Genomic DNA, 56,400 nt, shown 5'->3' with positions numbered 1-56,400 from the left:
GGGCCTGCTCCGACGTGGTCCTGGTGACCGGCGACGGGGATCTGCTGCCGGGCATGATGGCCGCCAAGGAGCACGGCGTCGCCGTACACCTGTGGGCCGTGCAGGCCGCCGACGGTGACTACAACCAGTCCGAGGACCTGGTGGCCGAGGCCGACGAGCGCCGCGTCCTCGACCGGGCGTGGATCACCAAGGCCGTACGCGCCAAGGAGCTGGGCGGGATCTGCGCGCCGTCGCCCGTGCCGCGCCCCGAGATCGCCGCGATCCTCTCCGCGCCGCTGCCCGACTCGGCGCTCGCCGCCGCGGCCGAGCGGCCCGCGCCCGACGCGGAGCACGGTTCGGCGGCCGAGTCGCCGAACGGCACCGAGGAGCGGGTGCCCGCCCCCAAGGGCGTCCCCACGCCCAAGGACCTGGCCGCGCTGCGCGGGCCCGGCACACAGGCCGCCCAGCACCCCGCCAGCGCCACTCTGCGCTGGTCGTCCGACAAGGGGTGGATCGAGCGGCCGGGCGGCGCCACGGAGCCCGCTGAGGCCGCCGCGCTGCCCACGCTCGCCCAGCTCACCTCCGCGGAGCAGCGGTGGGCCGACCGCGAGGAGGACATCACCACGGTCGGCGGAGATCCGTACGAGGTGGGTCAGGTCTTCGCGCGCCGCTGGATGGAGCGGCTCACCGACCAGACCCATCTGCAGAAGCTGTCCACGATGTACCCGCGGATTCCGCACCGGGTGGACGGGGAACTGCTGCGCTACGCCGCCCGTTTCGGGCTGCTCGCGCACAAGGACGACCAGATCGACGAGCACGACCGGTACGCGATCCGGGCGGGCTTCTGGCGCGAGATCGACGTGCGTACGGCGGCGGAACACGCCCCTGCGGGGGAGTGAGCGACGGCCCCGGGCTCATAACGGGGCATCGGACCCCGTAGTCTCGTCCTTCGTGAGCACGCGCACGGCACAGACGGTCCGCAACGGACACAGGGGCGATGTCGTGTGCGCCGTGCGGGGGCTCAGCAAGACCTATCCGGCCGTGCGGGGACGCCGCGGCACCCCCGCCACGCCCGAGGTACGGGCCACCGACGGGGTACGTCTGGACATTCGGGGCGGCGAGATCTTCGGGCTGCTCGGACCGAACGGCGCCGGCAAGTCGACCCTGGTACGCCAGCTGACCGGGCTGATGCGCCCCGACAGCGGCAGCGTCGAGATCCTCGGGCACGACATCGTGCGCCACCCCGAGCGGGCGGCGCGGATCCTCGCGTACCTCGGTCAGGAGTCCACCGCCCTCGACGAGCTGACCGTGTCGCTCGCGGCGGAGACGACCGGGCGGCTGCGCGGGCTCGAGCTCCGCCGGGCGCGGGCCGAGCGGGACGCCGTACTCGACGAACTGGGCCTCACACCGCTCGCCTCCCGCCCCCTGAAGAAGCTGTCCGGCGGGCAGCGCAGGCTCGCCTGCTTCGCCGCCGCCCTGGTGGGGGAGCGCCCCCTGCTGGTCCTCGACGAGCCGACCACCGGCATGGACCCCCTCGCCCGCCGCGCCGTCTGGGCCGCCGTCGACCGGCGCCGGGCCGAGCGCGGCACGACCGTCCTGCTGGTCACCCACAACGTCATCGAGGCCGAGACCGTCCTCGACCGGGTCGCCGTACTCGACCGGGGCCGCGTCATCGCCTGTGACACCCCGGCCGGGCTCAAGGAGCGCGTCGCGGGCGAGGTGCGGGTCGAACTCGTCTGGCGCGAGCACGCCCCGCTGCACGTCCCCGAGGTCGCCGCGCTGCGCGCCCGCGCCATCGAGTCGGGCCGCCGCTGGACCCTGCGGCTCGCCCCCGAGGAGGCCCGCGCGGCGGTCGCCACGGTCACCGGCGGCGCCGCCTTCGCCGCCCTCGACGACTTCACGCTGGCCACCCCGAGCCTGGAGGACGTCTACCTGGCACTCGGGGGCAATGCGCAGGGGCTGGTGAAGGCGTGAGTACCTGGAGCCCGGAATCCGTACGGGACTCCGTACGCGGGGAATGGGCCGCGGTGGGTGTACGGAACCCGCGAACGGCCGTAGGCGCCTGGAACAGGACGGCTGCCGGAGTGAAGGGGAGCAGCTCGACGTGAGTGTCGTACCCGCTGGAGTTCTGCCGGGCAGTGCGCTGCCCGTGGCCGAGGATGCCGGCGAGGCCGTGGAACTGGGGCCGCGCGCGCGGCTGTGGCCGTCGCTGGCCGCCGTGTACCGGGCGCAGCTCTCCCGGGCGCGTGTCGCGCGGATCCCGCTGCTGTTCGTGGCCACCTTCCAGTCCGTCGGCATCATGATCATGATGCGCGGCGTGGTGGACGGCGGGGGCGAGGCGCGGGCCGTGGTGGCCGGGTCGTCGGTGCTGGTGGTGGCCTTCGTCGCGCTCAATCTCCTCGCGCAGTACTTCGGGCAGCTGCGCGCCGACGGCGGGCTCGACCACTACGCGACGCTGCCCGTCCCGCCGGCCGCCGTCGTGCTCGGCGCCGCGGGCGCGTACGCGTCCTTCACCGTGCCCGGGACCGTCGCCACCGCCGTCTTCGGCTGTGTGCTCTTCGGGCTGCCGATGGCCCACCTGTGGGTGCTCGCCGCGGTGATCCCGCTCGCGGGGGCCGCGCTCGCCGGGCTCGGGGCCGCGTTCGGGCTGCTCGCGCCGCGGCCCGAACTCGCCACGCTGCTGGGGCAGCTGGGGATGTCGGCGGCGCTGCTGCTCGGGGTGCTGCCGCCGGACAGGCTGCCGACGGTCGTGCAGTACGGCCGTGATCTGCTGCCCTCGACGTACGGTGTCGAGGCCTTCGCCCGGACCTTCGGGGCGCATCCCGACTGGGCCGCCGTCCTCGGTGACCTGGCCGTCTGCGCCGGTGTCGGGGTGGCCTCGCTGGCCGTCGCGACCTGGGCGTACCGCCGGGCGGCCGTCCGGTGACGCGGCTGACAGACGGGCCTGGCACGATGTCAGGGTGACCGCTCCGCTGACTCCGCCTCCGCCGCCGCATCAACAGCCCTCGCACAACGCCTGGCAGGCTCCGCCTGTCGGTGGCGTCGCGGGGCCGGCCGCGTATGAAGCCGCGTATGAACAGGACGGCCCCGGGATGAAGACCGAAGTGCGGGAGGCCGCCGTGATCACGGTGGCGGTGGCGGTCATGGGAGCGCTGCTCGGGGTGCTGTGGTGGTGGCTGGCGCCGCATGTGCCGCTGATCGCCGACGACACCGCGGTCTATCTGAAGGACACCGAGGGCGAGCAGGCGATCGGGGTCGACGGAACGTTCACTCTGCTTGCGCTGGGCTTCGGTGCGGTGAGTGCGCTGGGCGTCTTTCTGTGGCGGCGGCGTGGGGGTGTGCCGCTGGTGATCGCGCTCGCGGTGGGAGGTCTGCTCGGGTCGCTGCTCGCCTGGCGGATCGGGATCTGGCTCGGGCCCACGCAGAACGTGATCGCGCATGCCAAGGCTGTGGGCAAGGGGGTTACCTTCTCCGCGCCGTTGAAGCTCGGGGCGAGGGGGGCGCTGCTGGCGTGGTCCGTGGCGGGGCTGGTGGTCCACCTCGGCCTCACGGCCCTGTTCGGGCCGCGTGACCCCGATCCGTACCAGAGCCCGTACGTGGCGCCTGCGCCCCCTGCGCCTCCGGTGGGTTAGGCCCAGGTCCGGTGGGGGCGCGCAAGCGTTTTTCGCCCCCGCCGCCCCTACCCTCCCCGTCCCTGGGGGCTCCGCCTCCAGACCCCCGTTTCGGCCTGAACGGCCTCGTCCTCAAACTCCCCCACTCTCGGCTTCTCCCCCACTCTCGACTTCGCTCGAGCGGGGGGACCCCCATGAGCGGGGGCCCCCACGACGGGCTGAAGAACTCAAGCCGGACGGCGTCCATGGTTCGAGCGGCCCTTCTTGATGCGCCACTTGCGCTTTCGCGTTTTCTTCGACATGTCCCTCGTACTTAACCGAGGACGGGGCGTACGTCGAGGGGTCACGCACGGGCGACGGGCGCGGAGACGGCGTCCGTGAGCTTCGCCAAGTCGTCGGGGGCGAGTTCCACCTCCAGGCCCCGGCGGCCGGCCGAGACGCAGATCGTGGCGTGGGCCGCGGCCGACGCGTCCAGGACCGTACGGAGCTTCTTGCGCTGGCCCAGCGGGGAGATGCCGCCGCGGACGTAGCCCGTGGTGCGCTCGGCCGCTGCCGGGTCCGCCATGGCCGCTCGCTTGCCGCCCACCGCCGTGGCCAGGGCCTTGAGGTCCAGGGAGCCCGCGACCGGGACGACCGCGACGACGAGGGAGCCGTCCACGTCGGCCACCAGGGTCTTGAAGACCCGGTCCGGCGACACGCCCATCGCCTCGGCGGCCTCGTCCCCGTAGGAGGGATGCGCGGGGTCGTGCTCGTACGCGTGGAGGGTGAAGTCCACGCCCGCGGCCGCCAGGGCCACCGTCGCGGGAGTGCCGCCCGCCTGCTTCTTCGCCTTCTTCGCCAAGGTGCCGATGCCTTACATCAGTTGAGACTCGTCGGGCCGCGCGTCAGGTCCGACGCCGGCAACGACGGCAGATTACGGATGATCGCGGTCTCCGCGCGCAGGAGTTTCAGCTCCGCGCGCAGGCGCGAGGCGGTGTCAGGGGCTTGCAGCAGCTGCTGCTTCGCCGGGATGTCCAGCATCACGGCGGCCGCGACGAGGTAGGAGACCACCGAGGGCTCGTCGGGGAGATCGGCGCCGGTGGAGAGGGAGCGTTCACGGGCGCCCGCGAGCCTCTTCTGGTACTGCCGGAAGGCGCGCAGGACGCCCTCGGCGAGCGCACCGGCCTCCTCGCCCGGCTCCTCGGGCAGCTCCTCCAGCTCGGCCGTCAGGAACGCGCCCGAGGCGTCCACGGACACCAGCCGCACGCGCGTCGTCCCGGTCGCCAGCATCTCGAAGCTGCCGTCGGCGCGCTCCCGGATGGTCGCCGCGTCCGCGATGCAGCCCACCTCGTGGAACGCCTTGGCCGGGTCGTCGCCGAAGCCGGCGGCGGGCCCGCGCTCGGGCACGGCGGTCTGGTCCGGCATGCCGGGCGCGGTGGGCGCGACCTCGTGGCCGTCGCGGATGGCGACGACGGCGAACCGGCGCGGTTCGTCCTCGGGGGTCTTCAGCAGCTCGCGCATCATGGCGCGATAGCGCTCCTCGAAGATGTTCAGAGGAAGCACGAGCCCCGGGAACAACACCGAGTTCAGGGGGAAGAGCGGGAGCCGCACGGTGGTCACGACGGGAAAGCCTAATGGTCGCCGGGGCGGGCACGTCCGTCGTGCCCACTTCGTGGATGCGGGGAAGGGCTCTGCGGGCGCAGGGCGAGGCCCGCGGCGACCTCCAGACGGACGCCGTCACGCAGCTCCAGGAACTGGCCGAGCGGGTCGTCCGACACCCGGTCCCAGGGGAACGACGTGGCGTACGGGCCGATCAGCCGGAGCTGCTCCAGGGCGTCCGTCCAGCGCTCCAGCCTGACCAGGACGTAGGTCAGGAGGTTGCGGACCTCCGCGGGCCACGGGTCGGCGGCGGCGTACGTCGCGGAGACCGCGATCGCGAGGTCGGCCGCGGCGTCGAGGCGCTCGCGCGGCACCGCCGCCGCGCCGCCCTCGGCCAGATACGTGAAGGCCGCGCGCACCGGCAGCGCCTGCACCAGGGAGCTCGGCAGCGCGTCCTGCGCCGCCCGCTCGGCGAAGTCGAAGCACTCGTGGTGCGAGCACATGGCGGTCCGGGGAGCGTCCCCCCGGAAGGCGCAGCAGGCGGCCGACAGGTACTGCAGGGCGGCCACGTGGCAGCCGTAGTGGTGCGGTGAGCGCCGTACGGCCTCGCCCCACAGCTTCTCGAACTCGGCGTGCCCGACGTCGGTGCCCCGGGCGTGGTCGAGCGCGATCCGCCACGGCACCGGATCGCGCGGGTCGCCCTCGGCGGCGGCGCTGATCAGCGGGCCGACCTGGCGCAGCAGCTCGGCGCGGGCGGGCGACTCCCAGCAGCGGCCCACCGCCAGCTCGGCCTGGACCAGCAGCGCGTCCGGGTCGTGCGGGCATGCGCTCAGCCAGTCCCGGAGCCACTCGTCGCGGGAGCGGGCGAAGAGCGCGAGGCGCATCACGTACCGGTCGCGGTTCTCCCACTCGGCGGCCTCGCGCGTGGTGGCGAGCAGCTTGGCCGCCGGGTCGTACTCGCCGCGGCCCGCCGCGACGAGCGCGGGGCCGAGCTGCTCGTCCGGCGCGTCGAGGAGTACCTCGTCGTCGGCGGGCAGTCCGTCGGCGAGGCGCGAGGTGTTCCTGATCATCCGGGCCGTACGGATGAGGGCGCGCAGCAGTGCCATGGTGAGGACCATTGAAAGCCGCAGGTCGGAGCTGTGCCAGGGGTGCGCGGTGACGCTTTCGTAACCGTCGATTGGTTGTATGTCCGACGGTCAAGGACCGGTAAAAGGTGAGTGTTGTTCAACTGTTCGAGGCCTGTGGGAGGCCTGTAGGTCAGCTGCGCCGCAGCAGTCGTGTCGCCCCCGCCGCCACCGCCGTCGCCAGGATCCAGCCGAGGATGATCACCGCCGCGGCCAGCCACTGCCAGCCGCCGCGCAGCTGCCAGAAGCCGACCTGGCCGAGGTCGATCACCGGCAGCAGCAGGTCCAGGGCGAACAGCGAGGCGTTCCACGGCGGATGCTCGCCGCCGTTGATCGGCGGGTGGCCGGCGTGCGAGAAGGCGATCGACGCCGCCGCCCACAGCACCGCCATCCACAGGGCGGCCCGTCCGGGCCGGTACCCGTAGGCGACCGTCCAGTCCTGCGCGTACCCCCACAGCTTGGCCGCGAGCGGCAGGGTCTCGCGGCGGCGGCGCTGCTTGGCGAGCAGCACCTCGCGCGCGTCCTCGTCCTCGCCCGAGTTGCGCAGCACGGTGGCCAGCCGCTCGTACGGCTCCGGGTTGTACTCGGGGGTCGCCGCGGCCACCCACTCCAGCCGCCGGGTCAGCGGGAAAGCTCCCTGCGGCACGAGGCTCTCGTAGCCGAAGCCGCCCATGTGGAGACTGCCGGGCCCCGGCCAGCTGTCCGCCCGGTCGATCAGATTGACCACCCGCGCGCCCGACAGCACGACCTTGCCGCGCGCGGGGCGCTCCCCGAGGAAGCGCAGCTCCGGCGTCTGGACCCGGCGCAGCGACAGCTCCTGGTCGTCGTCGAAGGTGAAGCGGGCCCGCTCGAAGTCGACCGCGTCCCCGAACCGCCCGTCGTCGAGCCGGATCCCGCCCTCGCACTCGAACCGCTGCACCAGCGTGCCGTGCGCCGGGGTGGTGCCGCTGGTCAGCAGCGGATTGCCGAGGCCCGCGGGGGTCAGGTACAGCGTGCGGTTGACGGTGAGCTGGGGGGCGTTCAGGGCCAGGCGCGTGTACGGGTTGGTCAGCTTGCTGCCGCGCAGGCTGAGCGAGACGCCGACGGTGGCGCCGCGCAGGCTCAGTTCACCGTGCGACTCCAGCATCTCGGCCTGGAGGTCCTGTCCGACGGTCATGCCGTCGCCGGTGAGCGAGCGCCCGCGCCGGTCGCGGTAGACCACGGCCTGGTTGAGCAGCAGGTCCGTGCCGATGTGCGCGTCGGTGAGGCGTACGCCGTTGTGGAAGCGGCAGCGCGGCAGATGCAGGTCGCCCTCGGTGTGCACCCGGGCCGCCTCGAGCCGCGGCACCGAGCAGTTGACCAGACGTGCGGTCGTGAACCGGGCCTCCGGCAGCAGGATCTCCTTCTCGAACCGGCAGCCCTTCAGCTCGACGTACGGCGTGACGGTGCCGCCCGCGAGATCGAGCACGTCGGTGATCTGCACGCCGGTCAGCTTCAGGGAAGCGACGCGGCCCTGGAGCGCGGGAGGCCCGTCGAGCAGCAGCCACGCCACGATCCGGGCCCGGACGCTGCGGTCGGTTCCCCAGGGGTGGCCGCCGTGCGGATCGTCCACGGTCGCGTCCCCGCTCCGCAGGTCGTACACGCTGCCGTTGCGGAAGGCCTGCCACATCCCGGCCTCGGCGGCGGTCAGATCGTCCGGCAGGTCCCCGGTGCGGATGCCGGCACCCTCGGTCACGGCACTTCCCTTCCTCCCCAGCTACTCGCGGGTTTCGTACAACCGTCCAATGCCCGCTGTGTGACGGCCCGAACGCTACTGGTGACGAGGATCTTCCGGGGAACCGAAGGTGGCTTGTATCCGCCACCGACCGGAACCGACCCGGGCGTTGTATCAGCCATTGATACAGGCGTCCGGCGTCTTATCGCCGTCTGAGAGAATTGAGCACGTGATCTCCCGAATCGATCTGCGCGGCGACGCCCTCCCTGAGGGCTCCGCCCTGCGCGACCTGCTGCCCCGAGCCGACTTCGATGTTCAGGCCGCCCTGGAGAAGGTGCGTCCGATCTGCGAGGCCGTGCATCATCGCGGCGACGCGGCGCTGATCGACTACGCGGAGAAGTTCGACGGGGTCCAGCTGGAGTCCGTACGGGTCCCGGCCCAGGCGCTCACCGACGCCCTGGAGCAGCTCGACCCGGCCGTGCGCGCGGCCCTGGAGGAGTCCATCCGCCGCGCCCGCCTGGTCCACCGCGAGCAGCGCCGTACGACGCACACCACCCAGGTCGTGCCCGGCGGCTCGGTCACCGAGAAGTGGGTGCCGGTCGAGCGCGTCGGTCTGTACGCGCCGGGCGGACGCTCCGTCTACCCGTCCTCCGTGATCATGAACGTGGTCCCGGCCCAGGAAGCCGGGGTCGGGTCCATTGCGCTTGCTTCCCCGGCCCAGGCCGAGTTCGGCGGGCTGCCGCACCCGACGATCCTCGCCGCCTGCGCCCTGCTCGGCATCGACGAGGTCTACGCGGCCGGCGGTGCGACGGCCGTCGCGATGTTCGCGTACGGCACCGAGTCCTGCCCGCCCGCCAACATGGTCACCGGTCCCGGAAACATCTGGGTCGCGGCCGCCAAGCGGTACTTCGCGGGCAAGATCGGCATCGACGCCGAGGCCGGTCCCACCGAGATCGCGATCCTCGCGGACGAGACCGCCGACCCGGCGCACGTCGCCTCCGACCTGATCAGCCAGGCCGAGCACGACCCGCTGGCCGCCGCCGTCCTCGTCACGGACTCGGTGGCGCTGGCCGACGCGGTCGAGAAGGAGCTGGAGCCCCAGGTCGCCGCCAGCAAGCACATCGACGACCGGATCACTCCCGCCCTCAGCGGCAGGCAGTCCGCGATCGTGCTGGTCGACGGCGTCGACGAGGGCCTGCGGGTGGTCGACGCGTACGGCGCCGAGCACCTGGAGATCCAGACGGCCGAGGCCGCTCAGGTCGCCGACCGGGTGAAGAACGCGGGCGCGATCTTCGTCGGCCCCTGGGCGCCCGTCTCCCTCGGTGACTACTGCGCGGGCTCCAACCACGTGCTGCCGACCGGCGGTTGCGCCTGCCACTCCTCTGGACTGAGTGTCCAGTCGTTCCTGCGCGGCATCCACATCGTGGACTACACGCGCGATGCCCTCGCCGAGGTGGCGCACCACGTGGTGACGCTCGCGGAGGCGGAGGACCTGCCCGCGCACGGCGCGGCGATCAAGGCCCGGTTCGGTTGGAAGGTGCCCGAGAGCAAGTGACTGGTATCGATGATCTCCCCGTACGGGACGAGCTGCGCGGCAAGTCCCCCTACGGCGCGCCCCAGTTGGACGTCCCCGTACGCCTGAACACCAACGAGAACCCGTACCCGCTGCCCGAGCCGCTCGTCGAGCGGATCGCCGAGCGGGTGCGCGAGGCCGCCCGCGACCTCAACCGCTACCCCGACCGGGACGCGGTGGAGCTGCGCACCGAGCTCGCCAAGTACCTGACGAAGACCGGCGGGCACCGGGTCGGCCTCGAGAACGTCTGGGCGGCGAACGGCTCCAACGAGGTCATCCAGCAGCTGCTGCAGACCTTCGGCGGACCCGGCCGTACGGCGATCGGCTTCGAGCCGTCGTACTCGATGCACGCGCTCATCGCGCGCGGCACGGGCACGGGCTGGATCTCCGGTCCGCGCAACGAGGACTTCACGATCGACCTCGCCGCCGCCGAGCAGGCCATCGCCGAGAACCGGCCGGACGTCGTCTTCATCACGACCCCCAACAACCCCACGGGCAACGCGGTGCCGCCCGAGACGGTCCTCGCGCTGTACGAGGCCGCACAGGCGGCGAAGCCGTCGATGGTGATCGTGGACGAGGCGTACATCGAGTTCAGCCACGGCGACTCGCTGCTGCCGCTGATCGAAGATCGGCCGAATCTCGTCGTTTCGCGGACGATGTCGAAGGCCTTCGGGGCGGCGGGCCTGCGCCTCGGCTATCTCGCCGCGCACCCGGCGGTCGTCGACGCGGTCCAGCTCGTACGGCTGCCGTACCACCTGTCGGCCATCACGCAGGCCACGGCGCTGGCCGCTCTGGAGCACACCGACACACTGCTGGGGTACGTGGAGCAGCTGAAGGCCGAGCGGGACCGGCTGGTCGCCGAGCTGCGCGCGATCGGCTTCGACGTGACCCAGTCGGACGCCAACTTCGTGCAGTTCGGCCGGTTCGCCGATGCGCAGGAGGCCTGGCAGAAGATCCTCGACCAGGGAGTCCTGGTGCGGAACAACGGCGTACCGGGATGGCTGCGGGTCAGCGCCGGAACCCCCGAAGAGAACGACGCGTTCCTCGATGCGGCACGCACGCTTCTCAAAGAACCCGCCAAGAAAGACCACGAACAGGAGCAGAACGCATGAGCCGCGTCGGCCGCGTTGAGCGCACCACCAAAGAGACCTCGGTGCTCGTCGAGATCAACCTCGACGGTACCGGCAAGGTCGATGTGTCGACAGGCGTCGGCTTCTACGACCACATGCTCGACCAGCTCGGCCGGCACGGTCTGTTCGACCTGACCGTGAAGACCGAGGGCGACCTGCACATCGACTCGCACCACACCATCGAGGACACAGCCCTCGCGCTGGGCGCCGCCTTCAAGCAGGCGCTCGGCGACAAGGTGGGGATTTATCGATTCGGGAACTGCACGGTTCCGCTGGACGAGTCGCTCGCCCAGGTGACCGTCGACCTGTCGGGCCGCCCCTACCTCGTGCACACCGAGCCCGAGAAGATGGCGCCGATGATCGGCGAGTACGACACGACGATGACCCGGCACATCCTGGAGTCCTTCGTCGCCCAGGCCCAGATCGCGCTGCACGTGCACGTGCCCTACGGGCGCAACGCGCACCACATCGTGGAGTGCCAGTTCAAGGCGCTGGCCCGCGCGCTCCGCTACGCCTCCGAGCGCGACCCGCGCGCGGCCGGCATCCTCCCCTCCACGAAGGGCGCGCTGTGACCGGCCTGTCTAGCATCCTGATCGTCGTCGGACTCTTCCTCCTCGGCGGCATCTACTCCTTCGTCAAGCAGGAGATGCCCAAGAGCCTCATCGTGCTGCTCTCCATCGGAGCCGCGATGTGTCTCGTCGCGGGCGTCATGAGGCTGGAGGTGTGGAATTGAGCACCCCTAAGAAGGTCGTGGTGTTCGACTACGGCTTCGGGAACGTGCGGTCTGCCGAGCGTGCTCTCGCGCGCGTGGGGGCCGACGTCGAGATAACGCGCGACTTCGACACGGCCATGAACGCGGACGGGCTGCTGGTGCCCGGCGTCGGCGCCTTCGCCGCCTGCATGAAGGGCCTGAAGGAGGCGCGCGGCGACTGGATCGTCGGCCGTCGCCTGTCCGGTGGCCGCCCGGTGATGGGCATCTGCGTCGGTATGCAGATCCTCTTCGCGCGCGGCATCGAGCACGACGTGGAGACCGAGGGCCTCGACGAGTGGCCCGGCACGGTCGAGCCGCTGCAGGCCGACATCGTGCCCCACATGGGCTGGAACACGGTCGAGGCGCCCGCGGGCTCGCGGCTCTTCGCGGGGCTCGACGCCGACGCGCGCTACTACTTCGTCCACTCCTACGCCGTCCACGACTGGTCCCTGGAGGTCGGGAACCCGGCGCTGCGCGCCCCCCTGGTGACCTGGTCCACGCACGGCAAGCCCTTCGTGGCGGCCGTCGAGAACGGCCCCCTGTGGGCCACCCAGTTCCACCCCGAGAAGTCCGGCGACGCCGGAGCCCAGCTCCTCACCAACTGGATCGGAACACTGTGAGCAAGCTCGAACTCCTCCCCGCCGTCGACGTCCGCGACGGCCAAGCCGTCCGCCTCGTGCACGGCGAGTCCGGTACGGAGACCTCGTACGGCTCGCCGCTGGAAGCCGCCCTCGCCTGGCAGCGGTCCGGTGCCGAGTGGCTGCACCTCGTCGACCTGGACGCCGCGTTCGGCACCGGCGACAACCGTGCGCTGATCTCCGAGGTCACCAAGGCGATGGACATCAAGGTGGAGCTGTCCGGCGGCATCCGCGACGACGACACGCTCGCCGCGGCCCTCGCCACTGGCTGCACCCGGGTGAACCTCGGCACCGCCGCTCTGGAGACCCCGGACTGGGTCGCCAAGGTCATCGCCGAGCACGGCGACAAGATCGCGGTCGGCCTCGACGTACGCGGTACGACCCTCCGGGGCCGCGGCTGGACCCGTGACGGCGGCGACCTCTACGAGACGCTGGAGCGCCTCAACTCCGAGGGCTGCGCCCGGTATGTGGTCACCGACATCGCCAAGGACGGCACCCTCCAGGGGCCGAACCTGGAGCTGCTGCGCAATGTGTGCGCGGCGACCGACCGCCCGGTGGTCGCTTCGGGCGGGGTCTCCTCCCTGGACGATCTGCGGGCGATCGCCGAGCTCGTACCCCTCGGTGTCGAGGGCTCGATCGTCGGGAAGGCCCTGTACGCGAAGGCGTTCACCCTGGAAGAGGCCCTGGAGGCTACATCTTGAAAACGGGCACAGTGTCATGACCGATGCCGTACGGCGTGTGCAGAGCGGAAGTCCCTGGGAAGAGTCCTTCGGTTACGCACGCGCCGTCGCGGCCGGCGACCGCGTCCTGGTGGCGGGCACGACGTCCTTCAAGGGCAGCGTGCTGTACGGGGAGGGCGACCCGTACGAGCAGGCGATGGTGGCCTTCGCCAGTGCGATCGAGGCGATCGGCGAGTTCGGGCTCGGTATCGAGTCGGTGCTCCGGACCCGCATGTACCTGACCCACTTGCGTGACGTCGACGAGGTGGGCCGGGCCCACAAGGAGCTGTTCGACTCCGTGCGCCCGGCCTCGACCCTGCTGGTCGTGGACGGCTTCGTCGATCCGCGCATCCTGGTCGAAGTGGAACTAGAAGCATTCAGAGGAGCCGTGGATTCATGACCCTGGCGGTCCGAGTCATCCCCTGCCTGGACGTGGACAACGGCCGGGTCGTCAAGGGCGTCAACTTCCAGAACCTGCGCGACGCGGGCGACCCCGTCGAGATGGCCAAGGTGTACGACGCCGAGGGCGCCGACGAGCTGACGTTCCTGGACATCACGGCGTCCTCCGGCAACCGCGAGACCACCTACGACGTGGTGCGCCGCACCGCCGAGCAGGTCTTCATCCCGCTGACCGTCGGCGGCGGCGTACGCACCGCCGAGGACGTCGACAAGCTGCTGCGGGCGGGAGCGGACAAGGTCGGGGTCAACACGGCCGCGATCGCCCGGCCCGATCTCATCCGTGAGATCGCGGAGCGGTTCGGGCGGCAGGTGCTGGTGCTGTCGGTGGACGCGCGCAGGACGGAGAGCGGGTCCTTCGAGGTGACGACCCACGGCGGCCGCAAGGGCAGCGGCATCGACGCCGTCGAGTGGGCGCACCGGGCCGCCGAGCTGGGCGCGGGGGAGATCCTGCTCAACTCGATGGACGCGGACGGCACGAAGGACGGGTACGACATCGAGATGATCGAGGCCGTACGCAAGCACGTCACCGTCCCGCTCATCGCGAGCGGCGGCGCGGGGCGGCTCGCCGACTTCCCGCCCGCCATCGCCGCGGGCGCCGACGCCGTACTCGCCGCGTCCGTCTTCCACTTCGGGGATCTGCGGATCGGCGAGGTGAAGGAGACGTTGCGGGCGGCGGGGCACCCGGTGCGCTGAGGTTCCGCGTCAGGCCTCTGAGCCCCGGTCACTGGGTGGCCGGGGCTCAATTGTGAGCAGATGTGAAAGAGAAGTTGCGCAATTTTAGTTGCGCAACTTCTCTTTCGCATCTAGGGTCTGGAGTCATGGCCGAGAAGGAGAAGCGCAGCATCACGGATCTGGGCACGCTCAAGGCACTCGCCCACCCGCTGCGGATGAAGCTGTACCGGGCGCTGTTCGTGACCGAGGCGGCGACCGCCTCGCAGCTCGGTGAGCTGGTCGACGAGGCCCCCTCGCTGGTCAGTTACCACCTGCGCAAGCTCGCCGAAAACGGGCTGATCGAGGAGAGCGAGCCGCGTAGCGAGGACGGGCGGGAGCGCTGGTGGCAGCCCGCCTCCGAGGGCGTGAGCATCCGCGACAAGGACTTCCGGGACGCGCCGGAGAAGGTGGCGGCACACCTGGCGGCCTCCCGGCTCTTCCAGGAGCAGCGCAGCGAGCTCTACCGCACCTACCTCGACGAACGCGCCCACTGGGGCGCCGAGTGGAACGAGGCCGCCCTCGGCTCCGAGGCCCTGCTGCGGCTGACGGCCTCCGAACTGGCCGACCTGAAGAAGGACATGCACGACCTGCTCAAGAAGTACGACGAGGAAGGGCGCGCCCGCGAGGCCGCCGGCGAGACCGAAGGGCGCGAAAACGTCGCGCTGCACGTGTACGGCTTCCCGTTCCGCCCCTGAGAGGACGCGCTCCGTGACCACGACTGTCATACCCCCGGCGCCGGTCGCCACCGGGAAGCCCGCCCACCGCGACGGCAACGTCCTGCGCTGGCTCGGCGCCTACACCTCGTCGATGATCGGCGACAACGTCTACTACATCGCGTTGTCCTGGGCGGCCGTCCAGGCCGGCACGCCCTCGCAGGCCGGCCTCGTCATGACCGCGAGCGCCGTGCCGCGTGCCCTGCTGATGCTGGGCGGGGGCGTGGTCGCCGACCGGTTCGGGCCGCGCAAGGTCGTCATCGGCAGCGACGCCGTGCGCTGCGTGGCCGTCCTCGCGGTGGCCGCGCTGCTGTTCGCGGCCAGCCCCGGGCTGTGGCTGCTGGCCCTGCTCGCCATCGTCTTCGGCACCGTCGACGCCGTCTTCATGCCCGCCGTGGGCGCCCTCCCGGCCCGCGTCACCGGCCGCGACCAGCTCGCCCGCGTGCAGGGCATGCGCGGCCTCGCGATCCGTTTCGCCAACGTGGCGGGCGCACCGCTCGGCGGCCTCGGCGTCGCCCTCGGCGGCGCGGCCACGGCGTTCGGGCTCGCCGGGATGCTGATCGCCGTGTCGGTGCCACTGCTGATCTCCGTACGGATATCGGATCTGCCGGTGGGTGAGGGGCGCGGCGCGGACGGTCTGGACGGTCTGGACGGCGTGGACGGCATGGGCCAACTGGGCGGGACGGGGGCTGCGGTCGACGCGGGTGGTGTGGGCGGTGCGGCCGACACGGGCGGTGCGGGCTCGGTGGTCGGTGTGGATGCTGTGGGTGGTGGCGACGCGGGCGGCGCGGTGGGTGCGGGCCCGGCGGTCGGCGTGGACGCTGAGAGAGTCGGGGGCGGCGAGGGGCCTGCGGGTGTCGCGGCCGACAGTGGCAGTGGGGGTTCGGCGCCCGGCGTGAAGGGTGCAGGCGGTGGGGGTTCGGCGCCCGGTGCGGACGTCGCCGGGGTCGCGGGTCGTAAGGGGCCGGCCGGAGGCGCGCAGGCCCGGTCGGGTGCGGCGCCTGCCTGGCGGGATCTCCGGGACGGTCTGCGCTACATCCGGCGTCACCGCGTCCTCGCTCCGCTGATCGCCGCCATCGCGCTCGGCGACCTCGGCTTCGTCGGGCCGCTGAACGTGGGACTGACCCTGCTGGCCGACCAGCGCGGATGGGGCGCGTCCGGCATGGGTCTGGTGCTCGCCGGGTTCGGGACCGGCGCGGGAGCCGCCGCGCTGCTGCTGACCGTGCGGGGGCGTCTGCCGCACGCCGGGCACCTGGCCGCGACGGCGATCCTGGCGGGCTCCGTCGCGATCGGCGCGCTCGCCTACGTACCCAGTGTTGCCGCGGCCGTCGGTGTCGCCCTGCTCATCGGGCTGCTCGCGGGGCTCAGCGGCGCCCTGTGCGGGGCGCTGCTGCAGACCCAGGCGGACCCCGCCTACCTGGGCCGGGTCAGCGCCGTCTCCGGCATCGTCAGCCTCGGGCTCGCCCCGCTCAGCATGCCGCTGACCGCCGCCGCGATCGGCTGGTGGGGCACCGGCCCCGTCTTCGTCACCAGCGCCACGGTCTGCGGCCTCGGCGGAGTCCTCGCACTGAGCGTCCGCGACCTGCGCCGCGCCGAACTGCCGAAGTAGCGGTCAGAAGCAACGGCCAGAAGCAACGGTCAGAGGCGGCGGTCAGAGCCCGAGCTGCTGCGCCCCATGGAGCTTCGCGATCGCGTCCTCGTCGCCGTCCAGCTCGACCCGCGCCGAGCTCTGCCGCCCGAACGCGAACATCAGGAGCTCCGAGGGCGCGCCGGTCACCGTCACGACCGGCGTGCCCTTGTGCATGACCACCGTCTGGCCGTCCGGGCGGCGCAGCACCACCCCGGTCGGGGCGCCGCGGCCCATCAGCCGGGCCGTGCGCTCCAGACGCGACCACAGGGCGTCCTGGAAGACCGTGTCCAGCTCGCGCGGCGTCCAGTCGGGCTGCGCACGCCGTACGTCCTCGGTGTGGACGTAGAACTCGACCGTGTTCGACGCCTCGTCGATCTGCTTCAGCGAGAAGGGCGAGAAGCGCGGCGGTCCCGTACGGATCAGCTGGATCAGCTCCTCGTACGGCTTCTCGGCGAACTCGGCCTGCACCCGCTCCAGGCGGGGCGCGAGCTGTTTGATCACGATCCCGCCCGCGGCGTCCGCGCGGCGCTCGCGCACCACCACGTGCGCGGCGAGATCACGGGTGTTCCAGCCCTCGCACAGGGTGGGGGCGTCCGGTCCCTCGGTCTCCAGCAGATCGGCGAGGAGGAGTCGTTCACGCTTCGCATGGGTCGACATGTCAGCCAGCCTACGACCGCCCCGCCGCTCCGCCCACCCGTCTCCCGGCCACCACCCCTCACCGAGGCGCTGCGCGCCGCCCCTTTCATTCAGTGGACACCGGGCCGCACTGCGCGCCCGCCCCGCCCGCCCCGCGCGCCCCGCCCGCCCCGCGCGCCCCGCGCGCCCCGCGCGCCGTTCGCGCGGTCCGACCGGTGGACGTCCGCCTGGACTGTCAGAGCGGCGCGGCACAATGGTCGGTATGACCAGCACGCCTCCGCCCAGCAGGCCCAGCAGCCTGGATCCCGAGATCGCCGCGCGCCTCAAGCGCAGCGCCGACGGGCTCGTCCCCGCCATCGCCCAGCAGTACGACACCGGTGAGGTGCTGATGCTCGGCTGGATGGACGACGAGGCGCTGCATCGCACGCTCACCACGGGCCGCTGCACGTACTGGTCGCGCAGCCGCCAGGAGTACTGGGTCAAGGGTGATACTTCAGGACATGTCCAGCATGTGAAGTCCGTGGCTCTCGACTGCGACGCCGACACCGTCCTCGTGCGCGTCGACCAGGTCGGCGCCGCCTGCCACACCGGCGCCCGCACCTGCTTCGACGCCGACGTCCTGCTGAAGGACCCCGTGGTCGACCCGAAGGACTCCTTGGCCGACCCGAAGGACCCCCTGGCCGACCCGAGGAACACCGCGGCGGACGTACCGTCGACAGGACAGTAGGGTCAGCCGCCATGGACCTTGAGACGTTCCGCAAGCTGGCCACCGACCGCCGTGTGATCCCCGTCAGCCGCAAGCTCCTCGCGGACGGCGACACGCCGGTCGCGCTGTACCGCAAGCTCGCCGCCGAGCGCCCCGGCACCTTCCTCCTGGAATCCGCCGAGAACGGCCGTTCCTGGTCCCGCTACTCCTTCGTGGGCGTGCGCTCGGCCGCGACCCTCACCGAGCGCGACGGGCAGGCGCACTGGCTCGGCACGCCGCCCGTCGGCGTCCCGGTCGACGGCGATCCGCTCGCCGCCCTGCGCGCCACCATCGAGGCGCTGCACACCCCGCACGGCGAGGACCTGCCCCCGTTCACCGGCGGCATGGTCGGCTACCTGGGCTACGACATCGTGCGCCGCCTGGAGAAGATCGGCCCCGGCGACCGGGACGACCTGAAGCTGCCCGAGCTGACCATGCTGCTGACCAGCGACCTTGCGGTCATGGACCACTGGGACGGCTCGGTCCAGCTGATCGCCAACGCGATCAATCACAATGACCTCGACACGGGCGTCGACGAGGCCTACGCGGACGCGATCGCGCGCCTCGACGCCATGGAGGCCGACCTCTCGCGCGCGGTCTCGCAGCCCCCGGCCGCGCTCCCGCCCTCCGAGCTCCCCGAGTACACCGCGCTCTGGGGCGGCCCCGATTTCCAGGACGCCGTCGAGGACATCAAGGAGCGCATCCGGGCCGGCGAGGCCTTCCAGGTCGTACCCTCCCAGCGCTTCGAAACGCCGTGCACGGCCAGCGCGTTGGACGTGTACAGGGTCCTGCGGGCGACCAACCCGTCGCCGTACATGTACCTCTTCCGCTTCGACGGGTTCGACGTCGTCGGCTCGTCCCCCGAGGCCCTGGTCAAGGTCGAGGACGGGCAGGCGATGGTGCACCCCATCGCGGGCACCCGGCCGCGCGGTGCCACGGTCCAGGAGGACCAGGCCCTCGCCGACGAGCTGATCGCCGACCCCAAGGAGCGCGCCGAGCACCTGATGCTCGTCGACCTGGGGCGCAACGACCTCGGACGGGTCTGCGAACCGGGCTCGGTCGAGGTCGTCGACTTCATGTCCATCGAGCGGTACTCGCACGTGATGCACATCGTCTCGACGGTGACCGGGCGGGTCGCGGGAGGTCGTACGGCCTTCGACGTCCTCACCGCCTGCTTCCCCGCGGGCACCCTCTCCGGCGCGCCCAAGCCGCGCGCGATGCAGATCATCGACGAACTCGAGCCGTCCAGGCGGGGGTTGTACGGCGGCTGTGTGGGCTACCTGGACTTCGCGGGCGACTCCGACACCGCCATCGCCATCCGTACGGCGCTGCTGCGGGACGGCACGGCGTACGTCCAGGCGGGCGCCGGCATCGTCGCCGACTCGGACCCCGTGGCGGAGGACAACGAGTGCCGCAACAAGGCCGCCGCGGTGCTGCGCGCGGTCCACACGGCCAACCGGCTGGGGCAGTAGTCCGGCAGCAACCCGGGCAGCAACCCGGGCAGTAATCCGGGCAATAGGACGAGGCTCACGTGAACCCCGGGTGACGGTTCGCCCGGGGTTCAGGCGATAGTGGACTACGTGACTGCTGTACCTCACCCCCGATCCGAAGCCGCCGGACCCGCCCGGTCCGGCCGCCGCAGCCTCGGCGTCGCCCTGCTCAGCGGCGCGCTCGGCGCGGCCGTGGCGCTGCTCTCCACCCGGCAGAGCTGGTCGGAGGGCACCGCGACGGTGGCCGGCGGTGCCTTCCCGCTGACCGCCAAGGGCAGCGACGTCACGGGTGTGCCCGCGGCGCTCGCCATAGTGGGCCTCGCCGCGCTCGTCGCCGTCTTCGCCGTCCGCCGCTCCGGGCGCTTCCTGGTCTCCGCGCTGCTCACGCTCTCCGGCGCGGGCACGGTCGTCGCGGCCGTGCTCGGCGCGAGCGACAGCGCGGCGCTCGACGAGAAGGCCGCGGCGGCCTCCGGCGACACCGCGGCCACCGCGGACGCGCTCACCCACACCGTCTGGCCGTACGTCGCCGCCGCGGGCGGCGCGCTCATCCTCCTCGCGGGGCTGCTCGCGCTGCGCTACGGGCGCCTGTGGCCCGCCATGTCGGGCCGCTACGAGCGCGACGGGACGCCCCGGCCGCGCAAGGCCAAGCCGGTCGACCCGGACCGGCCCGAGGACATCTGGAAGGCGCTCGACCGGGGCGAGGACCCGACGGGACCGGACCCCGCCGGGACCTAGGACCTGCATCGGCCGGGGTGACCGGGTCTTCCGGCCCGGGCCCTTGGTCGTGACTTGCCGTATTCGACGCACGAGCGGCCACCCCCCGCTCACGACGGGCGCGCGAGTACGTGACAATGGACGGTGAACGTCCCACTCACACACGCAAACAGCAACGAGGAGCAAGTCATGGCGGGCAGCAGCCACGGTCACACCCCGGCCGCCTGGACCGGTGTCATCATCGCCTTCATCGGTTTCTGCGTCGCGGGTGCCTTCATGGTGATGGCCGACCCGCTGGGCTTCTGGGCCGGAATGGTCATCGTCGGCCTCGGCGGTGTCGTCGGCATGGCCATGCGGGCGGCGGGCCTGGGCCAGCCGAAGGCCTCGCACGCGCAGCCGGTGCGCCCGGTGCGCGAGGCCGTGGGCGCCGACGCCTGACCCCGTAGAGCTTCGTGAGAGGCGGCCCCGGCACTCGTGCCGGGGCCGCCTCTCACGTGTGCGCGGCGGGCGCCCGGCGTGGGGGAGAGGCAGAATGCGTGGGGTGAACGCAGAGACCCAGAGGGTGACGCACCCGGCCGGGAGCGCCGTCGTGCTGCGGCGGCTCGTCGTCCCCGGCGGGGTGCTCGCGGCCGTCGCCGGCGCCTTCGCGTACGTCGGGGCCGTCGACCCCAACCAGCCCGGCCACTACCCCGTCTGCCCGCTGCTGCGGTTCACGGGCGTGTACTGCCCCGGCTGCGGCGGCCTGCGCAGCGCGCACGCCGTCATGCACGGGGACTTCGCGGCAGCCCTCACGGACAACGCGCTCGCCGTCGTGGGGTATCTGGTCTTCGCCGTGGTGTGGACCGTCTGGGTGGTCCGGTCGGCGCGCGGACGCCCGATGCGGATCGATCTGGGGCCCGTGCACCTGTGGAGCGCCGGCGCGTTGCTGCTGGTTTTCACGGTTGTCCGGAACCTGCCGTTCGGCGGCTGGCTGCACCCTTGATCGATTGGCAAAGGTCCAGGTAGTGGGACCGGCGTCAACCGGATGTGAGGTCTACGCCTTCCTCCGGATACCATCGGAGTGACCCGTCTGAACCGTCCGAGACGGTGAACCCGGGTCGGTTGCTCAACGCTTCAACCGTCCACCGCAGGGAAGGGGGCCGCTCGCGTGAGTGTGCTCGACGAGATCATCGACGGAGTCCGGGCCGACCTCGCGGAGCGGCAGGCGCGCGTCAGCCTCGACGAGCTCAAGGAGCGCGCGGCGAAGGCTCCGGCGGCCAAGGACGGCGTGGCGGCCCTGCGCGGTGACGGCGTCAAGGTCATCTGCGAGGTCAAGCGTTCCAGCCCGTCCAAGGGCGCGCTGGCCGCGATCGCCGACCCGGCCGGGCTCGCCGCGGACTACGAGGCGGGCGGCGCGGCCGTCATCTCGGTCCTCACCGAGCAGCGCCGCTTCGGCGGCTCGCTCGCGGACCTGGAGGCCGTCCGTGCCCGCGTGGACATCCCGGTCCTGCGCAAGGACTTCATCGTCACGTCGTACCAGCTGTGGGAGGCCCGCGCGTACGGCGCCGACCTCGCGCTGCTGATCGTGGCCGCCCTCGACCAGGCAGCCCTGGAGTCCCTCATCGAGCGTGCCGAGTCCATCGGACTCACCCCGATCGTCGAGGTGCACGACGAGGACGAGGTCGAGCGGGCGGTGGACGCGGGCGCCAAGATCATCGGCGTCAACGCGCGCGACCTGAAGACCCTCAAGGTCGACCGCACCACCTTCGAGCGCCTGGCCCCCGAGATCCCGGCCGGCATCGTCAAGGTCGCCGAGTCCGGTGTCCGCGGGCCGCACGACCTGATCGCGTACGCCAACGCCGGCGCCGACGCGGTCCTGGTGGGCGAGTCGCTCGTCACCGGCCGCGACCCGAAGACCGCCGTCTCCGACCTGGTCGCGGCGGGGGCCCACCCCGCGCTGCGCCACGGACGGAGCTGACACCCCCGGTGCACGCCGCGACCGACGTCCTCGCCGTTCCCCGTCCGGGCCCGCGCCCCGACGGCGGTCCGGCGTGCGTACGTGCGGCCGCTGCCGCCGGGGCGCGCAACCCCTACGCCCGCCTCGCCCGCGGCTGCCGTCCGCGCGGCTGCCGGGCGCCCGCACGGCGTGTGCACGGGCGCCGCGTCCGGTACGTCATCGGGGACGAGCCGGGCCAGGTGAACGGGATGCGATGGCGCGGCAGCCGCGTCCGCACGCGCGCGCTGTCCCCGGCGCCCTCCCCTCTTCGGGTGGGCTGAGCCGGGTCCGGCACCGCCCGTCCACGCCGGGCAACTCGGGCTCCGACCGTTCCGCGACGGATCGTTCCGGCCGGTCAGGAACCGTCGGTACACGCCCTCAGGGTTCTCGCCGTTACGACGGGATCATGGCCCTGACCTGCCGCTTTCCCGGCAGGCGGGGAGAGCGACCGGCTCTGTGCCTCCAGCGCGTCATGTGCGTACGTGGATAACGTGACCCCTGTCCGCGACCTGTAACCGGGGCTGTCGCCCCTGCGAGGTAACCGCATGCCCAGCGAGTTCTTCATTCCCGACCCGGAGGGTCAAGTCCCCAGCGCCGAGGGCTACTTCGGCGCGTTCGGCGGCAAGTTCATCCCGGAGGCGCTGGTCGCCGCCGTGGACGAGGTCGCCGTCGAGTACGACAAGGCGAAGGCGGATCCCGAGTTCGCGCGTGAACTCGACGACCTGCTCGTCCACTACACCGGGCGGCCGAGCGCCCTCACCGAGGTCCCGCGGTTCGCCGAACACGCCGGTGGCGCACGGGTGTTCCTCAAGCGCGAGGACCTGAACCACACCGGGTCCCACAAGATCAACAACGTCCTCGGGCAGGCCCTGCTCACCAAGAGGATGGGCAAGACGCGCGTCATCGCCGAGACCGGCGCGGGACAGCACGGCGTCGCGACCGCGACCGCCTGCGCGCTCTTCGGGCTCGAGTGCACCATCTACATGGGCGAGATCGACACCCAGCGCCAGGCCCTCAACGTCGCCCGGATGCGCATGCTCGGCGCCGAGGTCATCGCCGTGAAGTCCGGCAGCCGGACGCTCAAGGACGCCATCAACGAGGCCTTCCGGGACTGGGTCGCCAACGTCGAGCACACCCACTACCTGTTCGGGACGGTGGCCGGTCCGCACCCCTTCCCGGCCATGGTGCGCGACTTCCACCGGGTCATCGGTGTGGAGGCGCGACGGCAGATCCTGGAGCGTGCGGGGCGGCTGCCCGACGCGGCCGTCGCCTGCGTCGGCGGCGGGTCCAACGCCATCGGGCTCTTCCACGCCTTCATCCCGGACGCGGACGTACGCCTCATCGGCTGCGAGCCCGCCGGGCACGGCGTCGAGACCGGTGAGCACGCGGCCACGCTGACGGCCGGTGAGCCCGGCATCCTGCACGGCTCGCGGTCGTACGTCCTCCAGGACGAGGAGGGCCAGATCACCGAGCCCTACTCGATCTCGGCCGGACTCGACTACCCGGGCATCGGTCCTGAGCACTCCTACCTCAAGGACAGCGGCCGCGCCGAGTACCGTGCGGTCACCGACGACGCGGCCATGCAGGCCCTGCGCCTGCTCTCCCGCACCGAGGGCATCATCCCGGCGATCGAGAGCGCGCACGCGCTGGCCGGGGCCCTGGAGGTCGGCAAGGAGCTGGGCAAGGACGGGCTGATCATCGTCAACCTGTCGGGCCGCGGCGACAAGGACATGGACACGGCCGCCCGGTACTTCGGCCTGTACGACACCGAAGCCGACGCCGTCGTCGAGGCGGACGCCGCCGGCGACACCGCCGAGATCGAGGGGGACGTCAAGTGAGCGGCAACATCCAGCTGTTGAGCGACACCCTCGCCGGCGCCAAGGCCGAGGGGCGGTCCGCCCTCATCGCGTACCTGCCCGCCGGGTTCCCGACCGTCGACGGCGGCATCGAGGCGATCAAGGCCGCCTTCGACGGCGGCGCCGACATCGTCGAGGTGGGGCTGCCGCACAGCGACCCCGTCCTCGACGGGCCCGTCATCCAGACCGCCGACGACATCGCCCTGCGGGGCGGCGTGAAGATCGCGGACGTCATGCGGACGGTGCGTGAGGCGTTCGAGGCCACCGGCAAGCCCGTACTCGTGATGACGTACTGGAATCCGATCGACCGCTACGGCGTCGAGCGCTTCACCGCCGAGCTCGCGGAAGCGGGCGGGGCCGGGTGCATCCTGCCCGACCTCCCCGTCCAGGAGTCGGCGCTGTGGCGGGAGCACGCCGAGAAGCACGGTCTCGCGACCGTCTTCGTCGTCGCGCCCAGCAGCAAGGACGCCCGGCTCGCCGAGATCACCGCGGCGGGCTCCGGCTTCGTGTACGCGGCCTCGCTGATGGGTGTCACCGGCACCCGGGCGTCGGTGGGCGCGCAGGCGCAGGATCTGGTGGGGCGCACCAAGGCCACCACCGAGCTGCCCGTCTGCGTCGGTCTCGGCGTCTCGAACGCCGAGCAGGCCGCCGAGGTGGCAGGCTTCGCCGACGGAGTGATCGTCGGGTCGGCGTTCGTGAAGCGGATGCTGGACGCGACGGACGAGCAGGCGGGCCTGGAGGCCGTCCGCGAGCTGGCGGGCGACCTGGCGAAGGGCGTACGCCGCACGGCGTAACGAAACGGGCCATTCAGTTATGTAACGGACAATCCGCTCACTCGAACGGGTGGACCTGGGACCGGGGAGGCGCGCTGCGCCTCCCCGGTTCGTTCTGCCGGATGTGAGCGAGAAGAACCGTGACGGAAAGCGCACCGCCCGCGAGCGGCTGGCAGTCGAGCGAGAGAAGCAGAAGGCCGGGGAGAGGCGCCGCCGGGCGCTGATCGTGGGGGCGTCGGTCGTCTGCGTCCTCGCCCTGGCCGCGGTGGTCGGCGTCCTGGCCGCCAACTCCGGCAAGGAAAAGAAGAGCGACACATCGGGCCCGGTCGTATCGCCCTCGGGAGCGATCGGCAAGGACAGCCTCGCGATCCCCGTCGGCAAGGACGGCGCCAAGTCGACCCTCACGGTGTGGGAGGACTTCCGCTGCCCCGCCTGCCAGGCCTTCGAGACGGCGTACCGCCCGACGATCCACGAACTGGTCGACTCCGGCCAGCTGAGGGTCGAGTACCACCTCGTCACGCTCATCGACGGGAACCTGGGCGGCAGCGGCTCCCGCAAGGCCGCCAACGCCGCGGCCTGCGCCCAGGACGCCGGAAAGTTCCCCGCGTACCACGACGTGCTGTACGAGAACCAACCCAAGGAGACCGACGACGCCTTCGCGAACGACAGCAAGCTCATCGAGCTCGCGGGCAAGGTCGACGGACTGGACACGGCCGCCTTCCGGACCTGTGTCATCGACGGCAGGCACAGCAGCTGGGTGGTGAAGTCGAACGACGCCTTCCGCAGCGGCGGTTTCACCGGCACGCCGACCGTGCTGCTCGGCGGCAAGAACATCTACGCGGACCAGACGATGACCCCGGCCAAGCTGAAGCAGATGGTGGAGGCGGCGAACAAGGGCTGAGTCCTGGACGGCCCGTGTGACCCCGGCCCGGCGCGGACCCCGGGGTCACACCCCGTTATGGACCCGTTGCCGGGCTGCTTGCCGTGGTTCCCGCCCGGCACGGTAGCGTCGACCTTGCCATGGAACTTGCCTACATTCCCAGCCCGTCGCGCGGTGTGCTGCACCTCGGCCCCATTCCGCTCCGCGGCTACGCGTTCTGCATCATCATCGGCGTCTTCGTAGCCGTCTGGCTCGGCAACAAGCGCTGGATCGCCCGGGGAGGGCGGGCCGGCACGGTGGCCGACATCGCGGTCTGGGCCGTCCCCTTCGGCCTCGTCGGCGGCCGGCTCTACCACGTGATCACGGACTACGAGCTGTACTTCAGCGAGGGCCGTGACTGGGTGGACGCCTTCAAGGTATGGGAGGGCGGACTCGGTATCTGGGGCGCGATCGCGCTCGGCGCGGTCGGCGCGTGGATCGGCTGCCGCCGCCGCGGCATCCCGCTGCCCGCCTGGGCCGACGCCCTCGCTCCCGGCATCGCCTTCGCGCAGGCCATCGGGCGCTGGGGCAACTGGTTCAACCAGGAGCTCTACGGGCGCGAGACGCACGTTCCCTGGGCGCTGCACATCACGTCCTCGACGGACGGCCGCGTGCCGGGTTACTACCACCCGACGTTCCTGTACGAGTCCTTGTGGTGCGTCGGCGTCGGCTTCCTCGTCATCTGGGCCGACCGCCGCTTCAAGCTCGGCCACGGTCGTGCCTTCGCGCTGTACGTCGCCGCGTACTGTGTCGGCCGCGGCTGGATCGAGTACATGCGCGTCGACGACGCCCACCACATCCTGGGCCTGCGCCTCAACGACTGGACCGCGATGGTGGTCTTCCTCCTCGCGGTGATCTACATCGTCCTCTCCGCCAGGCTGCGGCCCGGTCGGGAGGAGATCGTGGAGCCGGGCGCTTCCAGCGAGGGTGACGGCGAGACCGAGGGTGACTCCGTCGACCTGGACAAGCCGGCGGACGCCGAGTCCACGGAGCCCGCCGAGTCCACGGAACCCGACGAGGCCACGGAACCCGACGAGGCCGAGTCGGCCGTAGAGTCCGCCGAGTCCACGGAGGACGAGGCCCAGTCGGCCAAGAAGAGCTGACGGTTTCCTGTACGTCGATGGGGGCGCCGCGTCTGGGACGCGGCGCCCCCATCGCGTGCGTCAGCCCAGGCGGCGCGCCAGTGTCAGGGTGCGGTGGGCGCCCGCTACCACCGCCGCGTCGATGAAGCGGCCGTCGGGGAGGGCCTGGGCGCCCGGCTCGGTGGCGGCTGCCTTGATGATCGCCTCGGCGGTCTCGATCTCGTCCGGGGTGGGGAGGTAGGCCCGCTCGATGACCGGGAGCTGGCGGGGGTGGATGGCCGTGCGGCCGAGGAAGCCCAGGGCGCGGCCGTGGGCGCAGGAGGCGGCCAGGCCGTCGCGGTCGCGGATGTCCGGGTAGATGGACTGGGCCGGCGGGGCCAGACCGGCGGCGCGGGCGGCCAGGACCACGCGGGAGCGGGCCCAGTCCAGGCCCGCGTCCTCCCGTACCCCCAAGTCGGCCCGCAGGTCGGCCTCCCCCAGCGAGACACCGCGGAGCGCGCGGTGCGAGGACGCGATGGCGAAGGCCTGTTCCACGCCGAGGGCCGTCTCCAGGAGGGCGTACAGCGGGATCGCGCCTCCCTCGGAGGGGGTGGCGCCCTCCGCGACCCGTACGACGTCGGAGGGCGAGGTCACCTTGGGGAGGCGGAGACCGGCCAGCCCGGGGAGCGGCGCGAGCGTCTTGAGGTCGGCCGCCGCCAACGGGCCGTCCAGGGCGTTCACGCGGACGTGGACCGGGACCGGCGGCGGTTCGGAGAGGAGCTCCGCGGTGGCCGCGCGGGCGTACTCCTTGCGGTCCGGGGCGACCGCGTCCTCCAGGTCGACGAGGACGACGTCCGCGCCGGAGGCGAGGGCCTTGAGCACGACATCGGGGCGGTCTCCGGGGGCGTACAGCCACGTGAGGGGGAACGGCAGGGTGGTCACAGGGCGCCCTCGGCTCTCAGGCTGGTGATCTCGGGCTCCGTCAGGCCGAGTTCGGTCAGCACCGTCTCGGTGTCCGCGCCGTGCGGGCGGCCCGCCCAGTGGATCGCACCGGGGGTCGAGGAGAGCCGGAAGAGGACGTTCTGCATGCGCAGCGGGCCCAGTTCGGGATCGTCGATGGTGGTGATGGTGTCCAGGGCCTCGTATTGAGGGTCTGCCATCACGTCCCGCACGTCCTGGATGGGAGCCACCGCCGCCTCCGCCTTCTCGAAGGCGTCCAGGACCTCGGCGCGGGTGCGCCGGGCGATCCAGGCGCCCACCGCGTCGTCGAGGACGTCCGTGTGGCGCGCGCGGTCCGCGCCCGTCGCGAACCATGGCTCGGCGATCAGGTCCGGGCGGCCGACCAGCCGCATCACGCGTTCCGCGACCGACTGCGCCGAGGTCGAGACCGCGACCCAGGAGCCGTCCGCCGTGCGGTAGGTGTTGCGGGGCGCGTTGTTCGCGGAGCGGTTGCCGGTACGCGGCTGGACGTGGCCCAACTGGTCGTACCAGATGGGCTGCGGGCCGAGGACGGTCAGGATCGGTTCGATGATCGCCATGTCGATCACCTGGCCCTTGCCGGTGCGGTCGCGGGCGGTCAGGGCGGTCATCACGGCGTACGCCGTCGCCAGGCCCGCGATCGAGTCGGCCAGACCGAAGGGCGGGAGGGTCGGCGGGGCGTCCGGTTCGCCGGTGATCGCCGCGAAGCCGCTCATCGCCTCCGCGAGCGTGCCGAAGCCGGGGCGGTGCGCGTACGGGCCGAACTGGCCGAAGCCGGTGACCCGGGCGAGGACCAGCCGGGGGTTCGCGGCCGACAGCTCCTCCCAGCCCAGCTCCCATTTCTCCAGCGTGCCGGGGCGGAAGTTCTCGATGATGACGTCGGCCGTGGCGGCGAGGCGGAGGAGGGTCGTGCGGCCGCCGGGCTTCGACAGATCGAGCGTGATCGTGCGCTTGTTGCGGCCGAGGAGCTTCCACCACAGGCCGATGCCGTCCTTCGACGGGCCGTGCCCCCGGGAAGGGTCGGGCTTGGACGGATGCTCGACCTTGATGACCTCCGCGCCGAAGTCGCCGAGCATGGTGGCGGCGAGCGGTCCGGCGAAGAGGGTCGCGAGGTCGAGGACGCGCAGACCGGTCAGGGGGGCGTTTTCCGCGTGCGCTGTCATGAGCCGGCCTGGGTGTCGATCTCGGAGCGGTACGGCATCGAGGACGACGCCCCGGGCCGCTGCACCGACAGCGCGGCGGCGGCCGACGCCCACGCGAGCGCCTCCGGCATCTCCCGGCCCTCGCCGAGCGCCACCGCGAGGGTGCCGACGAAGGTGTCGCCCGCGCCGGTCGAGTCCACGGCGGTCACGCGGGGCGCGGGCACGGTGAGGGGCGCGGTGCCCCGGGCCGCGTACAGGCTGCCCGCCGCGCCCAGGGTGACGACGACTTCGGGGACTTGGTCGAGCAGTGCGGCGGCGGCCTCCCGGGGATCGGTGACGCCGGTGAGCGCGGCGGCCTCGTGCTCGTTGGGCACCAACAGGTCGATGACGGAGAGGAGTCGGGGCGGCAGGGGCTGGGCGGGGGAGGGGGTGAGGATCGTACGGACGCCGTGGCGGCGTGCGGCCTCCGCGCCCGCGAGGACCGCGTTCAGCGGGATCTCGAGCTGGAGCAGCAGTGCGTCGGCGGTGGCGATGAGGCCCTCGTCGCCGGGGGCGAGGGCGGTGACGGTGCCGTTCGCGCCGGGGATGACGACGATCGCGTTGCCGCCCTCGTCGTCCACGACGATGTGCGCGGTGCCGGACGGGCCCTCGGTGGTGCGCAGATGGTCGGTGTTCACGCCCGAGTGCTCCAGTGCGGACCGGAGCTGGCTGCCGAAGGCGTCCGCGCCCACCGCGCCGATCAGCGAGACGTCGGCGCCCGCGTGGGCCGCGGCCACCGCCTGGTTGGCGCCCTTGCCGCCGGGGGTCGTACGGAACTCCCGTCCCGTCACGGTCTCTCCGCGCTGCGGGGCCTTGGCGACGTACGCGACGAGGTCCATGTTCGTGCTGCCGAGTACGGCGATGTGGGTCATGGGCGACAGGTCTCCCGGTGCGTGAGAAGGGCGAGGGTGTCGAAGCCGATGCCGTTGAAGTCGGCGATCGAGGTGGCGAGTTGGTTCTTGAGGGGGGTGGTCCACCGGTCGGGGAGGGCGGTGGGGTCGCCCGCGAGCAGGCCCGCGATGCTTCCCGCGGTCGCGCCGTTCGAGTCCGTGTCCCAGCCGCCCGACACCGCGCGGCAGATGGAGCCGGTGAAGTCGCCGTCCGCGTGGGTCAGGGCGGCGGCGAGCAGGGCGGAGTTCGGGATGGCGTGGACCCAGTGGTAGGCGCGGTGGGTGGCGTGCAGTTCGTCGACGACGGTGTCGAAGTCATCGGTCGTACGGGCCAGTTGGACCGCGTGGTGGACCGCCTGGGCGAGGCGGGAGCCGGGCGGGACGACGCCGAGTCCGGTGCGGAGGCACTGGTGGACGTCGCTCGCTCCGGTGGCCGCCTCGGCGATCGTGGCCGCCGTGAACATCGCCGCGTAGACGCCGTTCGCCGTGTGGGTGAGGGTGGCGTCCCGGTGGGCCTGTTCCGCGGCGGCCGCCGGGTCGCCGGGGTTCGTCCAGCCGTGCACGTCCGCGCGGATCAGGGCGCCGATCCATTCGCGGAACGGGTTGCGGTGGCGGGCCGTGCGTGGGGGGTCGATGCCGGTGAGGAGGTTGCGGTAGGCGATGCGTTCCGCGGTGAACGTGCGGCCCGCGGGGAGTTCGTCCAGCCAGAGGCGGGCCACGTCCGTGGTGGTGAAGTCCCTGCCGTGGCGTTGCAGCAACAGGATGTTCAGCAGCGGGTAGTTGAGGTCGTCGTCCTCCGGCATGCCGTCGATGTTCTCGGCGAGGGAGGTGGGGGCGGAGCGTTTGTTCCACGGGTAGGCGTGGGTGAGTTCGGCGGGGAGGCCTCGCGCGGTGAACCAGGTGTGCAGGGGCCAGTTGCCGGTGGCGCGGGCGAGTTCTCGGATCCCTTGCAGGGGGAGCTTTTCTACGGGTTTGCCGAGAAGGCAACCTACTGCTCTGCCGAGCCAGGCGGCTTCCAGGCGGGCCTGGGTGGGGGCTGAGCCTGGGGTGGGGGCGCTTACCGGCGCTTGCGGGGTGCCGCCTCTCTTTGGGACGGGAGCCGCCCCAGCGGCACGATTGCCCGCAGGCGGTGAGGGCCAGTCCGAGCAGTGAGCCCTGACGCGTGCGAGGTCCGTGGGCTCGTGGTCCGCCAACTTGCTTGGTAGGTCCGCCAGTTCGTCCAGGAGGTCCTTCGCCAGTACGCGGAGGTACGGGGACGCCGGGGTCGCGGACGCGCCCGCGCGGAGGGGGGCCTCCGGGCCGCCCGCCGCGCGCCAGCGGGCCGCGACGGCCGAGGGGGCGCGGCCGTCCTGGGCCGCCTGGTGGAGTTCGTGGCCGAGGAGGTCCTCGGGCTGGACCCAGGTCAGGCGGAGCCCCGCCGCCGGCCCGTCGGCGCCGGTCATCGTGGGCCCGCCAGCACGGCGTACGCCGTCTCGTGGGCCTGCCTGCGGTGTACGTCCCTTTCGAAGATCTCCCGGGTCACTTCCGCGAGTGTCCTCGCCGGGGCGTCGAGGTCGAGGCGGCTCGACTCCGCGACCGTCTTCGCCCAGTCGTGGGGGACCGCGGAGCCGAGGGCGCCCGCGACGGCGCCGGCCATGGTGGCGATGGAGTCGCAGTCGCGGCCGTAGTTCACCGAGCCGAGGACGGCGTGCCGGTAGTCGCCGCCGGAGACCACCAACATGCCCAGGGCGATGGGGAGTTCCTCGATGGAGTGGAGGCGGGAGGGGCGGCGGGCGCCGAGGGACGGGACGCGGTAGTCGGGGCCCACGGTGTCGTAGGGGGTCACCGCTTCGCGTAGCGGGCCCAGCGCCGACTCGAAGTCCGTGTGGCGGGCGGCGACTTCGCAGACCGCCTCGATGGCCGACCGCGTGCCGTCCTTCGCCAGGGCCAGACAGGCGGCCACGACGGAGTCCGTGGTCGCCCCGGGTGCGCAGGCCGCCGCCACCGCCGCCGAGAAGATCCCCGCCGCCTCGCGGCCGTACGACGACTGGTGGGCGCCCGCGATGTCGAGCGCCTCGGCGTACGCGCCCGCCGGGTTCGCCGCGTTGACCAGGCCGACCGGGGCCATGTACATCGCGGCACCGCAGTTGACGATGTTGCCGACGCCTGCCTCGCGGGGGTCCACATGGCCGTAGTGGAGGCGGGCCACCAGCCATTTCTCCGCAAGGAAGATCCGCTGGAGGGGGAGGGCCTCGGCCTCCAGCTCGGGGATCCAGCGCGGGGTGCCCATGAGGTCGGGGACCAGGTGCTCGGCGACGGCGTACGCGTCGAGATGGTCGCGTACGGCGGCGTACACCCGTACCAGCGCATGGGTCATCAAGGTGTCGTCGGTGACGTGTCCGTCGCCCTTGTGGTACGGGGCGATGGGGCGGGCGGTGCGCCAGGCGTCGCCGTTCCAGGGGCCGACGATGCCATGCACACGGCCGCCGTGGCGTTCCACGATCTGTTCGGTGGTGTAGCCCTCGACCGGCCCGCCGAGAGCGTCGCCGACGGCGGCTCCGACGAGGGCCCCGGTGATCCGCTCTTCCAGGGTCCCTGTTCCTGTTCCTGACGTTGTACCTGGTTTTGCTCCTTTGGGCGTCATGCCCGAATCATCCCCCTGGTGGGGCCAGTTCCGTGGCTGCGAGCAACTCGGCGAGTTCCACCAGGTCGGTGCCGGTGAGACGGGGCAGGGCGCAGCCGGAGAGGGTGCGGCAGGCGTCGCGCCAGGCGGCGGGGATCGCGTCGCCGCCGCCGAGCGCGCCGGTGAGGGCGCCCGCGAGGGCGGGGGCCGAGTCGGCGACCCGGGACAGACACGCGGCGGCGGGCACCGCCTCGGCGATCCGGCCGCGCGCGGCGGTGGCGAGGGCCAGGGCGACGGGCACGGTTTCGGCTGCCGCGATGCCGTAGCTGTAGACGTGGTCGACGATCTGGTGCTCCAGCAGGGGGACGAGGGCGAAGGTGCCCTCGCTGTCGTGGGCGAGCTTGAGCGCGTGCCGGGTGTTGCGGCCGATCTCCGTCGACTCGGGGAGTTCGGCGAGGGCGGCGTCCACACAGGCGTCGACATCGGCACCGGCGAGGGCGAGTGCCAGCGCGGCGGCCATCGCGCGGGCGCCGTGCACGCCGTCGCCGTCCTGTGTGTAGCGGGCGTCGAACTCGGCGAGTTCCGCGGCGAGTCGGGGGTCGCCCGGGTGGGCCACGGCGAGCACACAGGCCCGTACGCAGGCCGCGTCGTCGAAGTAGTGCGGGTTGTCGTGGCCGGTGGCGGGCGGGCGCAGACCGGTGGCGAGGTTGCCGAGCCCGGCCCGTACCGAGATCCGGGCGCGCAGTGGGAGGAGGGCGGACTCGACCTCGGGGGCGCGTTCGGCCGCCGCGGCGACCTCGCTGGCGACGGCGCTCCACGACAGGTCGATGGACGCCCGCGTCCGCCTCTCCCGGCTCAGGTCCCCGAGCGCGGTGCCGTCTCCGGCCCGCAGCACGGCCTCCGCCGCGAACGCCGCCCACTCCGCGTCGTCGGACGGGCCGAGCCGCAGCGGCTCCGGCGGCTGGTTCAGCGCGATCGGCACGGGCAGCGTCGTGGTCTGGTTCTGCTCCGCGAACGTGTCCAGCTCGCGTGTCAGCCGCCGTGTCCACTCGGGCATGCGCGCGGCCCGGTGCCGGGCGGCGGGCCAGCCGGCGGCATCCCCCGCGGCGAGGCCGAGGAGGAGGCCTTCGATGCGGCGGGGGTGCGTGCGGGAGGTGCCCTCGGCGCGGGGCTCTGGCGCGCTGAGCTCTGCCGCAGGCTGTACCTCCGCACGAAGCACCTCCGTACGAAGCACCTCTGCATGAAGCACCTCTGTGTGAAGTACTTCTGGATGAAGTACCTCCGCACGAAGTAGCTCCTCGGGGAGCTCTGCCGTGTGGGGTTCCTGCGCGGAGGCGGCTCCCTCACCGGCTCCCTCTCCGGCCGCGTCCCCGACCAGGCCGGGCCTCACCCCCGCACCTCGTCGTCATCGGTGAGCCGCGCGTAGGCGTCCAGACCCGGGCGTACGTACTCATCCGGGTCGGGCACCACGTACGCGTCCAGATCGGGAAGTACGTAGTCGTCCGGGTCGGCAAGCGCGTACTCGTACGGGATGCGGGGGGCCCGCCACCCGCGCCCCGGATCCCGTACGACGCCCCCCGCCCCCCACTTTCCGTCGTCCCCCGGCACCAGCAGCTCCGCCACGTCCAGCACGTGGTGCCCCTCCATCGAGGGCAGGCAGCTGCCCCGCGCCGGGCCGATGGCCGCCGCCCAGGCGGCCGGGATCGCGGAGGCGCCGTGCGTCGCTCCCGCCAGCGCGCCCGCGACCGCGGCCGTGGTGTCGGCGTCGCGGCCCATGTTCACGGCCGTGAGCACGGACTCGGTGAAGGCGCCGTCGGCGGCCGCGTACGCGCCGAAGGCGAGGGCCACGGCCTCCGGGGCGAGGTCCGTCCAGGGGTAGCCGCCGATCACCACCGCCGAGCGGACCGCCCGCTCGCCCCCGTGGGCGACGGCGACCGCCCGGCGCAGCGAGCGGGCGGTCCAGGAGTCGTCCGGGATGACGGCGAGGGCCGAGGCGACGACGGCGATCGTCGGGGCGCCCGCCATCGCCGCCGCGACGCCCGCCGCCACCGCCTGGCCGCCGTAGATGCCCTCCCCGTCATGGCTCACCGAGCCGTCGATCGCCACCAGCCGCGCCGCCTCCGCCGGGCGGCCCGCCGCGAAGACGCCGAACGGGGCCGCGCGCATGGCCAGCCCGTCGCTCCACGCGTGCCGGTGCTGGGCGGAGATCGGCGCCGCGAGCCCCCGGCGCAGGTTCTCCAGCGTGCCCCGCTCGCTGAAGCCCGCGCCCCGGAACGGCCCCTCGTCCCGGTCCGCGATCCACTGGTGCCAGGCCGTCTCGACGTGGGCCACGGTGAGCGCCGAGCCGTGCCGGGCCAGCAGCAGCCCCGAGAAGATCGCGTACTCCGTGTCGTCCGTCCCGGCCGGATGCTCGGCGACGTACCCCGTGATCCGGCCCCACTTCGCACGGATCTCCGACGGCTTCATGTTCTCGGCGGGCGCGCCCAGCGCGTCCCCGACGGCGAGTCCGAGCAGCGCGCCGCGCGCCCGTTCGCGGAGATCGGCGGCGTCCCCGGGCGCCGGAACCGAGGGAATGCAGGCGATGGAAGCCATACGTGCCTCTCCTCTCAGGGCCCCTGCCACTGCGCGGAACTCGGCGCGCGGAACCCTCTGCGGATCTGTCCCACATTGGCGGTTTACAGGAGCGTCACGAGCCTCAGCGTCACCCGGTCGACATCTGTGCATGTCTCACTACGGATGAGCGTAGAAGCGCAAAGGTGCAGGTAAGCGCAGCCTTTCCTTGCTGGCGAGCAGGAAATTACCGGCGTACTTTCAGAGTTGTCGAAAAGTGGAAACAGTCCAATCAGGCACTCCGGGGGACACCGTCATGGCCATCATCGAGACCGAAGCGACACTGCACGAAGCGCACCGCGACAACCACACCCACCGTGATGTAAACGGTGGCTGGCTGCGCCCTGCCGTCTTCGGCGCGATGGACGGGCTCGTGTCCAACCTCGCCCTCATGACGGGTGTCGCCGGCGGGTCCGTCTCTCATCAGACCATCGTCATCACCGGCCTCGCGGGTCTCGCCGCCGGCGCCTTCTCGATGGCCGCGGGGGAGTACACCTCCGTCGCCTCGCAGCGCGAACTCGTCGAGGCCGAACTCGACGTGGAGCGGCGGGAGTTGCGCAAGCACCCGAAGGACGAGGAGCGGGAGCTGGCCGCGCTGTACGAGGCTCGTGGCGTCGAGCCCGAGCTGGCGCGCGAGGTCGCCAAGCAGCTCTCGCGCGACCCCGAGCAGGCCCTGGAGATCCACGCGCGCGAGGAGCTCGGCATAGACCCCGGCGACCTGCCCTCCCCGGCCGTCGCCGCCGTGTCCAGCTTCGGCTCGTTCGCGCTGGGCGCGCTCCTGCCCGTACTGCCGTTCCTGCTCGGCGCGACCGCCCTGTGGCCCGCGCTGCTGCTCGCGCTGATCGGGCTCTTCGCGTGCGGCGCGGTGGTGGCCAAGGTGACCGCGCGGTCCTGGTGGTTCAGCGGGCTGCGGCAGCTCGCTCTCGGTGGTGCCGCGGCGGGTGTGACGTACGTCCTGGGCAGTTTCTTCGGTACCGCCGTAGGATGATGCGCTGAGCACCTATGCATGGGACTGCATAAGTAGCCGTTACTCGGCGGTTTCGATTCCTTAACCACCGGGCATGAGCCGTAAGCGCCGCGGGCAATGACGCCTGCTCCGCATCACTCGTGGTGGGCGACGACGCCTGCCCCGAATCGGGCTGACGGCCACTGATCTGTCCGCTTAGGTCCCCTTAACTCCACCGCCGTGCGCGGTACCCCCGCCGCGACCCCGCGGTGTCCGCATGTTGGAACGCGGTATCCGGTTCCCGAGAATCGCTCCATCATGTAACCTGCGTGAAATTTTGCACCCCCAGCAGAGGGCCAACGTCGTCCCTCGGCAGATGTCATATGCCACGACGACGACGGGAGAGCCGATGCGTACGCCGCGCCAGCCGTCCCAGCACTCCACGAACGGCCAGAACTGGTCCTTCATGGATGCTCGCCCTGCTGCGCAGGGTATGTACGACCCCCGCAACGAGCACGACGCCTGTGGCGTCGGCTTTGTGGCCACCCTCACCGGCGAGGCGAGCCACGCGCTGGTCGAACAGGCGCTCACGGTTCTGCGCAACCTGGAGCACCGCGGTGCCACCGGCTCCGAGCCCGACTCGGGCGACGGCGCGGGCATCCTGTCCCAGGTTCCGGACGCCTTCTTCCGTGAGGTCACGGGCTTCGAACTGCCCGAGGCCGGCGCGTACGCAGTCGGTATCGCCTTCCTGCCCGAGGACGGCACCGACGCCGCTGTCTCACAGATCGAGACGATCGCCGCCGGCGAGGGCCTCACCGTCCTCGGCTGGCGCGAGGTGCCTGTTGCCCCCGAGCTCCTTGGCGCCACCGCCCGCTCGACGATGCCCGTCTTCCGCCAGGTCTTCGTGACCGACGGCTCCGCGGTTCCTTCGACGGATATCGCCCTCGACCGCAAGGCCTTCGTGCTGCGCAAGCGCGCCGAGCGCGAGGTCGGCGTGTACTTCCCGTCACTCTCCGCGCGCACGATCGTCTACAAGGGCATGCTGACCACCGGCCAGCTGGAGCCCTTCTTCCCGGACCTGTCCGACCGCCGCTTCGCCTCCGCGATCGCGCTCGTGCACTCCCGGTTCTCCACGAACACCTTCCCGAGCTGGCCGCTCGCCCACCCGTACCGCTTCGTCGCGCACAACGGCGAGATCAACACGGTCAAGGGCAACCGCAACTGGATGCGCGCCCGCGAGTCCCAGCTCGTCTCCGACCTCTTCGGCGACAAGGGCCTGGAGCGGATCTTCCCGGTCTGCACGCCCGACGCCTCCGACTCGGCCTCCTTCGACGAGGTGCTCGAACTCCTGCACCTCGGCGGCCGTTCGCTCCCGCACTCCGTGCTGATGATGATCCCGGAGGCGTGGGAGAACCACGACTCCATGGACCCGGCCCGGCGCGCCTTCTACCAGTTCCACTCCACGATGATGGAGCCCTGGGACGGCCCGGCCTGTGTCACCTTCACCGACGGCACCCAGGTCGGCGCGGTCCTCGACCGCAACGGTCTGCGCCCCGGCCGCTACTGGGTCACCGACGAGGGCCTCGTCGTCCTCGGCTCCGAGGTCGGCGTCCTCGACATCGACCCCGCGAAGGTCGTCCGCAAGGGCCGCCTGCAGCCCGGCAAGATGTTCCTCGTCGACACCGCCGAGCACCGCATCATCGAGGACGACGAGATCAAGGCCGGCCTCACCGCCGAGAAGCCGTACGCGGAGTGGCTGGAAGCCGGCGAGATCGAGCTCTCCGACCTCCCCGAGCGCGAGCACATCGTGCACACCCACGCCTCGGTCACCCGCCGCCAGCAGACCTTCGGCTACACCGAGGAAGAGCTGCGCGTCATCCTCGCGCCGATGGCCAAGACCAGCGGTGAGCCGCTGGGCTCCATGGGCACGGACTCGCCGATCGCGGCCCTGTCCGAGCGCCCGCGCCTGCTCTTCGACTACTTCACCCAGCTGTTCGCGCAGGTCACCAACCCGCCGCTGGACGCCATCCGCGAAGAGCTGGTCACCTCGCTGCGTTCCTCGCTGGGCCCGCAGGGCAACCTGCTCGAGCCGACGGCCGCTTCCTGTCGTAGCGTCACCCTGCCCTTCCCGGTGATCGACAACGACGAGCTGGCCAAGCTCATCCACATCAACGCCGACGGCGACATGCCGGGCATGAAGGCCGCGACGCTGTCCGGCCTGTACCGGGTCTCCGGCGGCGGCGACTCGCTGGCCGCGCGGATCGAGGAGATCTGCGCCGAGGCCGACGCCGCCATCGACAACGGCGCGCGTCTGATCGTCCTGTCGGACCGCCACTCGGACGCCGAGCACGCGCCGATCCCGTCGCTGCTGCTCACCGCGGCCGTCCACCACCACCTCATCCGCACCAAGCAGCGCACCCAGGTGGGCCTGCTGGTCGAGGCGGGCGACGTCCGCGAGGTCCACCACGTGGCCCTCCTCATCGGCTTCGGCGCCGCGGCCGTCAACCCGTACCTCGCGATGGAGTCCGTCGAGGACCTCGTCCGCGCGGGCACCTTCCTGCAGGGCATCGAGCCCGAGCAGGCCATCCGCAACCTGATCTACGCGCTCGGCAAGGGCGTCCTCAAGGTCATGTCCAAGATGGGCATCTCGACCGTCGCCTCCTACCGCGGCGCCCAGGTCTTCGAGGCCGTCGGTCTCGAGACGGCCTTCGTCGAGAAGTACTTCAACGGCACGGCGACGAAGATCGGCGGCGCCGGTCTCGACGTCATCGCCAAGGAGGTCGCCGCCCGCCACGCCAAGGCCTACCCGGCCTCCGGCATCGCGCCCGCGCACCGCGCCCTCGACATAGGCGGCGAGTACCAGTGGCGCCGTGAGGGTGAGCCGCACCTGTTCGACCCGGAGACGGTCTTCCGCCTCCAGCACTCGACGCGCTCCGGCAGCTACGACATCTTCAAGAAGTACACGCACCGCGTGAACGAGCAGTCCGAGCGGCTGATGACGCTCCGCGGCCTGTTCGGCTTCAAGTCGGACCGCCCCTCGATCTCCATCGACGAGGTCGAGCCCGTCAGCGAGATCGTGAAGCGCTTCTCCACCGGCGCCATGTCGTACGGCTCCATCTCCAAGGAGGCGCACGAGACCCTCGCCATCGCCATGAACCAGTTGGGCGGCAAGTCCAACACCGGTGAGGGCGGCGAGGACGCGGACCGTCTCTACGACCCCGCGCGCCGTTCGTCCATCAAGCAGGTCGCCTCCGGCCGCTTCGGTGTGACCTCGGAGTACCTGGTCAACGCGGACGACATCCAGATCAAGATGGCGCAGGGTGCCAAGCCCGGCGAGGGCGGCCAGCTGCCCGGCCACAAGGTGTACCCCTGGGTCGCCAAGACCCGGCACAGCACCCCCGGGGTGGGCCTCATCTCCCCGCCGCCGCACCACGACATCTACTCCATCGAGGACCTGGCTCAGCTGATCCACGACCTCAAGAACGCCAACCCGCAGGCCCGCATCCACGTGAAGCTGGTCTCCGAGGTCGGCGTCGGCACGGTCGCCGCGGGTGTCTCCAAGGCGCACGCGGACGTCGTCCTCATCTCGGGTCACGACGGTGGTACGGGCGCCTCGCCGCTGACCTCGCTCAAGCACGCCGGTGGTCCCTGGGAGCTCGGCCTCGCCGAGACCCAGCAGACGCTGCTGCTCAACGGCCTGCGCGACCGCATCGTCGTGCAGACCGACGGCCAGCTGAAGACCGGCCGTGACGTCGTCATCGCCGCGCTCCTCGGCGCCGAGGAGTTCGGTTTCGCGACCGCGCCGCTCGTCGTCTCCGGCTGCGTCATGATGCGCGTCTGCCACCTGGACACCTGCCCCGTCGGTATCGCCACCCAGAACCCGGTGCTCCGCGACCGGTTCGCCGGCAAGGCCGAGTACGTCGTGAACTTCTTCAAGTTCATCGCCGAAGAGGTCCGCGAGATCCTCGCCGAGCTGGGCTTCCGCACCATCGAGGAGGCCGTCGGCCACGCCGAGAACCTCGACGTGGCGCGGGCGATCAGCCACTGGAAGGCGCAGGGCCTGGACCTGTCCCCGCTCTTCTACGTGCCGGAGCTGCCCGAGGGCACCCCGCTGCACCAGGTCGTCGAGCAGGACCACGGCCTGGAGAAGGCGCTCGACAACGAGCTGATCAAGCTCGCCGCCGACGCGCTGGCCGCCGGCTCCGCGACCGACGCCCAGCCGGTCCGCGCCCAGGTCGCCATCCGCAACATCAACCGCACGGTCGGCACCATGCTCGGCCACGAGGTGACGAAGAAGTTCGGTGGCGCGGGCCTGCCCGACGACACCATCGACATCACCTTCACCGGTTCCGCGGGCCAGTCCTTCGGCGCCTTCCTGCCGCGCGGTGTGACCCTCCGTCTCGAGGGCGACGCCAACGACTACGTCGGCAAGGGCCTCTCCGGCGGCCGGGTGATCGTCCGTCCCGACCGGGGCGCCGACCACCTCGCCGAGTACTCGACGATCGCGGGCAACACCATCGCGTACGGCGCGACCGGCGGCGAGCTCTTCCTGCGCGGCCGCACCGGCGAGCGCTTCTGCGTCCGCAACTCCGGCGCGACGGTGGTCTCCGAGGGCGTGGGTGACCACGGCTGCGAGTACATGACCGGCGGTCACGCGGTGGTCCTCGGCGAGACGGGCCGCAACTTCGCGGCCGGTATGTCGGGTGGCGTCGCGTACGTCATCGACCTGAACCGCGACAACGTCAACGTCGGCAACGTGGGCGCCGTCGAGGAGCTCGACGACACCGACAAGCAGTGGCTGCACGACGTGGTGCGCCGCCACCAGGAGGAGACCGGCTCGACCGTCGCCGAGAAGCTCCTGGCCGAGTGGGACACCGCCGTGGACCGCTTCAGCAAGATCATCCCCAGCACGTACAAGGCAGTGCTCGCCGCCAAGGACGCCGCCGAGCGAGCCGGACTCAACGAGTCCGAGATCACCGAGAAGATGATGGAGGCGGCGACCAATGGCTGATCCCAAGGGCTTTTTGAACCACGGCCGCGAGGTCGCCAAGACCCGCCCGGTCGGCGAGCGTCTCAAGGACTGGAACGAGGTCTACGTTCCGGGCTCGCTGCTCCCCATCATCAGCAAGCAGGCCAGCCGCTGCATGGACTGCGGTATCCCGTTCTGTCACAACGGCTGTCCGCTGGGGAACCTGATCCCCGAGTGGAACGACTACGCGTACCGCGAGGACTGGTCCGCCGCCTCGGAGCGCCTGCACGCGACGAACAACTTCCCGGAGTTCACCGGCCGTCTGTGCCCGGCCCCTTGTGAGTCCGCGTGCGTGCTGGGCATCAACCAGCCCGCCGTGACCATCAAGAACGTCGAAGTCTCGATCATCGACAAGGCGTGGGACACGGGCGATGTCGCCCCGCAGATCCCCGAGCGCCTGTCGGGCAAGACGGTCGCGGTCATCGGCTCGGGCCCGGCGGGTCTCGCCGCCGCCCAGCAGCTGACGCGGGCCGGTCACACGGTCGCCGTGTACGAGCGCGCGGACCGCGTCGGCGGCCTGCTCCGCTACGGCATCCCCGAGTTCAAGATGGAGAAGCGGCACATCAACCGCCGTATCGAGCAGATGCGCGCGGAGGGCACCCGCTTCCGTACGGGCATCGAGATCGGCCGCGACCTCAAGGCGACGGACCTGCGCAAGCGGTACGACGCCGTGGTCATCGCCGCCGGTGCGACGACCGCGCGTGACCTCCCGGTCCCCGGCCGCGAGCTCAAGGGCATCCACCAGGCCATGGAGTACCTGCCGCTGGCCAACAAGGTCCAGGAGGGCGACTACGTGGCGCCCCCGATCACGGCCGAGGGCAAGCACGTCGTGGTCATCGGCGGCGGCGACACGGGCGCGGACTGCGTGGGCACCGCCCACCGCCAGGGCGCGGCCTCGGTCACGCAGCTGGAGATCATGCCGCGTCCGGGCGAGGAGCGGAACCCGGGCCAGCCCTGGCCGACCTTCCCGATGCTGTACAAGGTCACCTCCGCGCACGAGGAGGGCGGCGAGCGGGTCTACTCCGTCAACACCACCCACTTCGAGGGCGACGAGGACGGCAACGTCCAGTGGCTGCACCTCACCGAGGTCGAGTTCATCGACGGCAAGCTGACCCCGAAGCCGGGCACGGAGCGCAAGATCCCCGCCCAGCTGGTGACGCTGGCCATGGGCTTCACCGGCACCGACGTCGAGAACGGTCTGGTCTCCCAGTTCGGCCTGGAGCTCGACGCGCGCGGCAACATCGCCCGCGACGCCGAGTTCGCGACGAACGTCACCGGCGTCTACGTCGCCGGTGACGCGGGCCGCGGCCAGTCCCTCATCGTCTGGGCCATCGCGGAGGGCCGCTCGGCCGCCCGCGGGGTCGACCGCTTCCTCACGGGCGCGAGCGACCTGCCGGCCCCGATCCGTCCGACGGACCGCTCGCTGATGGTCTGAGGGCCCCGGTGATCTGACGCTCCACCCCAACAGACGTCCCGTACAACGGCGTACGGAACTGAACGCGGCGCCTGCCTAGTCCCCGACCGGACGTTGGCGGGCGCCGTGGTGCGTCACGGTACGGACAGCACCTCGTACGGGCGCTGCTCCGCCGGAAAGTCCCTAGACCGCGCCGCCCGTCAGCGCGGAGGCCTTCCCCACCGCCAGGATCACCAGGAGCACCAGGAGGCCCGCGCACGCCGCTGCCTGCACCGGGGTGCGGCGGCGGTCGCGGGGTGCGTACGCGTAGGCGAGGGTGACCGCGCCGCCCGCCAGCAGGCCGCCCAGGTGGCCCTGCCAGGAGGTGAAGGCCGCGGAGACCATCAGCCACAGCAGCAGGCTCCCCATGAGACGGTTGACGCCGCGCATGTCCGCGCCCAGCCGCCGGGCCATGACGTAGTAGGCGGCACCCAGTCCGAAGATCGCGCCCGACGCGCCGAGCGTGGGGGTGTCCGGCGCGGTCAGCAGCACGAGGACCGAGCCGCCGAGTGCCGACAGCAGATACAGGGCGATATAGCGGACCCGGCCGAGCTGGGCCTCCACGACCCGGCCCAGGTTCCACAGCGAGACCATGTTCATCACGATGTGCAGGATCCCGAACGTGCCCTCGGTAGGCGGCAGATGGAGGAACGCACCGGTCAGCAGCCGGTACCACTCGCCGTCGACGACCCCCTCCGGGTGGTAGCCCGCCGGGTACGTGTCCTGCCACATGTAGTGCCCGCCGTCCGGCCCGGCCAGCCCGGCGCCCAGCATCTCGAACCGGTCCACCACCGACGAACGCACCAGCTCGGCCAGGTAGGCCAGCACGTTGAGACCGATCAGTACGTACGTCACCACGGGCGTCGTCGCGATCCGGCCACCGAAGACCGTGCGGGCCTGCCGGACCGACCGCGCGCCCTCCTTCACGCACTCCACGCACTGGTGACCCACGGACGCCTCGCGCATGCAGTCCGGACATATGTAGCGCTCGCACCGGGTGCAGCGCACATGGGACTCCACCTTGGGGTGGCGATAGCAGGTGGTGACGGTGGACTCGGACTCCACGGCCGGCTCCTCGGGAGATACGGGTGACACTCGGGTGACACGGGGACGATGAGCCGGTGGGGTCGGCGGCGAACAAAATAGCGAACGCCGCAGTACGGGTGGGACGGCAGGGGCCTGCGGTGACGTAATCTCGGCACTTCCGTACCCCTCGCGCGATGGGAGCCCCGCATGGCCGGAATCAGCCTCAGCAAGGTGGAGGAGACCGCACCCGCGCTCGTCAGTCTGTACAAGAGCGCCGGGGTCTCGCTCACCAAGCACGGGCTGAACGGGCAGCGGGCGGCCGTGTATCTGGTGGTGGACTACTCGGGGTCGATGAAGCCGTACTACCGGGACGGCAGTGTGCAGGCGCTCGCCGACCGGGTGCTGGGGCTGTCGGCGCACTTCGACGACGACGGGAAGGTCCCCGTTGTCTTCTTCTCCACGGACATCGACGCGGAGACCGACATCGCGCTCGACAACCACCAGGGCCGTATCGACGGGATCGTGGCCGGTCTCGGCCACATGGGCAAGACCAGCTACCACCTGGCCATGGACGCGGTCATCGACCACTACCTCGACAGCGGCTCCAAGGAACCCGCCCTGGTCGTCTTCCAGACCGACGGCGGCCCGATCAACAAGCTCGCCGCCGAGCGGTACTTGTGCAAGGCAGCGAAGCTTCCGCTGTTCTGGCAGTTCATAGGGTTCGGCGACCCGGACAGCCGACAGTTCGAGTTCCTGCGCAAACTCGACGAGCTGCCGGTCCCGCAGCAGCGGGCTGTCGACAACGCCGGGTTCTTCCATGCCGGTTCGGACCCTCAGGAGGTCTCGGACGCCGAGCTGTACGACCGGATCGTGGGCGATTTCCCCCAGTGGCTGACGGCTGCGCGGGAACGGGGGATCGTCCAGTGACCGTACGTGTGCTGCCGGCCGCCGAGCGGGTCGCCGTGCCCTGGAAGAACGGCGGCGGGGTGACGCGCGAGATCGTCGCCCGGCCCGAGGGTGCGGGCATGGGCGACTTCGTGTGGCGGGTGAGCCTGGCCGATGTCGGCGCCGACGGGCCGTTCTCGGCGTTCGCCGAGGTGGACCGGATCCTCACCATGGTCGAGGGCGAGGGGATGGAGCTGACCGTCGCCGGCGAACGCCGGCGTGTCGACACGCGGTTCGTTCCGCAGGGCTTCCCCGGCGATCTGCCGACCGACTGCCGTCTGCTCGGGGGCCCGGTCGTGAACCTCAACGTCATGTGGCACAGGGGCGGCGGGGTGGCCCCGACCGTCACGGTCGCCGATTCCCGGCGACCCGTCGCCGTCCCGGCGGGCCCGGCCGTGCTGGTCGTCGCGCTCGACGGGACCGCCGAGGTGGCCGGGGTGACCCTCGGACGCCACGACGCGGCGCTGCTGACCGGCGAGGCCGCGGTGCTGCACGCGACGGGCCGTATCGCCGTGGTGGCTCTCACGCCGGGGGGCTGACCTCGGGGGTTTTTCGCCCCCTCCGCCCCGTCCCGTACCTGGGGGCTGCGCCCCCAGACCCCCGCTTCGGCCTGAACGGCCTCGTCCTCAAACGCCGGACGGGCCAAAAGATTTCAGCCCCTCCGGCGTTTGAGGAGCGGGGTCTGGGGAGGAGCCCCAGGCTCTGCCGTGACGCCCCGTTGGCTTCGCGCAGGCGGCATGCCACCCTGGTGGGCCGAGGGGAGCGGCGAATGGGTGCGCGAGAGATCAACTCCGGGCGGAACAAGGGGAGTTCGAGGGACGCGCGGCGGGAGGCGGAGGCCGGAAAAGGGGAGCGGCTCGCCGACTGGGCCGACGGCCGTCTCGGGCTGTACGCGCTGGCCAAGGCCAACATGCGTAAGGTCTTCCCGGACCACTGGTCGTTCATGTTGGGCGAGGTCTGCCTCTACAGCTTCCTCATCCTGATCCTCACCGGCGTCTATCTCACGCTGTTCTTCGAGCCGAGCGCCGTAGAGGTCGTCTACCACGGCTCGTACAAGCCCCTCAACGGCATCATCATGACGAGGGCGTACGAGTCCACGCTGGACATCAGCTTCGACGTACGCGGCGGCCTGCTGATCCGGCAGATCCACCACTGGGCGGCACTCGTCTTCCTCGCCGGAATGCTCGTGCACATGATGCGGGTGTTCTTCACGGGAGCGTTCCGCAAGCCCCGTGAGGTCAACTGGCTGTTCGGCTGGACCCTGTTGATGCTGGGCCTGATCACCGGCCTGACCGGCTACTCGCTCCCCGACGACCTGCTGTCCGGCACCGGCGTCCGCTTCGCGCAGGGCGCCATCCTGTCCGTGCCGATCGTGGGGACGTACCTCTCCTTCTTCCTCTTCGGAGGGGAGTTCCCGGGGCACGACATCATCCCGCGCTTCTTCCCGATCCACGTCCTCCTGCTGCCCGGGATCATGCTGGGCCTGGTGGTCGCGCATCTGATCCTGGTCTTCTACCACAAGCACACGCAGTACCCAGGGCCCGGACGCGACCAGAAGTCCGTCGTCGGCATGCCGTTCCTGCCGGTCTACATGGCCAAGGCGGGCGGCTTCTTCTTCCTCGTCTTCGGCGTCCTGTCGATCATGGGCGCGATAGCCACCATCAACCCCGTGTGGGCCTTCGGGCCCTACCGCCCCGATCTGGTCACCACGGGCGCGCAACCCGACTGGTACCTGGGCTTCTCCGAGGGCCTGATCCGGGTGATGCCGGGATGGGAGATCAACGCCTGGGGCCACACCCTCCAGTTGGGCGTCTTCATCCCCTTCTCGCTCTTCCCGCTCATCATGACCGCGATCGCCTTCTATCCGTTCATCGAGGCGTGGATCACCGGCGACAAACGCGAGCACCACATCCTGGACCGCCCGCGCAACGTGCCCACGCGGACCGGGCTCGGCGTCGCCTGGCTGACGCTGTACGCGGTCCTGCTGGTCGGCGGGGGCAACGACCTGTGGGCCACCCACTTCCATCTCTCCATCAACGCGATCACCTGGTTCGTGCGAGTCGCCGTCTTCGTCGGGCCCGCGCTCGCCTTCGTCGTGACGCGGCGGATCTGCCTGGGGCTGCAACGCCGGGACCGCGACAAGGTGCTGCACGGGCGCGAGTCCGGCATCATCAAGCGCCTCCCGCACGGTGAGTACGTCGAGGTCCACGAACCGCTCACGCCGGCACAGCGGTTCACGCTCACCCAGCACGAGCAGGCGCCCCCGTACGAGCTCGGCCCGCTCGTCGACACGAACGGCGTCGCCCGCCGCGTCGGCCCCTCCCACAGGCTGCGTGCCCGGCTCGCCCGCGCCATGTACGGGCCCGGCACACAGATCCCGAAGCCGACGGCGGAGGAGTACCGGGAGCTCACGAGCGAGGACCACCACCACTGAGGCCGCTGATCTCCGCGAGGACGTCCGCCCTGCACGCGGCCGGGCTGCCCCATGCGGTGCGCAGGGCGCGGGCCTTGGTGAGCCAGAGGGAGAGGTCGTACTCGGCCGTGTAGCCGATCGCGCCGTGCAGCTGGAGCGCGGTACGGGCGGTGGCGTACGCCGCCTCGCAGGCCGTGACCTTCGCGGCGGCCACGTCCGCCGGGGCCATCGACAGCGCGGCCCCGAAAAGCAGCGGCCGCGCGAACTCCAGGGCGATCTTCGCGTCCGCGAGTTGATGCTTGACGGCTTGGAACGAGCCGATGGGGACGCCGAACTGGGTGCGCTGTCCGACGTAGTCAACGGTTCGGTCGAGGAGGGCGAGCCCCACGCCCAGGGCTTGGGCGGCGGTGGCGAGGCGAGCCCAGGCGAGGGCTTGGGCGGCGGCGCGGGTGACGTGGGGGCCGGTGGCGAGGAGTTCACCACCGGGGCGGTGGTGACTGAGGCGGCGCGCGGGGTCGAGGGAAGCGCGCGGGGCGGTCGCGCTCGCCGCGTAACCGGATACACCCGCCCCCGTTCTGCCGCTGCCGCTGCCGCTGCCGCTGCCGCTGCCGCTGCCGCTGCCGCTGCCGCTGCCGCTGCCGCTGCCGCTGCCGCTGCCGCTGCCGCTGCCGTCGGGCGGTGTTGTGGTCGGCGCAGGTGTGTGGGCCGGCGTCTGCGTCAGGTGCAGGTCCGTGGTCGCGTCGGTGCCCCGCACGGTCAGGTGTACGTCCGCCGCGTCCCCGTCCAGTACGTACGGCCCCCCGCCCGGCAGGGCCACCGTCGCCATCGCCTCGCCCGAGGCGAAGGCGGGCAGGAGCCGCTTGGCGGGGCCCGACTCGCCGAGTTCGGAGAGAAGCGCGGCCGCCGTCACCGTCTCCACCAGCGGGCCGGGGACCCCGTGCCGACCCAACTCCACGAAGGCGACGGCCAGTTCCACGGGGAGAGGGCCCACCCCCTCGTATGCCTCCGGGACTGCCAGCGCGAAGACGCCCGCGTCGGCGAGGCGGGACCACAGGGAGCGGCCGGGCGTGTGGTCGCCGGTGGCCCACGCGCGTACGGCCGAAGGTGTGTCCGCGGATGTCAGCATCGCGTCCAACGAGCGGGCGAAGGCGCGCTGTTCGGTGTCGAGGAGGAAGCGCATCAGCGGCGGCCCTTCGGCAGACCGAGCAGGCGCTCGGCGATGATGTCGCGCTGGATTTCGTTGGTCCCCGCGTAGATCGGTCCGGCGAGGGAGAAGACGTACCCCTCGGACCAGTCGGTGTCCGCCAACTCGCCCTCCGGGCCGAGCAGATCGAGTGCCGTCTCGTGCAGCGCGATGTCGTACTCGGACCAGAAGACCTTGTTCAGGCTGGACTCCGGACCGATGGTCTCGCCGTCGAGGAAGCGGGAGGCGTTGGCGTAGGTGAAGAGCTGGTAGGCGCGGGCGCCGATCACCGCGTCGGCCACCCGGTCGCGCAGGGCCGTGTCCGAGGGGTCCGCCCGGGTGCGCCAGAGGTCCGCCAGCCGGTCGGCGGCGGCCAGGAAACGGCCCGGTGAACGCAGCGTCAGACCGCGTTCGTTGCCCGCCGTCGACATCGCGACCCGCCAGCCCCGGCCCGGCTCGCCGATCACGTCCTCGTCCGGGACGAACACCTCGTCCAGGAAGAGCTCGGCGAAGGCGGGTCTGCCGTCGAGGCGGCCGATGGGGCGGACGGTGACACCCGACGCGCGCAGGTCGAACATCAGGTAGGTGAGGCCCTGGTGCGGCGACGGGGGCACCGCCCGCGCGAGCGAAGCCGAGCGTGGGGGAGTGTCCGGCTCGCTGCGGAACAGGCCGAACGCGCGGTCGGCGAACGCGGCCCGCGACGACCACGTCTTCTGCCCGCTCAGCAGCCAGCCCCCGTCCGTACGCACCGCACGGGATGTCAGGGAGGCCAGGTCGGAACCCGCCTCCGGCTCGGACCACGCCTGCGCCCAGATGACCTCGCCGGTGGCCATCGACGGCAGCACACGCGCACGTTGCTCCTCCGTGCCGTGGTCGAAGAGGGTCGGTGCGAGCAGGCTGATGCCGTTCTGGCTGACCCGGCCCGGCGCGCCCGCCGCGTAGTACTCCTCCTCGAAGACCAGCCACCGGACGATGTCCGCACCCCGGCCGCCGTACGCCGTCGGCCACGACACCACCGACCAGCGGTCCGCGGCCAGTTCGGCCTCCCACACGCGGTGGGCGGCGAAGCCCTCCTCGGTCTCCAGCGAGGGGAGGGGGACGGCCGGGACATGCGTGTCGAGCCAGGCCCGGGCCTCGGCACGGAACGCCTCGTCGGCGGGAGAGTGGGCGAGATCCATCGGCGGCACCTTTCGGCGACGGTATGGGCGGCGAGCTTCGGTGGCGGTCTCGGCGGCAGCCTTCCCTAACAAGTGTTTGGTAGGTTAGCGTGGAGTCATGAGCGACGTCGAGAGTCCGGCGTACGTACCGGGGCACGGGCTGCTGAAGGGGCGCGCCGCCGTCATCACCGCCGCGGCGGGCGCGGGCATCGGCGGGGCCACGGCGCGCAGGTTCCTGGAGGAGGGCGCGCGCGTTCTGATCAGCGACGTGCACGCGCGCCGGCTCAAAGAGACCGAGCAGGCGCTCGCCGAGGAGTTCGGCGCCGCGAGCGTCGCTTCGGCACCCTGTGACGTCACCGCCGGGGAGCAGGTCCAAGCCCTCTTCGACACGGCCCTGGAACTGCACGGCAGCTTGGACATCGTCGTGAACAACGCGGGCCTGGGCGGCACTTCGGCCCTCGTCGACATGACCGACGAACAGTGGTCGAAGGTGCTCGACGTGACACTCAACGGCACGTTCCGGTGCACGCGCGCGGCGTTGCGGGCGATGAAGGCGTCCGGCGGTGGCGTGATCGTCAACAACGCCTCCGTCATCGGCTGGCGCGCCCAGGCGGGTCAGGCCCACTACGCCGCGGCCAAGGCCGGGGTCATGGCGCTCACCCGGTGCGCGGCGATCGAGGCCGCCGCGTACGGGGTCCGCGTCAACGCGGTGTCGCCGAGCCTTGCCATGCACCCGCATCTGGTGAAGGTGACCACACCCGAACTGCTGGAGGAGCTCACCGCCCGCGAGGCCTTCGGGCGGTACGCCGAACCCTGGGAGGTGGCCAACGTGATCGTGTTCCTGGCGTCCGGCTACTCCTCGTACATGACGGGTGAAGTCGTCGCCGTCAGCAGCCAGCACTCCTAGGACCACAATGGAACCGTGCCTACCAAGAAGAAGCCCCAGGTGACCGCCTCGCCGGAGCGGCGCCGTGAACTGCTCGACACCGCCGCCGAGGTCTTCGCCGAGCAGGGCTACAACGCCACCACCGTACGCAAGATCGCGGACGAGGCCGGGATGCTCGCGGGCAGCCTCTACTACCACTTCGACTCCAAGGAATCGATGCTGGAAGAGATCCTGCGAACCTTCCTCGACGAGCTCTGGGACGGGTACGACACCGTTCTGGACGCCGAACTGGGCCCCCGGGAAACCCTGGAGGCCCTGGTCACCGAGTCCTTCCGGGAGATCGACCGGCACCGCGCCGCCGTCGCGATCTACCAGAAGGAGTCCAAGCACCTCGCCGCGCAGCAGCGCTTCGCGTTCCTCGCCGAGTCGCAGCGCAACTTCGAGAAGGCGTGGCTGAGCACGCTGGAGCGCGGCGTCGGCGCCGAGGTCTTCCGGGCGGACCTCGACATCCGGCTCACCTACCGGTTCGTGCGCGACACCGTGTGGGTCGCCGCGTCCTGGTACCGGCCCGGCGGGCAGCACAGCCCGGAGGAGATCGCCCGCCAGTACCTGTCGATGGTCCTCGACGGGATCTCCGTACGTACATAGCCGTTGATGTCAGGGGAGTTGTCATGGCCGAGGCCTATATCGTCGAAGCGGTCCGCACGCCCGTCGGGCGGCGCAAGGGAGGCCTGAGCGGTGTCCACCCGGCCGACCTCGGCGCGCATGTCCTCAAAGCCCTGGTCGAGCGGTCCGGCGTGGACCCGGCCGCCGTCGAGGACGTGGTCTTCGGCTGTCTGGACACCGTGGGCCCGCAGGCCGGGGACATCGCCCGCACCTGCTGGCTGGCGGCCGGGCTGCCCGAGGAGGTGCCGGGTGTCACCGTCGACCGGCAGTGCGGTTCCTCCCAGCAGGCCGTGCACTTCGCCGCCCAGGGCGTCCTGTCCGGCACCCAGGACCTGGTGGTCGCGGGCGGCGTCCAGAACATGAGCCAGATACCCATCGCCTTCGCCTCCCGCCAGGCCGCGGAACCGCTCGGCCTGACCGAGGGCCCCTTCGCGGGCAGCGCGGGCTGGCGGGCGCGCTACGGCGACCGGCCCGTCAACCAGTTCCACGGCGCCGAACTGATAGCTCAGAAGTGGGGCATCAGCCGCCGCGACCAGGAGGAGTTCGCGCTCCGCTCCCACCGGCGGGCCATCCGCGCCATCGACGAGGGCCGCTTCGCGCGCGAGACCGTCGCCTACGGGGAGGTCGCGGTCGACGAGGGCCCGCGCCGGGACACCTCCCTGGAGAAGATGGCGGGCCTGAAGCCGGTCGTCGAGGGCGGCACCATCACCGCCGCCTGCTCCTCCCAGGTCTCCGACGGCGCCGCCGCGATGCTGCTCGCCTCCGAGCGCGCGGTACGGGAACACGGGCTGACTCCCCGCGCCCGCGTGCACCACCTCTCCGTACGCGGCGAGGACCCCATCCGCATGCTGTCGGCGCCCATCCCGGCCACCGCGCACGCCCTCAAGAAGACCGGCATGAGCATCGGCGACATCGACCTCGTCGAGATCAACGAAGCCTTCGCGCCCGTCGTCCTCGCCTGGCTGAAGGAGACCGGCGCCGACCCCGACAAGGTCAATGTCAACGGCGGCGCGATCGCCCTCGGCCACCCGCTCGGCGCCACCGGCGTCAAGCTGATGACGACACTCCTGCACGAACTGGAGCGCACGGGCGGCCGCTTCGGCCTCCAGACCATGTGCGAGGGCGGCGGTCAGGCCAACGTCACCATCATCGAGAGGCTCTGACGACGGCGTCACCCCTGGTTCGGCGGACGGAGTCCGGCGCAGGCTCGCGAAGCCTGTGAGGCCCCTGGGCCGAGCAGTGCGAGCGGGCCGTCGGGGACGGTGCCCATGTGCGAGGTTGGCGGTCAGGCCAACGTCACCATCATCGAGCGGCTCTGACGACGGCGTCACGCCTGGTTCGTCATCGAGCGGCTCTGAGCAGCTCCAGGGACTTCAGCGTCTCCTCCGCCTCGGCCACGATCCGGTCCACCAGCTCCGCGCACGACGGCAGGTCGTCGATCACCCCGGCGACCTGCCCGGACGCCATCACCCCCAGGTCCGTACGACCGTCCACCATCGCGGCCTTGAGCAGCATGGGGGTGTTGGCGGCGAGCAGCACCTGGCTCCAGGACAGGTTCTTGCCGTGCTTCATGGCGAGGCCGTCGCGGACCATCTGAGGCCAGGAGAGGCCGGACATCTTCTGGAAGCCCGCCGCTCGGCGGACCGCCTGGACCAGCGCTTTCGTACGGCCGGACCTCTCGAGGGAGTCGACGAGGTCCGTGCGGAGCATGCGGTGCGGCAGTCCGTCGACGGCCGTCGTGACGGTGACGTCCTTCACCGTCGCCGCCAGATACCTCGCCTTCACCGCGTCCGGCACCGTCGAGTCGGAGGTCAGCAGGAAACGCGTGCCCATGGCGATCCCCGCCGCGCCGTACGCCAGGGCGGCCACCAGCCCCCGCCCGTCGTGGAAGCCGCCCGCCGCCACGACCGGGATGCCGACCGCGTCGACCACCTGCGGCAGCAGCACGGTCGTCGCGACCTCGCCGGTGTGCCCGCCGCCCTCGCCGCCCTGCACGATCACCGCGTCGGCCCCCCAGGCGGCCACCTTCTCGGCGTGCCGCCGGGCGCCTATGGAGGGGATGACGACCACTCCCGCGTCCTTCAGCTCGGCGATCAGCTCGCGCGAGGGGGCGAGCGCGAAGGACGCGATGCGGACACCCTCGTCGATGATGATCCGGACCCGGTCGCCCGCGTCCCCCGCGTCCGCGCGCAGGTTCACACCGAACGGCTCGTCCGTACGGGACCTGACCTCCCGTACGGCGTCCCGCAGTTGGTCGAGGGTCATCGTGGCGGAGGCCAGGATCCCCAGCGCGCCCGCCTTCGCCGTGGCGGAGACCAGGCGCGGGCCCGCCACCCAGCCCATGCCGGTCTGTACGACGGGGTGGCGGACCCCGACCAGCCGGGTGAGCGCGGTGTCCATCAGCGCCCGGCCTTGCCGGGCTCGGGGACCTCACGATCCCGGGTGCCCCCCGGATCGATGACCTCGCGGATCAACTCCAGCTCCTCCGGCGTCGGTTCCCGGGTGCAGGGCACCTCGTCGGGGACGGACAGCTCGAAGCCCGTCGCCCGCCGCACCTGCTCGACGGTGACGCCCGGGTGCAGCGCGGCGAGGCGCATCGAGTGGCCGGGGGTGGCGAAGTCGAGGACGGCGAGGTCGGTCACCACGCGGGGGATGCGGTGGAAGCGGGTGGCGCTCGGGCCCGCCGCGGCGGCACGGTCGTACCCCACCCCGCACACCATGTCGACCTTCTCGACGAAAACGCGCGGCGAATGCCTCGGTACCCAGTAACTGGTCGGGTTGTTCAGGGTGTTGACCGGTGCGCCGCGCACGCCGAGCAGCTGTCGGCCGGGCCGGGACCAGTCGCCGATGCAGGAGATGTTCTGGTTGCCGAAGCGGTCGATCTGGCTCGCGCCCATCATCACGTGCCGGCGCCCGCCGGTCACCATGGTCAGATGCTGCCGGTACGGCAGCCAGCCCTCCGGTGTGCCGTCGAGTCCGACGAGCAGCGCCTCGCCGTCGGTGAGCAGCAGGTCGGGCGCGAAGGTGCGCTTGGCGAGGCGGGCGCCGAAGGACGGGATCGGGCCCATGGGGCTGGCGAGCACCTCGCCGTTGTCCCGCCAGGTCTCGGCGCAGGCGATCACGCAGTACTCGGCTCGGGTTGTCCGGGTGGTGGTCGTCACCGCTGCTCCTTGTGCCAGGCCTGGACGGCGCTCTGGTAGGCGTGCTCGTCGCCGCCGAGGAAGCGCTCGGCGAACTCGGCGTACGGCGTGGTGGCGTACAGCTTCTGGAAGGCCTCGTCGCGTCCGTAGTCGGGCGCGCAGGACGTGAAGTGCGCGCCGTTCGGCGTCTCGATCACGCCCGTCACGCTCGACCGCTTGAGCAGCAGCGTCTGCGGCGCCGCCTCCTTGGTCAGCTCCGCCGTGTCCACGATCCGCTCGCAGGACACGTACGCCGCGTCCGCCGCCTCGCAGAACAGGTCGTCGAAGTACGGGTCCGGGCCCAGATACTGGCCGTTGCCGAGGCGGTCCGCGCGGTTCATGTGGACCAGGGCGGCGTCCAGGCGCAGGGCGGGCATGGCGACGAACTCCTCCCGTATCCCCGAGGGCTGGTCGGCGTACGGCGAAGTGACGGTCCGCAGGCCGGGGTTGACCCGCATCACGTCGGAGCCGATACCGGCCCGCACCGGCAGGAAGGGCAGCCGGTTGGCGGCCGCGTGCAGTCCCCACATGAACATCGCCTCGTCGACCTCCATCAGCTCGAAGGCGCCGCTCTCACGTGCCGCGCGGTAGTGCGGTTCGAGCGGGATCGAGTCGAGGGTCACGAAGGCCGTGACGAGCTTCCGGATCCGTCCGGCGGCGGCGAGCAGGCCGACGTCCGGGCCGCCGTACGAGACGACGGTGAGATCGGTGATCTCGGAGCGGAGCACCGCTCTCACCAGGGCCATCGGCTTGCGGCGCGCGCCCCAGCCGCCGATACCGAGCGTCATTCCGCTCTCCAGACGGCCGACGGCTTCCTCCGCCGGCATGGTCTTGTCGCTCACTTTTCAGCCCTCTCCTTGCCGAAGGTGTCGCGGACGCGGTCGGCCACCCCGCTGAGGTTCGCCTCGAAGGTGAAGCCCTGCTCGAAGCGGTAGCTGCGGCGCACGTCGACGGGATCGATGCCGTTGATGGCGGCCTTGGCGAGCCGGATCAGGTGTCCGTCCTTGGCGGCTATTTCGCGAGCCAACTCCAGGGCAGCCACCCGCAGTTCATCGCGCGGTACGACCCTCCACACCGAGCCGTGCGCGTGCAGCTCGGCCGCGGTCGCGGTGCGCGAGGTGTAGTACAGCGCGCGCATCAGGTGCTGGGGGACCAGCCGGGCCAGGTGGGTGGCCGCGCCGAGCGCGCCCCGGTCCAGCTCGGGCAGCCCGAAGGTGGCGTCCTCGCTCGCCACGATCGCGTCCGCGTTCCCCACGAGTCCTATCCCGCCGCCCAGACAGAAGCCCTGCACCGCCGCGACGACGGGCACCTCGCACTCGTACACCGCCGCGAACGCCTCGAAGCAGCCGCGGTTCGCGCCGATCAGCGCGCCGTGGCCGGTGGTGTCCCGCTGCATCTCCTTGATGTCCACGCCCGCGTTGAAACCGCGCCCCTCGGCCGTCAGCACCACACAGCGGATCCCGGGGTCGCGGCCCGCCGCGCGGACGGCGTCGGCCAGGTCGAACCACCCCTGCACCGGCAGCGCGTTCACCGGCGGGAAGTCGACCGTGACGACGAAAATCCCCTTTCCCGGGGACGAGGTGGAGACACCCATGGGGACATCAGCTACCTTTCCACCAAACGTTTGTTAGGTGCGATTCCGAAGCTAGCAGCGAATGGATCCGAACGGGAGGCCCTGTGGACAACGTGGATCTCAGCGGCAGGACCGTCGTCGTCACGGGCGGGACCCGCGGGGTCGGGGCCGGGATCGCGCGGGCGTTCGCGCGGGCGGGTGCCGAGGTCGTGGCCTGTGCGCGCAGACCGCCCGAACAGCCGGTCGAGGGTGTCGGGTTCGCGGCCGTGGACCTGCGGAACCCGGCCGCCGTACGCGACTTCTTCGACGCGCTGCCCCGGCTCGACGTCCTGGTCAACAATGCCGGCGGCGCCCCCTACCGGCCGCTGGCGGAGTCCGACGCCCAACGGCACGCGCGCGTGATCGAGCTCAACCTCACCGCGCCGCTGACCGCCTCCCTCGCCGCGTACGGCCATCTCCGGCGTGCCAAGGGCTCGATCGTGATGATCGGCAGCGTGAGCGGGACGCGTCCGTCGCCCGGCTCGGCGGCGTACGGGGCGGCCAAGGCGGGCCTGGAGAACCTGGCCCGCTCGATGGCCGTCGAGTGGGCCCCCGACATCCGGGTCAACACACTCGTCGTCGGCATGGTCCGTACCGAGCTGGCCCACCTGCACTACGGCGGCGAGGACGGTATCGCCGCCGTCGCGCGCACCGTCCCGCTGGGTCGCCTCGCCCAGCCGTCCGACATAGGCGAGGCCGCCGTCTTCCTCGCCTCGGACGCCGCCGCCTACATCAGCGGTGCCTCGCTGCTCGTCCACGGGGGCGGCGAGCGGCCCGCCTTCCTCGACGCGGCGACTGCCAACAAGGACGACACGGACGACACGGACGACACGGACGACACGGACGACAGGGACGACAGGGACCACGAGCGATAACGGCGCCACGGATGCCACGGACGCCACGGACGCCACGGATGACAAGGAGAAGTGAGATGAGTGCACCGCTGCTGTGCGAGGGGCGGGTCGTGATCGTGACGGGTGCGGGGCGCGGGCTCGGCCGGGCGCACGCGCTCGCGTACGCCGCCGAGGGCGCGCGGGTCGTCGTGAACGACCTCGGCGTCGGCCTCGACGGCACACCGGGCCCGGAGAGCCCGGCGCGGCAGGTGGTCGACGAGATCCGCGCGGCGGGCGGCGAAGCGGTGGCCCACGGCGGCGACATCGCGACGA

At 71.7% G+C, this 56,400-nt stretch carries 55 protein-coding genes (2 of these 55 running past the window's edge); 36 read left to right on the top strand and 19 right to left on the bottom strand.

The window, feature by feature from the left end:
* The 4 genes from ACZ4WS_RS30995 to ACZ4WS_RS30980 form a co-directional block, all read left to right on the top strand.
* Positions 1–878, top strand: partial view of an NYN domain-containing protein gene (locus tag ACZ4WS_RS30995; protein WP_467985675.1) — the 3' portion only. The gene continues 340 nt to the left of window position 1, outside the view; the window shows 878 of its 1,218 coding nt (coding positions 341–1,218); the start codon falls outside the window, past its left edge; it ends in the stop codon at positions 876–878.
* Positions 879–981: 103 nt separating this feature from the next.
* Positions 982–1,953: an ABC transporter ATP-binding protein gene (locus tag ACZ4WS_RS30990; RefSeq protein ID WP_467985901.1), complete on the top strand. Its 972-nt coding sequence runs from the start codon at positions 982–984 to the stop codon at positions 1,951–1,953.
* Between the two features lie 130 nt (positions 1,954–2,083).
* A complete protein-coding gene (locus ACZ4WS_RS30985) occupies positions 2,084–2,905 on the top strand; it encodes an ABC transporter permease (RefSeq protein WP_467985673.1) in 822 nt (273 codons plus the stop codon).
* A 34-nt stretch (positions 2,906–2,939) separates the two neighbouring features.
* The gene (locus ACZ4WS_RS30980; protein WP_467985671.1) at positions 2,940–3,611 is read left to right on the top strand and encodes an AAA family ATPase; all 672 of its coding nucleotides are present in this window, start codon (positions 2,940–2,942) and stop codon (positions 3,609–3,611) included.
* A gap of 322 nt (positions 3,612–3,933) precedes the next feature.
* Here ACZ4WS_RS30980 and ybaK read toward each other — a convergent pair whose 3' ends face one another.
* The 4 genes from ybaK to ACZ4WS_RS30960 all read right to left on the bottom strand — a co-directional run bounded on the left by ybaK (position 3,934) and on the right by ACZ4WS_RS30960 (position 8,006).
* Entirely contained in the window at positions 3,934–4,431 is a 498-nt protein-coding gene (gene ybaK / locus ACZ4WS_RS30975; RefSeq protein WP_467985669.1) for a Cys-tRNA(Pro) deacylase, read from the bottom strand.
* Positions 4,432–4,448: 17 nt separating this feature from the next.
* Complete coding sequence (locus ACZ4WS_RS30970) at positions 4,449–5,189, bottom strand: LON peptidase substrate-binding domain-containing protein (protein ID WP_467985667.1); 741 nt, start codon at positions 5,187–5,189, stop codon at positions 4,449–4,451.
* 11 nt (positions 5,190–5,200) lie between these two features.
* Positions 5,201–6,286, bottom strand: coding sequence for a hypothetical protein (locus ACZ4WS_RS30965; RefSeq protein ID WP_467985665.1), 1,086 nt, complete (start codon positions 6,284–6,286; stop codon positions 5,201–5,203).
* Between the two features lie 139 nt (positions 6,287–6,425).
* Positions 6,426–8,006, bottom strand: a complete 1,581-nt coding sequence (locus ACZ4WS_RS30960; protein WP_467985663.1) for an oxidoreductase — start codon at positions 8,004–8,006, stop codon at positions 6,426–6,428.
* 208 nt (positions 8,007–8,214) lie between these two features.
* Between ACZ4WS_RS30960 and hisD the strand changes: the two genes are divergently transcribed.
* The 10 genes from hisD (at position 8,215) to ACZ4WS_RS30910 (ending at position 16,288) form a co-directional block, all read left to right on the top strand.
* Positions 8,215–9,540 (top strand): histidinol dehydrogenase, encoded by a 1,326-nt coding sequence (gene hisD / locus ACZ4WS_RS30955; RefSeq protein ID WP_467985661.1) that lies wholly within the window; start codon positions 8,215–8,217, stop codon positions 9,538–9,540.
* Positions 9,537–10,670 (top strand): histidinol-phosphate transaminase, encoded by a 1,134-nt coding sequence (locus ACZ4WS_RS30950; protein WP_467985659.1) that lies wholly within the window; start codon positions 9,537–9,539, stop codon positions 10,668–10,670. The genes hisD and ACZ4WS_RS30950 overlap by 4 nt, the downstream gene beginning before the upstream one ends.
* Positions 10,667–11,260, top strand: coding sequence for an imidazoleglycerol-phosphate dehydratase HisB (gene hisB, locus ACZ4WS_RS30945; RefSeq protein WP_467985658.1), 594 nt, complete (start codon positions 10,667–10,669; stop codon positions 11,258–11,260). The genes ACZ4WS_RS30950 and hisB overlap by 4 nt, the downstream gene beginning before the upstream one ends.
* Positions 11,257–11,421 (top strand): hypothetical protein, encoded by a 165-nt coding sequence (locus tag ACZ4WS_RS30940; protein WP_187285985.1) that lies wholly within the window; start codon positions 11,257–11,259, stop codon positions 11,419–11,421. Before hisB ends, ACZ4WS_RS30940 begins: the two co-directional genes overlap by 4 nt.
* On the top strand, positions 11,412–12,059 hold the full coding sequence (gene hisH / locus ACZ4WS_RS30935; protein WP_467985656.1) for an imidazole glycerol phosphate synthase subunit HisH: 648 nt from the start codon (positions 11,412–11,414) through the stop codon (positions 12,057–12,059). The genes ACZ4WS_RS30940 and hisH overlap by 10 nt, the downstream gene beginning before the upstream one ends.
* Positions 12,056–12,778, top strand: coding sequence for a bifunctional 1-(5-phosphoribosyl)-5-((5-phosphoribosylamino)methylideneamino)imidazole-4-carboxamide isomerase/phosphoribosylanthranilate isomerase PriA (gene priA / locus ACZ4WS_RS30930; protein ID WP_467985654.1), 723 nt, complete (start codon positions 12,056–12,058; stop codon positions 12,776–12,778). Before hisH ends, priA begins: the two co-directional genes overlap by 4 nt.
* Before the next feature lie 16 nt (positions 12,779–12,794).
* Entirely contained in the window at positions 12,795–13,196 is a 402-nt protein-coding gene (locus ACZ4WS_RS30925; protein WP_467985652.1) for a RidA family protein, read from the top strand.
* Positions 13,193–13,948, top strand: coding sequence for an imidazole glycerol phosphate synthase subunit HisF (gene hisF / locus ACZ4WS_RS30920; RefSeq protein WP_467985650.1), 756 nt, complete (start codon positions 13,193–13,195; stop codon positions 13,946–13,948). The genes ACZ4WS_RS30925 and hisF overlap by 4 nt, the downstream gene beginning before the upstream one ends.
* Positions 13,949–14,073: 125 nt before the next feature.
* Positions 14,074–14,661: an ArsR/SmtB family transcription factor gene (locus ACZ4WS_RS30915; protein WP_467985648.1), complete on the top strand. Its 588-nt coding sequence runs from the start codon at positions 14,074–14,076 to the stop codon at positions 14,659–14,661.
* Between the two features lie 112 nt (positions 14,662–14,773).
* Positions 14,774–16,288, top strand: a complete 1,515-nt coding sequence (locus ACZ4WS_RS30910; protein ID WP_467985899.1) for an MFS transporter — start codon at positions 14,774–14,776, stop codon at positions 16,286–16,288.
* Between the two features lie 42 nt (positions 16,289–16,330).
* Here the strand turns inward: ACZ4WS_RS30910 and ACZ4WS_RS30905 are convergent, their stop codons facing one another.
* Complete coding sequence (locus ACZ4WS_RS30905) at positions 16,331–16,966, bottom strand: TIGR03085 family metal-binding protein (RefSeq protein ID WP_467985646.1); 636 nt, start codon at positions 16,964–16,966, stop codon at positions 16,331–16,333.
* Between the two features lie 241 nt (positions 16,967–17,207).
* Between ACZ4WS_RS30905 and hisI the strand changes: the two genes are divergently transcribed.
* The 11 genes from hisI to lgt all read left to right on the top strand — a co-directional run bounded on the left by hisI (position 17,208) and on the right by lgt (position 26,520).
* Positions 17,208–17,672 (top strand): phosphoribosyl-AMP cyclohydrolase, encoded by a 465-nt coding sequence (gene hisI / locus ACZ4WS_RS30900; RefSeq protein ID WP_467985644.1) that lies wholly within the window; start codon positions 17,208–17,210, stop codon positions 17,670–17,672.
* 11 nt (positions 17,673–17,683) lie between these two features.
* On the top strand, positions 17,684–19,162 hold the full coding sequence (locus ACZ4WS_RS30895; protein WP_467985642.1) for an anthranilate synthase component I: 1,479 nt from the start codon (positions 17,684–17,686) through the stop codon (positions 19,160–19,162).
* 99 nt (positions 19,163–19,261) lie between these two features.
* Positions 19,262–19,915, top strand: a complete 654-nt coding sequence (locus tag ACZ4WS_RS30890; protein WP_467985640.1) for a TIGR02234 family membrane protein — start codon at positions 19,262–19,264, stop codon at positions 19,913–19,915.
* Positions 19,916–20,083: 168 nt separating this feature from the next.
* Positions 20,084–20,332, top strand: a complete 249-nt coding sequence (locus ACZ4WS_RS30885; RefSeq protein WP_467985638.1) for an HGxxPAAW family protein — start codon at positions 20,084–20,086, stop codon at positions 20,330–20,332.
* A gap of 94 nt (positions 20,333–20,426) precedes the next feature.
* On the top strand, positions 20,427–20,876 hold the full coding sequence (locus ACZ4WS_RS30880; RefSeq protein ID WP_467985636.1) for a DUF2752 domain-containing protein: 450 nt from the start codon (positions 20,427–20,429) through the stop codon (positions 20,874–20,876).
* Between the two features lie 165 nt (positions 20,877–21,041).
* Positions 21,042–21,851, top strand: a complete 810-nt coding sequence (gene trpC / locus ACZ4WS_RS30875; protein ID WP_467985634.1) for an indole-3-glycerol phosphate synthase TrpC — start codon at positions 21,042–21,044, stop codon at positions 21,849–21,851.
* 8 nt (positions 21,852–21,859) lie between these two features.
* A complete protein-coding gene (trpM, locus tag ACZ4WS_RS30870; RefSeq protein ID WP_467985632.1) occupies positions 21,860–22,150 on the top strand; it encodes a tryptophan biosynthesis modulator TrpM in 291 nt (96 codons plus the stop codon).
* Between the two features lie 264 nt (positions 22,151–22,414).
* Positions 22,415–23,707, top strand: a complete 1,293-nt coding sequence (gene trpB, locus ACZ4WS_RS30865) for a tryptophan synthase subunit beta (protein WP_467985630.1) — start codon at positions 22,415–22,417, stop codon at positions 23,705–23,707.
* The gene (gene trpA / locus ACZ4WS_RS30860; RefSeq protein WP_467985628.1) at positions 23,704–24,519 is read left to right on the top strand and encodes a tryptophan synthase subunit alpha; all 816 of its coding nucleotides are present in this window, start codon (positions 23,704–23,706) and stop codon (positions 24,517–24,519) included. Before trpB ends, trpA begins: the two co-directional genes overlap by 4 nt.
* Positions 24,520–24,622: 103 nt before the next feature.
* Complete coding sequence (locus ACZ4WS_RS30855; protein ID WP_467985626.1) at positions 24,623–25,399, top strand: DsbA family protein; 777 nt, start codon at positions 24,623–24,625, stop codon at positions 25,397–25,399.
* Positions 25,400–25,518: 119 nt separating this feature from the next.
* Positions 25,519–26,520 (top strand): prolipoprotein diacylglyceryl transferase, encoded by a 1,002-nt coding sequence (gene lgt, locus ACZ4WS_RS30850; protein WP_467985624.1) that lies wholly within the window; start codon positions 25,519–25,521, stop codon positions 26,518–26,520.
* 60 nt (positions 26,521–26,580) lie between these two features.
* On the opposite strand, the gene ACZ4WS_RS30845 is transcribed toward lgt, so the two are convergent.
* From ACZ4WS_RS30845 to ACZ4WS_RS30815, 7 genes are all read right to left on the bottom strand, one after another.
* Positions 26,581–27,420: an HpcH/HpaI aldolase/citrate lyase family protein gene (locus ACZ4WS_RS30845; protein ID WP_467985621.1), complete on the bottom strand. Its 840-nt coding sequence runs from the start codon at positions 27,418–27,420 to the stop codon at positions 26,581–26,583.
* Positions 27,417–28,619, bottom strand: a complete 1,203-nt coding sequence (locus tag ACZ4WS_RS30840) for a CaiB/BaiF CoA transferase family protein (RefSeq protein ID WP_467985619.1) — start codon at positions 28,617–28,619, stop codon at positions 27,417–27,419. Before ACZ4WS_RS30840 ends, ACZ4WS_RS30845 begins: the two co-directional genes overlap by 4 nt.
* Positions 28,616–29,509: a ribokinase gene (gene rbsK, locus ACZ4WS_RS30835; RefSeq protein WP_467985617.1), complete on the bottom strand. Its 894-nt coding sequence runs from the start codon at positions 29,507–29,509 to the stop codon at positions 28,616–28,618. Before rbsK ends, ACZ4WS_RS30840 begins: the two co-directional genes overlap by 4 nt.
* Positions 29,506–30,969, bottom strand: a complete 1,464-nt coding sequence (locus ACZ4WS_RS30830; protein ID WP_467985616.1) for an ADP-ribosylglycohydrolase family protein — start codon at positions 30,967–30,969, stop codon at positions 29,506–29,508. The genes rbsK and ACZ4WS_RS30830 overlap by 4 nt, the downstream gene beginning before the upstream one ends.
* Entirely contained in the window at positions 30,966–32,150 is a 1,185-nt protein-coding gene (locus tag ACZ4WS_RS30825; RefSeq protein ID WP_467985614.1) for an ADP-ribosylglycohydrolase family protein, read from the bottom strand. Before ACZ4WS_RS30825 ends, ACZ4WS_RS30830 begins: the two co-directional genes overlap by 4 nt.
* A 7-nt stretch (positions 32,151–32,157) precedes the next feature.
* Positions 32,158–33,261, bottom strand: a complete 1,104-nt coding sequence (locus tag ACZ4WS_RS30820) for an ADP-ribosylglycohydrolase family protein (RefSeq protein WP_467985898.1) — start codon at positions 33,259–33,261, stop codon at positions 32,158–32,160.
* A 254-nt stretch (positions 33,262–33,515) separates the two neighbouring features.
* Positions 33,516–34,721, bottom strand: a complete 1,206-nt coding sequence (locus ACZ4WS_RS30815) for an ADP-ribosylglycohydrolase family protein (protein WP_467985612.1) — start codon at positions 34,719–34,721, stop codon at positions 33,516–33,518.
* Positions 34,722–34,995: 274 nt separating this feature from the next.
* On the opposite strand from ACZ4WS_RS30815, the gene ACZ4WS_RS30810 reads away from it, so the two are divergent.
* The 3 genes from ACZ4WS_RS30810 to ACZ4WS_RS30800 all read left to right on the top strand — a co-directional run bounded on the left by ACZ4WS_RS30810 (position 34,996) and on the right by ACZ4WS_RS30800 (position 42,149).
* Positions 34,996–35,727 carry a VIT1/CCC1 transporter family protein gene (locus tag ACZ4WS_RS30810; protein ID WP_467985609.1) on the top strand — a complete coding sequence of 244 codons (732 nt, stop codon included), beginning with the start codon at positions 34,996–34,998 and terminating at the stop codon, positions 35,725–35,727.
* 367 nt (positions 35,728–36,094) lie between these two features.
* Complete coding sequence (gene gltB / locus ACZ4WS_RS30805; RefSeq protein ID WP_467985607.1) at positions 36,095–40,696, top strand: glutamate synthase large subunit; 4,602 nt, start codon at positions 36,095–36,097, stop codon at positions 40,694–40,696.
* Complete coding sequence (locus tag ACZ4WS_RS30800; RefSeq protein ID WP_467985605.1) at positions 40,689–42,149, top strand: glutamate synthase subunit beta; 1,461 nt, start codon at positions 40,689–40,691, stop codon at positions 42,147–42,149. Before gltB ends, ACZ4WS_RS30800 begins: the two co-directional genes overlap by 8 nt.
* A gap of 162 nt (positions 42,150–42,311) precedes the next feature.
* On the opposite strand, the gene ACZ4WS_RS30795 is transcribed toward ACZ4WS_RS30800, so the two are convergent.
* Positions 42,312–43,232 (bottom strand): rhomboid family intramembrane serine protease, encoded by a 921-nt coding sequence (locus ACZ4WS_RS30795; RefSeq protein WP_467985603.1) that lies wholly within the window; start codon positions 43,230–43,232, stop codon positions 42,312–42,314.
* A 168-nt stretch (positions 43,233–43,400) separates the two neighbouring features.
* Here ACZ4WS_RS30795 and ACZ4WS_RS30790 point away from each other — a divergent pair, with 168 nt between their 5' ends.
* The 3 genes from ACZ4WS_RS30790 (at position 43,401) to qcrB (ending at position 46,572) form a co-directional block, all read left to right on the top strand.
* Positions 43,401–44,120: a vWA domain-containing protein gene (locus ACZ4WS_RS30790; protein ID WP_467985601.1), complete on the top strand. Its 720-nt coding sequence runs from the start codon at positions 43,401–43,403 to the stop codon at positions 44,118–44,120.
* Entirely contained in the window at positions 44,117–44,677 is a 561-nt protein-coding gene (locus ACZ4WS_RS30785) for a HutD/Ves family protein (RefSeq protein ID WP_467985599.1), read from the top strand. Before ACZ4WS_RS30790 ends, ACZ4WS_RS30785 begins: the two co-directional genes overlap by 4 nt.
* 230 nt (positions 44,678–44,907) lie before the next feature.
* Complete coding sequence (gene qcrB, locus ACZ4WS_RS30780) at positions 44,908–46,572, top strand: cytochrome bc1 complex cytochrome b subunit (protein ID WP_467985597.1); 1,665 nt, start codon at positions 44,908–44,910, stop codon at positions 46,570–46,572.
* On the opposite strand, the gene ACZ4WS_RS30775 is transcribed toward qcrB, so the two are convergent.
* Both ACZ4WS_RS30775 and ACZ4WS_RS30770 read right to left on the bottom strand, forming a co-directional pair.
* A complete protein-coding gene (locus tag ACZ4WS_RS30775) occupies positions 46,547–47,731 on the bottom strand; it encodes an acyl-CoA dehydrogenase family protein (RefSeq protein WP_467985595.1) in 1,185 nt (394 codons plus the stop codon). The genes qcrB and ACZ4WS_RS30775 overlap by 26 nt on opposite strands.
* The gene (locus ACZ4WS_RS30770; RefSeq protein ID WP_467985593.1) at positions 47,731–48,912 is read right to left on the bottom strand and encodes an acyl-CoA dehydrogenase family protein; all 1,182 of its coding nucleotides are present in this window, start codon (positions 48,910–48,912) and stop codon (positions 47,731–47,733) included. Before ACZ4WS_RS30770 ends, ACZ4WS_RS30775 begins: the two co-directional genes overlap by 1 nt.
* A gap of 97 nt (positions 48,913–49,009) precedes the next feature.
* Between ACZ4WS_RS30770 and ACZ4WS_RS30765 the strand changes: the two genes are divergently transcribed.
* From ACZ4WS_RS30765 to ACZ4WS_RS30755, 3 genes are read left to right on the top strand one after another with little or no spacing between them, the layout of a single operon-like run.
* Complete coding sequence (locus ACZ4WS_RS30765; RefSeq protein ID WP_467985591.1) at positions 49,010–49,798, top strand: SDR family oxidoreductase; 789 nt, start codon at positions 49,010–49,012, stop codon at positions 49,796–49,798.
* 15 nt (positions 49,799–49,813) lie between these two features.
* Positions 49,814–50,425, top strand: coding sequence for a TetR/AcrR family transcriptional regulator (locus ACZ4WS_RS30760; protein ID WP_467985589.1), 612 nt, complete (start codon positions 49,814–49,816; stop codon positions 50,423–50,425).
* Positions 50,426–50,448: 23 nt separating this feature from the next.
* A complete protein-coding gene (locus tag ACZ4WS_RS30755) occupies positions 50,449–51,606 on the top strand; it encodes an acetyl-CoA C-acetyltransferase (protein ID WP_467985587.1) in 1,158 nt (385 codons plus the stop codon).
* A gap of 178 nt (positions 51,607–51,784) precedes the next feature.
* Here ACZ4WS_RS30755 and ACZ4WS_RS30750 read toward each other — a convergent pair whose 3' ends face one another.
* The 4 genes from ACZ4WS_RS30750 to ACZ4WS_RS30735 are packed head-to-tail and all read right to left on the bottom strand — an operon-like array spanning position 51,785 to position 55,216.
* On the bottom strand, positions 51,785–52,843 hold the full coding sequence (locus ACZ4WS_RS30750) for an NAD(P)H-dependent flavin oxidoreductase (RefSeq protein WP_467985585.1): 1,059 nt from the start codon (positions 52,841–52,843) through the stop codon (positions 51,785–51,787).
* A complete protein-coding gene (locus ACZ4WS_RS30745) occupies positions 52,843–53,604 on the bottom strand; it encodes a CoA-transferase subunit beta (protein ID WP_467985583.1) in 762 nt (253 codons plus the stop codon). Before ACZ4WS_RS30745 ends, ACZ4WS_RS30750 begins: the two co-directional genes overlap by 1 nt.
* A complete protein-coding gene (locus tag ACZ4WS_RS30740) occupies positions 53,601–54,464 on the bottom strand; it encodes a CoA transferase subunit A (RefSeq protein WP_467985581.1) in 864 nt (287 codons plus the stop codon). The genes ACZ4WS_RS30745 and ACZ4WS_RS30740 overlap by 4 nt, the downstream gene beginning before the upstream one ends.
* On the bottom strand, positions 54,461–55,216 hold the full coding sequence (locus tag ACZ4WS_RS30735; protein ID WP_467985579.1) for an enoyl-CoA hydratase family protein: 756 nt from the start codon (positions 55,214–55,216) through the stop codon (positions 54,461–54,463). Before ACZ4WS_RS30735 ends, ACZ4WS_RS30740 begins: the two co-directional genes overlap by 4 nt.
* Positions 55,217–55,308: 92 nt before the next feature.
* Here ACZ4WS_RS30735 and ACZ4WS_RS30730 point away from each other — a divergent pair, with 92 nt between their 5' ends.
* Together ACZ4WS_RS30730 and ACZ4WS_RS30725 are read left to right on the top strand one after the other, a co-directional pair.
* Complete coding sequence (locus ACZ4WS_RS30730; protein WP_467985896.1) at positions 55,309–56,109, top strand: SDR family oxidoreductase; 801 nt, start codon at positions 55,309–55,311, stop codon at positions 56,107–56,109.
* Between the two features lie 56 nt (positions 56,110–56,165).
* A protein-coding gene (locus ACZ4WS_RS30725) for an SDR family oxidoreductase (protein ID WP_467985577.1) crosses the window boundary here: on the top strand, positions 56,166–56,400 show its 5' end (the start). Its footprint extends 680 nt past the window's final position; the window shows 235 of its 915 coding nt (coding positions 1–235); it begins with the start codon at positions 56,166–56,168; the stop codon falls past the right edge of the window.

Source organism: Streptomyces sp. NPDC029292, from assembly GCF_055569295.1.
This window is presented reverse-complemented; position numbering and strand designations above follow the sequence as displayed.

What these genes read in the sequence shown, in the direction of transcription:
- ACZ4WS_RS30965 (WP_467985665.1), bottom strand. Translation starts at nt 6,286, where the DNA reads ATGGTCCTCACCATGGCACTGCTGCGCGCCCTCATCCGTACGGCCCGG.
- hisB (WP_467985658.1), top strand. Translation starts at nt 10,667, where the DNA reads ATGAGCCGCGTCGGCCGCGTTGAGCGCACCACCAAAGAGACCTCGGTG.
- ACZ4WS_RS30925 (WP_467985652.1), top strand. Translation starts at nt 12,795, where the DNA reads ATGACCGATGCCGTACGGCGTGTGCAGAGCGGAAGTCCCTGGGAAGAG.
- hisF (WP_467985650.1), top strand. Translation starts at nt 13,193, where the DNA reads ATGACCCTGGCGGTCCGAGTCATCCCCTGCCTGGACGTGGACAACGGC.
- ACZ4WS_RS30915 (WP_467985648.1), top strand. Translation starts at nt 14,074, where the DNA reads ATGGCCGAGAAGGAGAAGCGCAGCATCACGGATCTGGGCACGCTCAAG.
- ACZ4WS_RS30910 (WP_467985899.1), top strand. Translation starts at nt 14,774, where the DNA reads ATGATCGGCGACAACGTCTACTACATCGCGTTGTCCTGGGCGGCCGTC.
- ACZ4WS_RS30905 (WP_467985646.1), bottom strand. Translation starts at nt 16,966, where the DNA reads ATGTCGACCCATGCGAAGCGTGAACGACTCCTCCTCGCCGATCTGCTG.
- hisI (WP_467985644.1), top strand. Translation starts at nt 17,208, where the DNA reads ATGACCAGCACGCCTCCGCCCAGCAGGCCCAGCAGCCTGGATCCCGAG.
- ACZ4WS_RS30895 (WP_467985642.1), top strand. Translation starts at nt 17,684, where the DNA reads ATGGACCTTGAGACGTTCCGCAAGCTGGCCACCGACCGCCGTGTGATC.
- ACZ4WS_RS30885 (WP_467985638.1), top strand. Translation starts at nt 20,084, where the DNA reads ATGGCGGGCAGCAGCCACGGTCACACCCCGGCCGCCTGGACCGGTGTC.
- ACZ4WS_RS30880 (WP_467985636.1), top strand. Translation starts at nt 20,427, where the DNA reads ATGCGTGGGGTGAACGCAGAGACCCAGAGGGTGACGCACCCGGCCGGG.
- trpB (WP_467985630.1), top strand. Translation starts at nt 22,415, where the DNA reads ATGCCCAGCGAGTTCTTCATTCCCGACCCGGAGGGTCAAGTCCCCAGC.
- lgt (WP_467985624.1), top strand. Translation starts at nt 25,519, where the DNA reads ATGGAACTTGCCTACATTCCCAGCCCGTCGCGCGGTGTGCTGCACCTC.
- ACZ4WS_RS30840 (WP_467985619.1), bottom strand. Translation starts at nt 28,619, where the DNA reads ATGACAGCGCACGCGGAAAACGCCCCCCTGACCGGTCTGCGCGTCCTC.
- rbsK (WP_467985617.1), bottom strand. Translation starts at nt 29,509, where the DNA reads ATGACCCACATCGCCGTACTCGGCAGCACGAACATGGACCTCGTCGCG.
- ACZ4WS_RS30830 (WP_467985616.1), bottom strand. Translation starts at nt 30,969, where the DNA reads ATGACCGGCGCCGACGGGCCGGCGGCGGGGCTCCGCCTGACCTGGGTC.
- ACZ4WS_RS30825 (WP_467985614.1), bottom strand. Translation starts at nt 32,150, where the DNA reads ATGACGCCCAAAGGAGCAAAACCAGGTACAACGTCAGGAACAGGAACA.
- ACZ4WS_RS30815 (WP_467985612.1), bottom strand. Translation starts at nt 34,721, where the DNA reads ATGGCTTCCATCGCCTGCATTCCCTCGGTTCCGGCGCCCGGGGACGCC.
- ACZ4WS_RS30810 (WP_467985609.1), top strand. Translation starts at nt 34,996, where the DNA reads ATGGCCATCATCGAGACCGAAGCGACACTGCACGAAGCGCACCGCGAC.
- gltB (WP_467985607.1), top strand. Translation starts at nt 36,095, where the DNA reads ATGCGTACGCCGCGCCAGCCGTCCCAGCACTCCACGAACGGCCAGAAC.
- ACZ4WS_RS30800 (WP_467985605.1), top strand. Translation starts at nt 40,689, where the DNA reads ATGGCTGATCCCAAGGGCTTTTTGAACCACGGCCGCGAGGTCGCCAAG.
- ACZ4WS_RS30790 (WP_467985601.1), top strand. Translation starts at nt 43,401, where the DNA reads ATGGCCGGAATCAGCCTCAGCAAGGTGGAGGAGACCGCACCCGCGCTC.
- qcrB (WP_467985597.1), top strand. Translation starts at nt 44,908, where the DNA reads ATGGGTGCGCGAGAGATCAACTCCGGGCGGAACAAGGGGAGTTCGAGG.
- ACZ4WS_RS30775 (WP_467985595.1), bottom strand. Translation starts at nt 47,731, where the DNA reads ATGCGCTTCCTCCTCGACACCGAACAGCGCGCCTTCGCCCGCTCGTTG.
- ACZ4WS_RS30770 (WP_467985593.1), bottom strand. Translation starts at nt 48,912, where the DNA reads ATGGATCTCGCCCACTCTCCCGCCGACGAGGCGTTCCGTGCCGAGGCC.
- ACZ4WS_RS30765 (WP_467985591.1), top strand. Translation starts at nt 49,010, where the DNA reads ATGAGCGACGTCGAGAGTCCGGCGTACGTACCGGGGCACGGGCTGCTG.
- ACZ4WS_RS30755 (WP_467985587.1), top strand. Translation starts at nt 50,449, where the DNA reads ATGGCCGAGGCCTATATCGTCGAAGCGGTCCGCACGCCCGTCGGGCGG.
- ACZ4WS_RS30750 (WP_467985585.1), bottom strand. Translation starts at nt 52,843, where the DNA reads ATGGACACCGCGCTCACCCGGCTGGTCGGGGTCCGCCACCCCGTCGTA.
- ACZ4WS_RS30735 (WP_467985579.1), bottom strand. Translation starts at nt 55,216, where the DNA reads ATGGGTGTCTCCACCTCGTCCCCGGGAAAGGGGATTTTCGTCGTCACG.